Here is a 57671-nt window from a genome sequence, read left to right as displayed (position 1 = left end):
CGGTAAACTTGACGTTCACGGAAACAAGTATGTAGATGTTCATCTAACTCGTTGGCTGACTCAAGATCATAACCAAACGGCTTCTCAACGATTAATCGTTTCCAACCATCACTGTCTTTATTCAATTTATGTTTAGCTAAATTAGCGGCAATTGATGCGTATAAGCTCGGTGGCGTTGCCATGTAATAAATAGCATTACCAACCGTATTATGCTTCTCAGATAATATTTCTAAGCGTTCTTTAAAGGCAACATAACTATCTGCATCTGTCATATTCATCGATATATAATACAAATGTTGACAGAATTCTTCAGCTTGTTGCTGAGAGACGCCTTCACTTTTAATTAAATCATTAGTTACTTTCTCACGAAATGAATCATCCGTGAATGCTGTTTTACTCGCACCCAAAATAGAAAAATCTTCAGGTAACAGTTCATTGACATAAAGGTGATAAAGCGCGGGGAGTAACTTTCGTTTTGTTAAATCACCCGAAGCACCAAAAATGACGATACTGTTATTCTCAGGTTTTACCATGGTTTAATTTCCTAAAGATTTTATCGAAAAGATTAGAATATATGGCGATAGTCTGTTTGTGTGATGCATAGATAACGGACTAGGCGCGGCATTATCACTCAAAATGACCAAAAACTAAAATGGTTTCAGCGATATATCCATCAAATACCTATAAATAGGTGCTAAATGGAAGGATTATCTCTAATCAAATGAAAAACCACTTTCGAATGAAATTAAAAATCAAAAGTTTATAAAGTTTAAGGGGTTAAATTAATGTTAAAGGTGTGTGGTTTTTCAACGCAACATAAAGCATTTTATTGCTCTAGGCAATCGCCTACCAGATTAATATCAACCGCGGTAATGATGCTATTACTATAACTGGCAGCATAAGATAATGCGCAGTCTGTGGACTCAAGCTTATTCATCTTAATCCAACTAGTATTTAAGTTTTCGTATTTACAAGTATACATCCCGTCAATCGAGGTTACAGCTACACCTTTGGCAAGTTGTGCTATGGTAAGCCCTAAAATATGACATATTTCACTCGGATGAAGCAATTTACCAGCAACCTGGTAGTACTGTCCAGCATCGTATTGAACATAGCTCTGATCATCAATCGTCTGTTTCCGCGATTCAATATTGGATGCTGTTTTCAAGGTGTCAACGGCGTTAGTCAACTTACCGCGTAGATCATTAAGTACTGCTATTTTAGCTTCGCGATGTGTTTTTGTATATTCTGGAATAGCAAACATAGCTAAAATAGAAAGCACAACAATAACAAATGTTAGTTCCAGTAATGAAAAACCCATTTTTTCATTCATTAAAATCTAATACCTTACAATTTCCAATTAATTCGGCCAAATATTAACACAGCCAAAAGATATAAAAGACTAATAATACAATCATTTTAATGTATAAATAGTGTTGATTTGATACAGTGAAATAATGTTAGATAATTTCACTGTATCTCTATACCCAAGCTATTTCAAGATCCACAATCAGCAAGCCGAACGAAGGCATCCTGAAGTAACTTGGGTATAACACATTTTCTGTTGGAGTTTATAAATGCGACCTATACGCCCTGCTATTGTTTATTCGTTTCGACGCTGCCCCTATGCAATGAGAGCACGACTTGCTATTTGTTATAGCCAAGTTGAAGTTGAATTGAGAGAAGTGGTATTAAAAGATAAACCAACAAGCTTATTAGCTTATTCGCCTAAGGGCACAGTGCCCGTGTTGGTTACCCAGGATAAAAAGATCATTGATCAGAGCCGCGATATTATGCAGTGGGCGCTGTCACAAAATGATAGTAATGATTGGCTCCGTAAAAATCAGCCTCATTTACAAACACAAATCAGCTCACTGATCGATGAAAATGATAACGAATTTAAAACCATCTTAGATAAATATAAATACGCCGATCGCCACCCTGAATATACTGAAACAGAATACCGTGAACAAGGTAGCCATTTCCTGAGTCAATTAGAACTTTTGCTCACCTTACACAGCAACCTCATAGGCGAAGAAATTAGCTTGGCTGATATTGCAATCTTCCCATTTATCCGCCAATTTGTGAGGGTTGATAAGGCCTGGTTTGAGCAATCACCCTACCCTAAATTACGCTTGTGGTTAACACGACACACAAGCTCAGCATTATTTACTGATATTATGTATAAATACCCGCAATGGTTAGCCGGTGACAAAGCCGTTTATTTTGCATCAAAATAAACACAAAAAAGCCAGACCTATACTTTAATCTGGCTTTTTTTCATCAACTAGAGATTGTAATAAATGTCACTATTATGCAATTAGCATGCGGCGCGCACTATCAACAACGACCTTGATTGATGACATTTCTACCGCTTTCATTGCTGCTTGATCGGGGATCTCTTTTTGCGTACGGTTAATGATCACACCGGCTACACAACCTGCTTTAAGTCCTTGGCTTGCACACATAGTAAATAATGTAGCCGATTCCATTTCAAAGTTTAATACACCCATTTCTTGCCATTCTTGCATTGAACCTTGGAAGCGACGAGTAACACGACCCGAGAATGTATCGTAACGTTCTTGACCAGGATAGAAAGTATCACTTGATGCGGTTACACCCATGTGAACTTTAATGCCTGCAGCGTCAACAGCGGCTTTCATTTCTGTTGCTATAGTAAAATCAGCTACAGCTGGAAATTCCATTGGCGCAAAATGCAAACTGGCACCATCAAGACGCACTGATGCGGTAGTTACAATCATGTCACCAACATTAATGTTTTCTTGAATCGCACCAGTGGTGCCAACACGTAAGAAAGTATTCACGCCAAGCTGAGCAAGCTCTTCAACTGCAATCGACGTTGATGGACCACCAATACCCGTTGAGCATACCACAACTTTCTTGCCTTCTAGCTCGGCTAAATAAACTGTGTATTCACGATGACTTGCTAAAAATTGAGGGTTTTCCATCTGCTGTGCGATCTTTTCGACACGAGCAGGATCACCAGGAATAATAGCCAATTCGGCACCTTTTAAATCAGATTTATTAATACCAAGGTGAAAAACATTTGCAGTCGTCATAGTGTATTCCTTAAATTCGGAGAGTTCAGTTATAATAAGCATTATATAATAATATCAAAATAACTAGAAATATTAAGAAATAATCATAATGCAGCACGTACCTCTATAAAGTGATAGTAATCACATATCTCATACATGATACCTTATATATAACGACATCGCTTCATTTATGAACAATACACAAGTGTGTTTCAAGTGAAACAGATTTAAATGCGTCACTCAAGCAGTTTGACTCCTTCAAACCGCTTCAGGTATTTAACTTACTTGCCCCATCCTGCTAAGCTTGTTATAACCATAACTGTTGTTTTCTCTATATCTGGTATTTCTTACCTATGCTAAAAATCGCCACCTTTAATCTTTTCAATTACATTGAACCACCGTTTGCTTGTTATGACTTTGAGCGTATCTATGACGAGCAACAATGGCAGAAAAAGCAGAAGTGGATCCGTGATTATCTTGCCGAACATCAGCCTGATGTCATTGGTTTTCAAGAAGTGTTTAGCCCTGACTCTTTAAAAGCATTAGTCGCTGAATGTGATTATCCGTATTTTGAAGTCGTTGATAGCGCAGATGTTATCGACGACTACATTTTCCGCAGTCCAGTAGTGGCAATAGCATCACGTTACCCGATAACAGCTATCGCAGCAGTCATGCCCGATAGCGATCTTGCCGTGAGCATGGGTTTATCATCGGAATACCAATTCAGTCGCAAGCCCCTGCGCGCCAGTATAGAATTACCACATCTTGGTACCACCGATTGTTATGTGGTGCACTTTAAATCTAAGCGACCAATGTTAGAAAGTGAAGATGATGAATTAGCGACAACCAAAGCGGTACTTGATGCTTTTAGCAAACAAATGTGCGGTAGTTGGGGATCATCAATACAGCGGGGCTCAGAAGCGGCTTTATTATTTCAACAAATGATCCAACGTCGGCTAGCGACCAATAATCCGATGATGTTAATGGGTGACTTTAACGATGTATTAGATCATGACCGAGATGGGGTATTATCGCACCTGACAATGAATACTTTACGCTTCAATTCAGACCCGCAAGCACAAGACATTGTAAAACAATTCAGTCTGCAAGATAGCTGGCATTTATACCAACACGCAGCAAACGGTGTAGTGGCAAGTAGTACACCTGCCCCTCGCCCGGCGACGCATTACTTTTATAACAAAGGTTCGGTATTAGATTACATCTTATTATCGTGTGAGTTTAATGCAGAGTATCAGCGTAGCCTTTATGAGGTCAGTGATTACCATACTTATGATCGCCACTTGATTAATCCTATCTATGAGCGTGATAGCGAAAGCACCGATCATGCTGTTGTGCAAATCAATTTACAGTTGAGACGTTAGCGCTTAACGCTTATATCGACGTAACTGGGTATACATAAAGCGATTTAATTCATTGTGTAATTAAATTACACAATCTACTTGCGTTAGTGCGGTTCTGTCTTATAATGCGTAACTCTATTCGAGGGAGTAGTCGCTTCACGCATGTGAAGGAGTACATCAACATAACTGACCCGCAGGTCGTGGTGTATTCAATCTAGTTCGAGGTTAACAAGCCGAGACTAAGTTTGATGAGACTTGAACAAGTAACCACCTACTTTCGAGGGCAGGGTGTCGCTTGTTTATGTCAAAATGCCCTCGTACGAGAATCCTATGTCTTTATTATTACCCATCATTGCAGTGCTAGTTGGCTTTATCTTACTCACCGTCAGTGCCGACCGTCTTATCTTAGTATCATCAACATTAGCCAAAAAATTTGGTGTTTCAGTCATGTTTATTGGTATGACCGTCATTGCCTTTGGTACTTCATTCCCAGAATTAGTCGTCAGCGCAATTGCGTCATTTAATGGTGCAGAAGGTCTTGCCGTCGGTAATGCTATCGGCTCTAACATCATCAACTGTGGCTTAGTATTAGCGCTTTGTGCTCTGTTTATGCCGTTAGTAATTCAAGTACGTTTCATTACACGTGAATTGCCTATTTTAGTACTCGCGCTTATTGCAACTATCGCGTTAATGTCAAACGGCTCAATTACGATGTGGGACAGTCTTATCCTGCTCTTATTGCTTGCACTGTACTGTGTCTATCTTGCTAAATCATCGTCCCCAGATGATGTTAAAAACGAGCTAGAGTTTTTAGATGTTAGCCAAAATAGAGCATTAGTTGAAACTATCGCCATGCTGTTCATGCTATTAATCAGCTCACAAATCATGGTTTGGGGCAGTGTGCAACTTGCAAAAGCGATGGGCGTTAGCGACTTGTTGATTGGTCTAACGATTGTTGCATTTGGTACCAGTTTACCAGAATTAGCCGCTGCTATCGCTGGTGTTCGCCGTGGTATGCCTGAAATTGCATTCGCGACTGTGATTGGTTCTAACACCTTTAACCTATTAGGTGTACTAGTATTCCCAGGGTTAATTGGTGATGGTTTACAACTGCCAGCAGAAATATTAACGCGTGATTTACCCATGTTATCTATCATGACGGCATTCCTGGTTATTTCATTCACAATGACTTATTTTGCTGTGACTAAACGTCGTGCCGCTTTAACACCAGAACAACAAACAGATGAATTAATTGCGGCTGACAGTAAACTAAACTATCGTTTTGGTCGTCTTTCTGGCGCAATACTGTTAACTATGTTTATTGGCTATAGCTGGGTATTATTTACATCATAATTTTTACAGTTTAAAACTATTTAACTATCTAACGCATCAGGTATTCGCTTGATGCGTTACGTACTTTATTAGTTATGGTAATAGTAGCGCCTCATCAATCGCCTTAGCTCGGTCACGATAACGACCACTCACACTGATCATCAAAAACAATAAATATCCAAACTGTCCCATTATCGCTAACGATAATAACCAGTAATTCGCGGGATTATATAACGTGAGACTCAACGAAAATAAACTAAAAACATGGCTATATAATAAGTACTGCATCCGCGATTTACTTAATAGTTCGTGCATATTAGGTAACAGTGAAAACGCTTGCATATGAAATCCACATTGACGTTGCAAGTGCAGATATGCCAAAAAAGGAATGATCTTGATAATCATCGCCATGATCACACTGACTATCCAACCATAGATAAATACCGAAGCCAATGTCAGCGGTGACCAGCCTAAACTTAATAACAAGCTCTCTGCTCCCGTCATAGTATTCATCATTACGTTCATCACTAAACTAATCGCACAGCAAAGAAATAAGCAGCATAATGCCATAAACCAACAGGTTACACTCACATCGTTAATCTTTCGCTTACGTCTGCTTAAGCAATGAATTGCCGTTATTGCATATACCATCAAGCCTAACTTTAATAACATCGTACAAATGGATTGAGTCATTTGCCATGCGGGAATATTAATCAACGCAAGTTGAGTCATCCCCAACGTCACTAACGTATGGGTCAACAAGACGATAAATAAAAAACCAGGCAGAAAACGAGAGCACCACAGTGGAAATGCAGGTGCAACATGAAACATAGGTAACACTTGAAAACTAACACCCATAATCACTAAACTGATCCAGCCAATCAGTCCCCAACTAGCATGGTTATCAGTCAGCTTTTTAGTGATATTAAATTGGCTCGCGAATAAATAATCAGCCAAGAGTAAACTGGCAATAATGCCAACCACCAGCATCGCAATAAAGCCTAAGCGCATAGTATTAATGGATACACTAGCCTGACTTCGTTGCCTAATCAGCCATAATATTGCGCCGATAAAACCGCCTAAGCCAAGGGTAAACGACACGCCTGCAACCACGAAAAAAAGATCCTGATTGAACCCAAACATACTCGCTAAAAACGCCGTGATTAACGACAGAGTGCCTAATGACATCATCACTAATGTTAACGTTGAAATAAGTTTAACATGAGGCAGTGACTTGCCAGCCAGTACCGGTAATAACTGTAAAATTGCGCCACACATGATCATGGAAATAATGCCCAGCACCATCGCATGAGTCAGCGCGAGCGTGGCAGGATGCCAGCGTGTTAACCACAGAGACTCCCCTGCAAAAGCAATAATCAATGCGCTGATCAATGCAAATACCGGCGCAGCCAGAAAGAACCGCATCGGCACTGAAAATTCCGGTATATTGTCAAAATCCAATCCTGCAAGATTCATTGTAACTCCATCTCAGAAAATGATGCTAATGCCGATTCATCGGTTTTAAAAGCAACCTTGATGACAACTGCTAGATCTTCACAACGGCCTTTACTACGCGCATGTTTATTGCTTTGGCTATCACGTAATGCCGTCGAATCACTCAAGCTATGCTCAACATCGACTCTATAGACAAAGCCTAATTCGGTTAATTTAGGGTATAACGGCACGGGATTTTTACGGTGATAAATAACCAGACACTGGCCAAGGGATAGTGCCGCTAACGCCAGGAAAATTTGACGCATCGGCTCCGGAGCGGATAATTCGCTTACATCAAGATAGATTGCTTGCAAGTAATTCGTCCCCATCAACTAGTATGCTTTAACTTGCTCTAACACTGCAGCTGCATCCGGAAGATGAGTTTGCGTCATTGGGTATAACATCTGCTCTTCTTTCATATTGTGTTGCTGCATTAAGATCATTAACGTTTCAGATAACCCTAAGAATTGATCTTTATTCTGCGCAGACAATGCCTGCGTCATCTCTGCGATCAATTGACGCATTTGAGCGTGTTCAGTACGCATAACTTGCGTGGGTCCCATCGTCATACCCGTCGCCTGTTCAAATGCTGGAAACAAAATCGTTTCTTCTTGCTGTAAATGACTGTCAAGATCAGTGGTAAATATAGACCATTGGCTATCTGCTTGTATCCAATTGCTTGCCGATACAGCCGACTCAGTGGCAATAAAAGAATCATCACAATGGCGATGCTGTGCGGTCATAAAACTGGGAATAGTATCCATAAGTGCCTCAAAATAACAAACTGTAATAATATGGTCATGTGCCCAAGCTACTTGGGTATACCACCATATTACGGAACCACTACTTGCTTGTAATTGATATATGTCTATTCCAAGCATAAAGACTGGCTGTACTTTATTTTGCAACAAAGCCTCATCGCGAGACTTGGCAATATCATTTATATCCAGCACAATAATGGCTTAACGAAATACAGCAGGTAAAAGAGATGAACGACTGGTTTATCGTTAACAGTAATGCACTACGACTTAGTGCGTTTATTGGTTTGTTTATATTATTAGCCATATGGGAACACTATCAACCCAAACGACCGTTAACCGTTGCAAAAATCCAGCGGTGGAGCAATAACATCGCAATGGTGATGCTTAATAATCTCACGCTAAAATTGCTAATGCCGTTTGTTGCTATCGATGCTGCCCTGTATGTGCAGCAACAACAATGGGGGTTCGTAGCCCTAATGGCTGAAACGGAACTAATGCTAGAATCGGACCTAATAAGAAGTACGCTAATCGTGGTCTTGTCTATCATGTTGCTTGATGCGGCGATTTATTTTCAGCACCGAATATTCCATAAAATTCCTGTTCTATGGCGTTTACACCGGATGCACCACAGTGATCTTGATATTGATGTGACGACAGCAATCCGCTTCCACCCCATTGAGATTGTATTATCTATGCTGATCAAAATTGCGGTCATTATCGCACTTGGGGTGCCAGTGATTGCTGTGGTGTTATTTGAAATGTTATTAAATCTAACCGCGATGTTTAATCACAGTAATATCAGGCTGCCAAGTAAAGTTGACCGTTACATACGCTATATCTTAGTCACGCCAGATATGCACCGTATTCACCACTCTACGAATGGGCGTGAAACCAATCATAATTTTGGTTTCTGTTTACCTTGGTGGGATCACTTGTTTGGCAGCTATCAAGCACAACCAGCATTAGGTCATCAAAAGATGCAGATTGGTTTACCTTATTTTCGTGACGCCAAAGAATATCAGGTGCAGCGAATGCTTACCCAACCATTCAGAGATAAGTAACTCGCCATAAAAATAACGTTAAAACGTCACTACTCATGCATTTCTGAAGGCTGGATGTAGAGATAATGTTATTGCTTATTTTAAGCCTGTTCGAGCAATTGTTCCTCGGCGATTAATGCAACCACCCCTTGATATAAATCTTGTACACATTCGACTTCCGTAACCCCTAAACGACGGCGGTTACTGATGTCATAAATATGCCCTTCACTTTCAGAGTGTTCACCGTGGATGCCGCGGATCTGCACATGATGCGCTTCGGTAATGGCTTTAAATTTAGCCATATTGTTACCTAAGCAGGGCAGTTTAATATGCACACTGGCTCGCATTGCCGTGCCCAGATTTGTCGGACAACTGCTGATATAACCGAGATGTGGCGTGAACGCAAAGCTTAAGTATTGCTCAAGTTCTGCTAGTGCGGTGGTCAAACGTGCAAACACCTGCTGAATATTACCGCCAGCTTGCATCGAAATAATACGTAATTGATCTTCTTCATTCACCCAGACTAAAAAGGTTTTATCAATGTTATGATAGATGCCACGTCCAGCAGGCCAATCACGATTTAAACCCGCAGCTTCAAAAAAACGATCGCCAGCTTTAAACAAGAAGTGATCATTAACCAATTGGGTTTTAACCTCGTCACTCATGCCTGCTAATGCATAATAATGACCCGATAGCGAACCAGACATTTTAGCCAATGCCGCAACCGTTCGCGCTTCAACGTCATGCCGTTGTGATTTAGTTATCGCAGGCCCGAGTGGCATGTCAGCAAGGTTTCGCCCTACCCGAATACGTGTAGAGACTATGTACTTATTCGTCGGGTCAGGATCATTCGCATCGATGTCAGCAGGGTTTAAATTAGTTGTGTGTAAGGTATTTTCGTCAAAGCCATGATATTGACTAATAATCGGATTGAACAAGGGCGCGAAACATTGGTATGACTCAGTGTCACCAGCATAGACGCCAATATTGCTATCAGGATTTATTAACCCTGAATTAATCACATCGTGTAATGTAAAACCATTTTTAGTCACTACATCCTGCAATTGAGTGAACAAATCTGGAGTTAGATTTTTTTCCATAAGTGATTCATGTTTATCGGTAAAGTCTGGGTGTTTCATAGCGTCCTGCTCGTTAACGGTGTAATAAGTAAATATTGGCATAGTTTGGGGATGACTATAAAATACAACTAAATACGGCTGAATACCATGGTCAATAAAAGTGCATTCCGATAATGAGAGGTAGAAAATAAGAACCTAAAATCGATTATTTTCTAGGTTATGTTATTCTGGTTAATAATACATATTAAGCACTAACAAGGTATCATTTCAGTGACTCAAGCTAACATTATTTCTACAACACCAATCATGTCTAACGATGATGCCCGTAAACTCAGCCGTAAAGTCACTGCTGATATTGCCACCAAACAACTCGATGAAATATTTAGCGACAATAACGTGTCTCTAGATATACAGATCGCTGTAACAGAATACCAAGGCATGGAGCCTGGCGCGTACTTGGAAATATTAACAGCCCATCTACGCCCGAGTTATTTACGCGTGATTACTGAATCACTGCAAACACAAAATTTAACAGCGCTAGATGCTAATAGCCATTACTTGAAACTCAACAAAACCCACAAGAACATGCTTGAAGCACTTAAACGGCAAGACAAATATAAGCAACTTAATGATAGCCCACTGATTGAAATGGCATTACTCGCTTTACTAAAAAGTTAAGACGTTAACGTCTTAACACCAAACAGCCCTGCTCAGTTAAAAACACCTTAATAATAATTCGTATTAGCATTTTAATGAAGTACAACAAACATTCTGCATCACTTGATTAAGATTAATAACGAAAACCAAAAAAACTTATTTTTACAATCTGTTAATTAGGATAATGTATGCGTTTAAGCTATATTGGATAAATCTAGAACACTCAATTTGCGCTTTTGCAAATATATACGGATATTCATGTTCAGCGTAACCAAAGATCTATCATTCAAGCTAAATCGTGACCACACTCGCTATAATTATTGGGACCCGTATCCAGTATTATATGTAGATAAACTCGGTTTTTTTGATTTTTTCAAAATTCCTGTTCAAGTAATAAACATCTCAAAATCAGGGATGTTAGCGAAAGTTAAAACCGACAATAAATTTAGCGTTGGTGAACACATCATCATTAAGTTTGACAATTATTTTACCGATGTAATACCGACAACAGTCATGCGTTGGGACGCTGATACACAATTACTTGCAGTGAAATTTAGTCGTGACATAAAGTTAATCGAGCGCATAGCGCTTAATATAGCCTAGCAAGCTTACAGATAGGTCCCTATGCGCTAAATTAATTAGTCCCAGTCCTCAGCGACAAACTGGATCAACAATTCATCATTTTGATACATATTCAAAAATGGCCACTCTACTTGCAAGGCATTCACCATACCAAGTGTTTGATGTAGTTTTTGCTCTACCGCATTGGCCTTTGGATCTGCACAGGCCATTAGCGTGGAACCAATAGGACCTAATTTGAGTAATGAATTATTCAAGTCTGTTGCTTCAAACAAATATTGGATCTGGCCAAACATATTATTACAGCCCGCAAAGCCCGAGAAACCACCACCAGCAATGGTAATATTGGCAGGTTGTGGTAACGCTTGCGGATTAATACCTTTCAGATTAGCAAGTTGCTTTAAATTCCACTTGCGGCTCTCGGTTAACATGGTGTTATCTAAATAATGTCGCGGTGCTTTGTCTATTTCGTCAACCAACTTGTACGATATACTTGAGCCATCAGCCGCTGGGTTCTTAACTTCAGCAGTCTCTACCGATAATTTATAAAATGAACCCGGCACATATTCAAAACCGGCAATATGATTATAAAAAAACTGCCACTCACTGGTTTTGCCATCCACCACTTTATTCACCACTAAGCACTGCATCGGCGCGATACCCTGACAAGCAACACGTTCAGGCGCAACCCAATACATTTCCATTTTAACGGCCACAGTATTGGCACTTTCATCATGATGAGTAGCATCATTCGTTTCAGCTTCACTCTGGCTTGTGCTTGTACAACCGATGAGTAACCCGCTTAACAACCCTATTAGCAATAAAGATGCTGGCAATTTAAACTTCATATTAATAAACCTTTTTCCGTTTTCCACTAAACTTATACCAATTGCAAGATACACAGAGTCTTTGGCTCCGCGCTTTTGACCAAACATTAAGGATTGTTATGCCGCCACTGTTACGCTCACTCATAAAACTGTGTGTATTTTGTTATTTATACAGTATGGCATCGTATAGCTATAGTAGTTCCCTTGTTAATATAAGCAGTTCAGTTAATCATGTCAGCAGTACTGTCATTAACGTCGGCAGTTATCACTGCCCGCCTTTTGTGATGAGTATACAAGACAATGGCCGACCACAACCCACCAGCACAGGACTGAGTATTTTATTGTGGCAACGTATCGCCGACAGTATCGACCTACAATATAATATGCAAGATTACACGTTAAAGGGCTTATTAGACGCGGTTGAGAATGGCAGTATAGAAGTGGGTATATCCTGTATTACGATCACACCTGAACGTGAATTAATCATGGATTTTTCACACTCATTTTATGAGACACACCTGGCCATTGCAGTAAAACAAAAAGGCTACCTCGCTGCTTTTATCAATATCATCACCAATACTACATTATTACTTGTTGTTGGCATTATCCTTATCTGCGCAGGGCTTATCGGCTGGATCTTTTACCTGCTCGAACATAAGGTTAATCATAAACTGTATTCAATGCCATCCACGGGAGCCCAGTTATTAGAAGCCTTTATTCTGGGTCTGTTATTCATCACCAAAGGTCCCTTCAACTATTTTGAATTTAAAACCTTGAGTGGACGAGTATTGACGGTATTTTTAGCCATTGCATCCACCTTATTTATTGCCAGTATTACCGCGATGTTAGCCAGTACCTTTACCTTGGGATTGCTGAATACTAATATAAAAAGTCCTTATGATCTGCTCAAGCTTAATGTCGGTGCCAAAATTTCAACCACATCTTCTATTTATCTGGATAGTTTAGGTATAATACATCAGACGTTTACCAGCCTTGATGATATGCTCAGCGCGCTTAATAACGGCAAAATTGACGCAATTGTTGATGATGATGCGGTTTTAAAGTACAAGCTGAAACTTGCAAAACAGCAAGGACGTTATCAGCAAATATCCGTATTGCCTTATCAATTTGAAAAACAAAATTATGGTTTAGCGATTAAAGATAATAGCCCTTACACCGAGCAATTAAACCGTGCTCTGCTTAATATTCGTCAAAGTCCAGAATGGCAACAGGCGCTCAACCAGTACTTTGCCGACTATTAATGTAAACCTTATTCACCTCTCTATTTACCCTCCTAAATGTAAACTGGCAGGCGCTTACACACGCTTACACTTAATCACCCCATCAAACTAGACTTAGTGTATGTTTATAATGATAATGTCCCGCCTCTACGACTACTCCAGTCATTATTCGGTATATATAATGGACATATTATGAAAAAACTTATTGTTTCAGTACTTGCTGCATCCCTACTTTCAGGCTGTGGTAGCGTTGCACTCATGACCAAAACTAGCGAACTAAAAGCACAGCCCGAAATGTTAATCAAAACAGATGGCGATTTTTGGGGTTTAGGCCAAAAGGGTAGCTTTGATGTGGTCGGTAAATACACAGGCAAATACGACCGTAGCTCATCAGGCTCAACTTGGTTTAACACGATCACCACCACCGAAGGCGACATGGTTGCCGAAATTACCCGTACAGATAATGGCAAAACGTGGATATTGGTCTGTAGTGGTGGCGGTACAAGTATCAATTTTGGCGGTTTATCATTCGGCGGTAACAACCCATACCGTTGTGATATTAGCATCGATGGCAAAACCGTTGGCGAATATGAAATGAAACCATCCAGCGCAGCAATCTCACTGGATGTAGCAAAATATGAATCCGGTATTGTCCGTATCAACAACGAACACTTAAATGTAAAATCAGTGCATAAATCAGATGATCTATTCATGACAGTGGAAAAACCACTAGGTTACGTATTTGAGCAAGGTACACAAAGTATTGCCGCTGTTCAAACTAATGGTTTACTGAGCTTACAAACACTACCTGACCTAACAGATGACAAGCAAGACCTGATCGTAGTAGGCGCGATTGCAAGCGCACTAAGCTGGCGTCCAGAATAACCGAAATTATTGTCACGACATGATGTAGGATCAAAATAACAGGGCGGTGATCGACAGCCCTGTTATTACCACTGTTATTACCACTGTTACGGTAAAATCAATCCGTTAAATTATTCAATAATGCTTCACAACTGGCTTTCATCATCAATAATTCATCTTTGGGTAAACCCGCCTGACAAAACATCGTTATTGGTATATCTTTCGCCTGAATTTTCAATGCAATTCCCGCGTCCGTTAAACATAATATACGCGCTCGCTCGTCTTCTTTACTGCGTTCGCGGCGAATAAGCCCTTTCAATTCCAAGCGTTTTAACAAGGGTGTTAATGTACCTGAATCAAGGTGTAATTGTTGCCCTAATACTTTGACGCTAATTTCATCTTGCTGCCAAAACACCAGCATAGCTAAGTATTGCGGGTAAGTAAGATCAAGCGTTTTTAACATTGGACGGTATGCTCGAACCATTGCATTCGTTGCGCTGTATAAAGCAAAACAGACCTGATTATCTAAGTGTAATATCGTCTCTTCATTAAATTCTGACATCAGGGTAACCTCTCTTAATTGACTTGCGCACAATATACTTAACTTTTATAAATGTCGATAGCTTTGCACAAATATCCATGCATATCATTAAACAAATAGCGCTGGCCGCCGATAATATCTACCACAATACTTTTTCCACTCTTTACCAATATTATTTACCTATTCTGTGGTAATCAATGTACCCCTTGATTCGTCATTAAACGGTCACAGTAACAATAAAAAATAAAGTCCCACTTGGACAAGTTCTCATCTCAGAACGGTATTCAACAACTTCAAGAACTAACCGGCAACAATTAAGCCATTCACACACGATTCAAAGCGGTATGAAAGCCTTAATTAGTGATACCTGTGAAGCATTAACAGGTTCTGCAAATAACGTTCAGTTAGGTGATCAACTAGCCTTGGGTAAAGCTTGATAGCATTTTATAATCCAGGGCACTAATCTCTAACGCATCAACCTGCGCAGTATCAGGGCCTTCTCGTAACCAAATAATTAACTTATCCAATTCCGTTTTATCACCAAAAATCTGCACTTCTACATCACCATTTTTCAGATTAATTGCATGCCCTGTTAAGCCAAGTTGCAGTGCTTGCTGCGCTGTCGCATATCGAAAGCCAACCATTTGTACTCGACCATGCACAATAATCTGATTACCTTGTTGTGACATAAACCCATTTCCTTTATCAAATTTGGTCACTATCGATTAAGTATATGTCCGCTTTCGCTATTTCGGCCACATTAATTAATTCAACAAACTGATATAACTCACAAAAGCTTGTTAATACAAATTTCAGATATGAAAAAGCCCGTGAATCCTGTTTTCAAAACAGTACAACTCACGGGCTTTGTGTCGTAACTTATTCGCCGCTAAAACGTGATCCAAATTAACGTAAGTCGTCAACCACGGCTAGCATGGCCACTAATGATGCTTCACCAAGCTTAATAGAACGCTCTGGTGACCAACCCATCATCGGATCTGGTAAGTTATCATTGTCTTTAAATGGCATTTCCAGGGTGTTGGCTAGACAATCAAACTCTTCAGCAACCCAGTTTGTTGCCACTGTCATGTTGGCGGTACCCGGTGCATCGACGTCATAACCAAATTCAGATTGGAAATCTGCACTGGCTAGTTTGAACACCTCAGAGAAACGATCACGTAGTTTCGCTAATCTGTCGTTATAACTTGGCGTGCCTTGTGAACCCGCAAGGAATACAAAAGGCAGTGCTTCATCACCGTGTACGTCATAGAATAAATCTACGCCAGTTTCTTTCATCTTATTGACGGTGTGGAATACTTCTGGGCTTTTTTCTAAACTTGGGTTTAACCATTCACGGTTAAGGTTTACACCTAGTGCGTTGGTACGTAAATGACCACGTGCGCTGCCGTCTGGATTCATGTTGGGTACGATGTAGAAGTTAGCTTTGTCTAATAATGCTTTACCCGTTGGGTTATCACTATCAAGTAAGCTGTGCATTAGGCCGTCAACTAACCATTCAGCCATCGTTTCGCCCGGATGCTGACGCGCAGTGATCCAGATGTTACGTTTGCCTTCAGCGCCATCGCCGATCTTAACTAAGGTTAAGTCACGTTTATCAATCGTTTCACCTAGGTGCTCTAGGCTAACTAATGGATGCATTTGCACTGCCGCTAGCAGATCTTGATGACGTTCGTCACTGTACGGGGCAAAGTAAGCAATTTGCATTGACTCACAATCCATATCAGCAATGATCGTTAATTTGCCATCTTTATAGAAAGTCGGAATACGGAACCAGTGCTGGCGATCATATGATGCTACTGCTTGGTAGTTATCCCAACCTTCTAGGTAAGCCGCTTCACCAGCATTGAGGATATTCAGTGTGTATTGCTCACCGACTACACCTTCAATCCGGAAGTTAAACCATTGGAAAAACGCTTCACCCACATCCGGGCGAATTGCAAGTTGTACATCATTTTTGTCATCTAAATTAATAACTTCAATATTACCAGCATCAAAATTGGCGGTGATCCGCATACGACTTCCTTAATTCATATTTGAAATTGACTTAAGCATAAACGATCCCGTTGTAACTGGGTAGAGGAGATGTTTATTAAACTTTTAAATTCCTTATTTAATTTCTATAATTTAACAAAATCCAGCACAAAAGTAACATAAATCACGATTAATTAATCATTAACACCTGCCACCTACCTCATAGGTTATAATTTAAACTATACGAAGCAAGACACTGGCATTAAAAGAACGGTCGTGCTAAAACATCATTAGTACTCAGAATGAAATAAATTAATTCAAAATAATAATCGATTCACCGCACCAAATGATAAAAGTGATGCTTATGAGCAAAGGCAGTATAACCCGAGAACATATTTTAAATATCGCCTTCACCATTGCCAGTGAAACAGGATTAGAGAGTTTAACCATTGGTGTACTTGCCAAAGCGTGTGGCATGTCAAAAAGTGGCTTATTTTCGCATTTTAATTCCAAAGAAAACCTGCAAGTAGCGGTGATTGAATATGCCGGAGAATGCTTTATCGAACGTGTAATAGTGCCCGTTCGACGCAAGCAACATACCGACGTAAGTACGCGCTTACAATCATTGTTACAGCACTGGTTAGACTGGAACCATTCATTCCAAGGCAGCTGCATGTTTATGGATGCTTGGAAAGAAAGCAATAGTAACCAAGATATATTACAGCAAACATTACGTAAGCAACTACATACCTGGATCAGCTATTTAGAAATACAGATTAGCAAAGGCCAACAAAGTGGTTTATTTCGCCAAGATTTAGTGCCAAAACAAGCCGTATTTCAATTTTACGGCCTGTATTTAAGTAGTCACCTGTTCCATTCGCTTGAACTTGAAAATAATGAACGAGCGCTATTTTGGCAAGGCGTAACACAACTTTATAAGCAGTGGCAAAACACCGACACAATAAACTAACTTAGATTTAATAAATAAAGGGCGGCGACGCCTTTTAAACACAATAAAAATAGCACGACCGTTCGATTATAGGTGCTATTTTAAGGAATTTATCATGAGCAGTAATATTTATTTTAATACCCGCAACCAATTTACTATCCGCCGTAGCATGATCAATATTGGTACTCGATTACATCACAGCATTGCACCCGCTCATGCGTTAAAAACAGCGCAAAATTTACTGCTAACGCCAGTACGCAGCTCCTCTAAGGATGACGATCCTGAGGGGCTATTACGCTCGACACTCCTTACATCAGAAGGTCGCCTAAATACCTATCAAATGGGTAACGGTCCAGTTTGGATCTTAAGCCATGGTTGGTCTGGTAGTGCAAGTCAATTTTTCCCGTTAATGGAACACATCGCCAGCCAAGGTTTTACCGCTCTGGCTTATGATCACCCTGCACACGGGCAAAGCGAAGGTCGCCATGCGCACTTGCCTGCATTTGTGCAAGCCTTTGATGAACTTGTTGATAACGTAGATGATGTCGCGGGTATTATTGCTCACAGTATGGGGTCGGCATCGGTACTCGAAAGCCGTCATCCGAAAGTAGATGCGCTGCCACTGTTATTAATTGCACCGGTACTAAACTACGTTGATAACTTGTATGACATGGTAGGTAAATCAGGCTATTCAATGAAATTGTTTGGCGCTATGGTTAAGGATATTGAAGATAAATACCAATACAATTTAGAGACCATTAACCCTTATCAAAAATTAATTTCTCGCCAGCATAAAACGACTATTGTGCATGATAAGCGGGATAGATTTGCTGATTTCGCCACCTCAGAATCAGCAGCGAATGCTGCCAGCAATGTCAATCTAATAGCTACAAAAGGACAAGGTCATGGCCGTGTGATCAAGTGTGATTCGACGATGGCTGCGTTTGATAGTTTAGTTTAATCCTCAATAATTGCTTGCTAACCCCCTCGCCTAAAAAACAAAAAGCGCATCATGATTGATGCGCTAGCTCTGTTTAAACAAAGCGTTATTGGCGAACTTTAAGCGCCGATGGTCACCTTACGTGGTTGTAATGCTGCTGGCACCTGACGTTGTAGATTAATCGTCAGTAATCCTTGCGCCATCTCAGCACCCACTACCTGCACATGGTCGGCGAGTGCAAATTTTCGGCTAAAATCTGCTTGATTAATACCTTGATGCAACCATGTTGATGTGACTTCAACTGGCTGCTGTTTACCGGTAATGACAAGTTCATCGGCTGTCACAGTAATATCGATCTCTTCAAGTGAAAAGCCTGCTAGCGCCAGCGTGATCTGATAATCTAACTCTCCCACGTGGGTAATGTTATAACGTGGATAGTTAGTATCAACCTGTGTTTTCACCACCGGAGCTGTGGCTCTGCTGCTAGCACCTGCGTTTTTTGCCATCGACTTTTTAGTCTTGCACGCAACAGACATACGCTGCATAACTAATTGCTGTTCAACTAATTTTTGCGCCATGTTAGCAAAGCGATCAAAACCAACAGTGTGGCGATATAGGGGAGCGAAATCAAATGTAGTCGTTGTAGTCATCTCTATTTTCCTCAAACAATAGATCGGTATAAGCCTGCTGAGCAGCACTTATGGATGCCTTAGCTAAGATCATTCTCGCTAAGGCGAATACAGTTTATAAATTTATATTGGCTGTAGAATTACTCTGCAGATAGGGTTTTAGCGCCGTTAATCACAACTTTACGTGGTTGCATTGATTCTGGTAGTTGGCGTTCTAAATCGATATACAACAAGCCATTTTTCATGTCTGCCCCGTTGACAAAAACATGATCTGCTAGCTCGAATTTACGTTCAAAGTTACGCTCGGCAATACCACGGTGTAAGAAAGTACGTTGATCGTCTTCTTTGGCCACGGTTACTTTGGTGCCTTTTATTAATAATTCATTATTTTGGGTTGAGATATCAATTTCCGCTTCATCAAAGCCTGCAACAGCCATGGTAATACGGTAATTATTGTCATCGATCTGTTCGATGTTATACGGAGGAAAGTTATTGCCAGACTGGCGATTTGATGCAGCCGTTTCAGCAAGTGCTGCTAAACGTTCAAAACCAATTGCACTGCGGTATAGGGGAGTAAAGTCAAAAGTACGCATAAGTATATTCTCCATTGAGCAATATCATCATTGTCACTAAGCCAAATTAGTTTGCACCTAGTCATGATGTATTTCATTTTTGTGTATTTTCATTAAGCACAACTAACTCCGTTAGGCAGTTACTGTTACTTTAGTTTTTTCGGTTAGGCCTCGGAAGCGCCTAAATAATAGATGTGGATGCTGAGGTTTATTTTCAAGTACATAATCGTTATATTTTTAAATTAATACTTAACACGTTGAAATATAACATGATATATTTTACAGGATCACTTACTCTTTCACCAAGATAATCACCACACGTGCGCTTATGGGCATCATTAATTACAATTGTGACGTCTGATTACAAATAAATTTATCATTGTCATTAAACTGTCAACATCCACCGTTACTTTAGAGACCAACTAAGTCTGTAGTTAGACATTATAAAGAGTGAATATGATATTAATTTAACGAAAGGTAACGATATGAGAAGCATGGGTATATTTTTAGATGAAGTGCATTTTCCGCTTGGTTTTCAACAACAAAATGCATTTAATCTAGATGAATCACAGTTATTAGAAAATTACGGTTTAACAATGCTACGGCTACAAGAAGGCGAGATCTTACCCGCCACTGCTGACGAACATTTCTTTCTCGCAGAGCTTGATGGTGAATTCGAATTAACCTCTGATTTTGCCCGATGCTGGCGCAAATATAATCATAAAATCACCCACCCAAATACATTACGCAACTCCATCACTAAGCGCAGTGCAAAGCAGCCAAGTCGCGATTACTTTGTTGATGAACTATCGACACTAGAAGATAGTGATAACACTTATGATGAGTTAGATTTGAATTCATAATTTCCTTTATATTGACTAACAAAACGCACCTTATCCTTATTACTAAAATAAGCAATAGAGGTGCGTTTTCGTTTCTATTGAACACAGTCCATGATATGTATAAAATACAGTAATAAACCATAATTAATTATGCGTTACCGTTTCGTTAACTTGCCGCTATCTGTGTTCAATAAGGAATAACCATGGATTTTATACAAATACCTATCACCGTATTCTTAGTCTTCGTCGCACCACTGTGGCTAGTTTTATACTACCGCAGTAGACGCCAAAGCAATCAAGGTTTGACGCCGAAAGACAAGGATAAGCTCCAAACCTTAATTAGCCGTACCGAGCAATTGCAAGATCGCGTTATCTCACTAGAGCAGATTTTAGACCAAGAATCGCCAAAATGGAGAGACAGATGAGCACAAAACCACTATATCGAGACACTGAAAATGGCAAGTTAGGGGGTGTATGCGCAGGTATAGCGGTGACCCTTGGCGCTGAAGTCTGGCTGGTCCGACTGATCTTTGTTTCCTTGTTTTTCTTCACTGGCTTTTTCCTTGCCATATTAATCTATATCATTGCCTGTTTACTGCTCGACAAGATGCCAATTAAAAAGCAGCAACAACAAAGTATTTATGCCAACCACTCGATGAAAACCAAACCATGGCAACAAGGACATTCTGCCGAGAAGCTGCTCGAGAATATAACCGCCGAGCTTGATGATATTGATAACGGTCTACAGAAAATGGAAAATTATGTTATTTCTTTTTCCTATAAAATGGATCGGGAATTTAAACAGCAATAGCAATTAGACTTCCTGCAACGACGTTGGTTGTCAGCACCTTAGATATATGTCATTACAGTTGTAATGGTATTGTTATTGACACTCCTCTACGTGAACGAAGAGGATTCTTGGCGTCATCGGTTCGTGCATTGCAACATTAGATTGCGTTAGTCTTCTCGAACCTCTTACAAGCATTTAATGTGTAGTAGGTAGCATCTTGCTTCGCCAGAATGACTTACATCCCCGGCATAAATGACGGGGTTTTACGTCAAAGATGATAAAACTCAAATAAACATTTATAGTCAAAGGTAATCTCATGATTAAACAAATTATTCCATTTATTTTAATGTTAGTGTTAGCTGGCTGCACAACAACTGAATACGTAAAAATCACGCCATTAACCAAAATTGTCACTGGCGATCTGACCAATTTTGCCCAGCAACAAAATACCTTTGCTTGGTACCCTAACCGCAGCAAAACCTTCCTGCCTGACAGTATCAATAAAACCTTGTTTACCGAATATACCCAAGGTGTTATCACGCAAATAATGCAAAACAAAGGTTACACCTTAATGGACGACCCTCAACAAGCTGACTTTCTTATTGGTTATGGCTTAGCGATCGAATCCGAGCTATCTGATGAAGAAATCTTTGCCAAAGTGGGTAATAAGGTTGGCTTAGTCCTTAATCACCTTGACCCAAAAGAATTCCAAAAAAGCAGTGCATTTATTGCATTTTATCAACCGCACACACTGCAACCCCAATGGCAAGTATTAGCGCAAGGCATCACTAAAAATAAAGTATCAATCGAGGAACGTAAAAAGAATATTTATGCGGTAATGCACTCCATGCTTAAAAAAGTACCGACTCGTGTAGCGAAATAACCCATATCGAATCAGCTTTATATTTTATATATTGATAAAAACTAACCCGTAATCAATAAAAATAAGTGATAAAACAAGCTATTATTGACAATTAAGCGCCAAGTGCAGTGCATTTATGCTACCTTGGCGTTTTCTGTATCTACTTCTATTTAATTTGGAGAAAATCATGTCGTTATCTATCAAGCCAGTGGTCATCGCAGTACTCGGCGGGCTACTTACTATGGCTGGTCCTGCTTATGCCGAAACCATCAAATTACGAATTCTAGAAACGACGGATATTCATACCAACGTAATGGATTATGACTATTACAAAAACAAGCCAACCGAGAAAACCGGCCTGGTGCGCACTGCAACACTGATAAGAGAAGCCCGTGCAGAAGTCGCTAATAGTGTACTTGTTGATAACGGTGATTTATTACAAGGTAGTCCAATGGGCGACTACATGGCAGATAAAGGCCTGCAACCCGGTGATGTACACCCAGTTTACAAAGCCATGAATCAACTTGGTTATGACGTCGGTAATTTAGGTAATCACGAATTTAACTACGGGTTAGATTTCTTAGACGAAGCAACAAATGACGCGAACTTCCCGTATATCAATGCCAATGTTATCGATCTTAAGACCGGTAAAAACATGTTTACCCCTTACATCATCAAAACCAATACCTTTACCGATACAGACGGCGTAGAGCACCAAGTTAAAATTGGTTACATCGGTTTTGTACCTCCGCAGATCTTAATCTGGGATAAGAAAAACCTAGAAGGTAAGGTTGAAGTGTTAGACATTAAACAAACCGCCGAAAAATTGGTGCCTCAAATGAAAGCGGAAGGCGCCGATATTATTATAGCTATCCCACATTCGGGTATTTCTGCAGACCCGTATAAAGTAATGGCTGAAAACTCAGTGTACTATCTAACGCAAGTACCGGGTATTGATGCCATTGCATTTGGTCATGCACACGCCGTATTCCCAAGTAAAACATTTGCTAAAATACCGGGTGTCGATATCGAAAAAGGCACCATCAATGGTATTCCAGCCGTGATGCCGGGTCGCTGGGGTGATCACCTAGGTATCATGGATCTGGTATTAGACAAACAAGGTGATTCTTGGAAAGTCACCAGTGCACAAACAGAAGCGCGCCCTATTTTTGATAAGTTAACGAAAACGCCATTAGTCGCTGCTGATGAAAAAATGCTGGCAGTATTGCAAGATGATCACAAGGCAACGCGTAATTTTGTAAACCAACCAATCGGTAAAGCCAGTGACGTGATGTACAGCTTCCTAGCGCTAGTACAAGACGATCCAACCATTCAGATTGTTAACCTAGCACAACAAGATTATGTAGAACGCTTTATTCAAGGCGACCCAGATCTAGATGGTATTCCAGTGCTTTCTGCGGCTGCACCGTTTAAAGCCGGCGGCCGTGGTAACGATCCAACTAACTTTACTGAAGTAGAGTCAGGTCAGTTAACCTTCCGTAACGCTGCCGATCTTTACCTTTACCCGAATACCCTAGTGGCCATGAAAGTAACAGGTAAAGAAGTAAAAGAATGGCTGGAATGCTCTGCCGGACAATTTAATCAAATCGACCTAAACAGCACGGCACCACAAGGGTTAATTAACTGGGAAGGTTTCCGCACTTATAACTATGATGTGATTGACGGTGTTAATTACGGCATCGATGTATCGCAACCAGCACGTTATGACGGTAACTGTAAACTGATCAACCCAGACTCAAATCGTATTACCGACTTAACCTTTGAAGGTAAAGCAGTAGACCCTGCACAGCCGTTCATTGTGGCGACCAATAACTACCGTGCTTACAGTGCTAAATTTGCCGGCACCGGTGAAGCATTTGTCGCCTTTGCTGCACCAGATGAAAACCGCACTGTGCTTGCTAATTACATTAGCCGCGTAAGTAAAGAACAAGGTCAAGTGACACCAAGTGCCGATAACAACTGGTACTTCACGCCATTACAAAGCAATAAGAAATTGACCATTACCTTCGAAACAGCACCAGGTAACAAAGCCGCGCAGTTCATCAAGGACAAAGGCCAATACCCAATGCAGTTTATTAAAGAAGACAAACTTGGTTTTGCGGTATACAGCTTAGATTTACAAAGCAAAAAATAACGCTTAACTTAATTAAATTAAACGTAAACGTGTAATACCGCAGCCAGTCTGCGGTATTTTTTTACCCAACAGCAAACCGTATACGATACCGGGCGCTAGCCACTGCTCAACGATGCAATATGAGTTAATTGCAACCCCGCATGTGTCTAGCTATACTTATTAATTTTCTCTCTAAATATCTCTTTTTTGAAAGGCTTAGGCAAATAATCATCGATACCGTACCATATCGCTCAATTTTATAACTCGACAGCCTTGTGTTATTTCCTTTTTGGCATGATTCATAGATAATTATCATCAACCTATCATTCAAGGCTAATAACTATGTCAAATATCCTCTTACTTGCGAACCTCAACTGTGACCGGGTGTTACAGCTGGATCGACCGTTAACAACGGGTGGCCGCCATTATTATGCTGATAATGGTCGACGCTTAGGTGGCGGTGGAGCCAATACCGGGTTAGGTTTGATTTATGCGGGTCATAAAGTGGCCTTAGTGAGCCAAGTTGGTAATGATAAAACCGCCGATTGGTTATTGGCAGAAGCCAGTATTCAGGGGCTAGATTGTAGTTTGCTACAGCGCAATGATCTCGATACACCAGAATTATTATTAGTCATGACACCGGATGGTGAGCGCACGATTATTCGTCCACAGCGTCCTATTTTTACTTTAGGTCCAGCCCCCGACTTTAGCCAATGGCAGGTGTTATATATTAACTCTTCAGCAGTCGGCTGCGAACTCTGGGCACAAGCTGCACTTGCACATACCTTAGTGATTGCGCAGTTAGCCAAAGACTGTCGACCACGTCCTTGCCATGTCTTGATCTCGTCAAAATCAGATATTAAAAACCATGGCATAGATGTCAATAACAGTGACGAACTATGGCAGTATGGTCAGCAGATCGCCAGTCACAGCTTACGTTATTTTATCATTACCGATGGCGATCAAGGCGCTGTCGCTTACAGTGAAAAAGGATCGGTGAGTGTGTCTTCCATTGCAGCACAAGTTATCGATACCACAGGGGCTGGGGATGCATTTGCGTCGGGATTAATTGATGGTTTACTCGCTAAGCAAGAGATAGCACAGGCCATGAAAACAGGCGCCGAATGGGCCGCGATTGCTGTCGCAACCGCCAGTTCGATCCCGGGCGCCGAGTTACAGAAGCACCTGGCCAAATAATCCCCTCTCACCTGAATTATATAATTAATCCCCTGCAAATATAAATGACAATTATTATCATTTATATTTGCATTTTAGTTTATTGTTCTTTATCATCTCTCGCCTCACATAACAAATAAACTGAAAAAATGAAAAAAACAGCATTATCTATCGCTTTCATGGGAATATTCATCAGTGCATGTAACGATTCTAATTCAACTTCGCCACAAATAACTACACCACAAATTGCTACGATAACAGCACATATCAAAAGCAGTGATATAGCGCCAGTATCTACAACTATGGTGAGTTTTTCAGCCCCAGGTATTATCGCTAGCAATGCCAGTAAAGTAACAGGTATCACAGCAACTTTTGGTGATGTGAGCATTAACCAAACAACAGGTGACATTACCTTCAAACCTTATGCATCATCTGCAACAAACGTATTAAGCGCTGAAATCATTGCAGCAAAATTCGATTATAAATTTGAAATTAGCTACAAAGTTGATAACACCATTTATCAACTTGATGGTTCGGTGTTACCGCTATATAACGATAAAGCGAATCAACCCGCAGTACGTTTTAGCAAGGTGAGCCTAGATGGCTCAGTGTTATCCGCAGAAGATCAAGCACGCCCAGCCAATACAAGTGATTGGAGTTGCGTAACAGATAACAGCAGTGAACTCATGTGGCAAGCACCACAAGCAAACGGCACATACGCATTCAATGAAACTTACTATTGGGGCGATCGCTCGATCAATCATCGTGAGTCTAGCGAAGCAAGCTGCGTACTTGATGGTAACTGCAATACCGACAACTTGGTTGTAAAAGCAAACGAGCAACGACTTTGTGGTAAATCGGATTGGCGTTTAGCGACCCGTACTGAATGGCAAACACTATTAGATAAAAAGCTTTTTGATGAAGACTCAAGACGATCACCAATCAACAACTTCTATTTCCCTTATGTCGACTCTAATTTTGATGAAGCGTATTGGACTGATTCATTTACTATTTATGCCAATGGTCATGATAACAAACCAACGGCTGGTGATTGGCAAGGCTCAAATGCCCTTGTTGGTGATGCACACGTGATGTGGATGGGTGAGGATTTTGACTTTGCTAACATGCCCCCCCGTTCAACCAATGAACCGCATTTCACTATGCTGGTGAACGGCACCGTTATTCCTGATATAAAAGACAATGACGTGCCAGAATTATCAACACAATTAACACCGCAAAATATAGCCGAAGGTGTTGACGAAAATATTAATTGGCAATCACGTTTTGTTAAACATGGTAATTTAGGCCAAGCACTAGCAGATCAAGACACAGCAAACTGGACTTGTACATCTGACCTTGCATACAGATCAGTGTTAGCGAATACACAAATCCTATGGCAACGGATCAATAAAGACGCACCACTGAAAGATTACGCACAAGCCGTTGAATACGCAAAACAAGTCAATAAATCTGCTATATGTGGACAAACCAACTGGCGCTTACCCACAGAAAATGAATTAAAAAGCCTATTGCTGAGTCCCCAACCATTCTTATATCGTGCTGGCTATATTACCAGTATACTTGATGACACCGTCGTAGAGGATAATAGCTATTACTGGACTTCGACTGTCGGCTCATATGAACCTGAAACAGAACACAGTGCCGTCGCATTTCAAGAGAAATATGCGGAAAGTAGTGACGAATTAAACACCCGTGAATACCGAGTACGCCTGATCTCTACAACGAGATTGCAACCATAATGCTAAAAGATACATTAAAAAGTATACAACGCCTGTCAGTGATCATCACTGGCTGTGCGTTGTTGGCTGCGTGTGGTAGTGACTCAGGTTCTAGCACTAGCACTGATTCTGGCACTGGTAGTCCAGACTCAACAGACAATACTAATACAGCTAAACAGCTGGTATTGAACCCTCGTATACAGCTAGCCCAAGGGCGTACGACTACTCAGCAGTACGCCTTAACGCCAACGCAAGAGTTACGACTGATTCAGCCTGGCCTGTATGGTAATGCCAGTGTTCAAGGCCATACGTTTACCTATCAGGCAAATGCCGACGCACAGGGTTCCGACCATGTAAAATTGGCCATAATATCAAATGATAAAATTGAGACTATCAACTGGCTGATTAGAGTGAATAAGCCCACACCTCGTTTCACCACATTAACACTTGGTGACAACAGTCAAAATAAGGCGTGGCAATGCATCAATGATACCAAGACCCATCAAGGTGTTATTTGGGCAACCCCACAACAACCAACAAAACAAACTTACGCTTGGGGTGATTGGTCACCGACCTTACCGGCTTTTCAAGCCCAATGTCAGTTCACCAATAGTGACAGTAACAGTCAAGCATGCACGACAGACCGATTGGTTGAATACGCCAATCAACAGAACTGGTGTGGTCGTAATGATTGGCGCTTACCAGAAAGCTATGAAGTAAAAGGGTTGGTCAGTGAACAAGATTATGCTCTCGATAATAATCAAGCCGCCATTGACCCATACTTTTTTGCAGCCACCAGATTTGAAAGTTATTGGTTGGCGAATGATAACAGTCAACCACATGCTGACAATATTGCACCGACATTAGATTTTGCAACTGGTCGCCATACGACTGTGATGCAAAACAAGCGTAAGCCTAAATCAGTGATGCTTGTTAGTGGTATCAAACGTGATACAACACTGCCATCAGAACAAAAAAAACCACAAGCAGAAAAAGACAGCTTTATACGGTTAGATAATATCGGTCAACCATTACCTAAAGCACTGCAAGATGATGACTACGCTGCTACACCTTGGCGTTGTTTAGACGATATGCGTGGATTAGTACGTGATAATTTCTATTTACGCGATAAGCAGTTCTCTTATGTATATTGGTTAACGCCAAATCCACAAGATATCACTAACACCAGCCAGCGGTTAGCAATACAAGCAGGTGTACCTAAGGCTATTGATGACGTTAATCAAGCGCAATTTTGTGGTCGAAATGATTGGAGGCTACCCACTGCCGATGAACTAGCGATGTTACTGTATAAAGGCGAGCAAGACAGTGATTACAGCTTGTTATATGCAACATCACTAAATCAACCTGAAAGCGGTGATTATTGGGTTAAAACCGCCTCTGGTTATGGCTTATATAGCTTACCCATGACTGTAACTTTACAGCCCAAATCAACGACTGATGCAGATACTGGACGTGTATTATTTATTGCGACTGAATTTGAAAACAGAGCGACAGAAGATCCCCGATCCATTAACAACCACGCTCAACCTGACTTCAATCGCCTAAGACAAGATTACGCCAGTAATAGTGATTATTGGCCAAAACCGTTTGTCGATGATACGGATAATTATCAAGAGTTGGGCACTATGCCTAAACCAAGTTTCCCTAACGACAACCCTTATAGTGAGTTAAAGGTATCGCTAGGTGAGAAACTCTTCTTTGACCCTTTTTTATCGCGTGCGGGTGATGTGTCATGTTCTAGCTGTCACGATCCAAAGCTCGGTTGGGGAGATGGGCAAGAAGTTTCCATTGGCCATGACCGTCAACGTGGCAAGCGTAACGCCCCGACGATTGTAAACAGTGCATTCTTACCTGTGTTGTTTTGGGATAGTCGCGCAGCAACATTAGAGCAACAAGCATTAATGCCAATTCAAGATCCAGTGGAAATGGCTGAAACTCTGCCACGTTTACTTTCTAAACTCAATGCGCATCCACAATATCCTGATCTGTTTAAACAAGCATTTCCCGAAAATACGATGAACACGGATATCACAGAACTACAATTAGGCATGGCTCTCGCCACCTTCCAGCGTACGATTATTAGTAACACCAGTCGTTTTGACACCTTCATTACTCAGGCTGATAGCACAGGTGATACGAGTGCATTGTCTGATAAAGAACTGTGGGGTTTAGATATCTTCCGCCGTAATGGACGCTGTGTTAATTGTCATATGAGTGCCGAGTTTACTGATCACAAAATGCAGAATGTCGGACTAACTTATTACCAGGGTTTTTATGAAGATCTGGGATTGTATAATGTGGATGGCAAACCAAGCAGTGTCGGTAAATTTAAAACTCCGTCATTACGCGATGTGATGAACAACCATCCATGGTTCCATAATGGTTTACTCGATACGATGGAAGGCGTTATCTCAATGTATTCAGCCGGCATGGCAGATAATGCCCCGTTTGGTTGGAATAAATACGATCCAACTTATCCAGTATTATCAAAACAGATTAGACCATTAAATCTGACGGTCGCGGAAGCAGAGGCATTACAAACCTTCTTAACCACGATCACGGCACCAACTCGCCAAACGCCAGCGACTAAATCTGAATTAGGTATTAATTAACAATATTAACGACTTAAATTATAAGTAGGTGTTATCCACTAGCACCTACTTATTTATTCTACTGAGCAGCAAGCGATTAGCGTTCGCCAACCAAATACAAATAAGTATGCTTAGCACTGTATTTGGGGGACATGTGGACGCCGTAATAACAAGGCACCTTGTGCTCACAGACTTGATTGATTACATCAAAACCCGCATTGATTTTGCGTATTGAAATAGGCTCTTTAGTGACGATAATCATCGCAGCGGAATCCGTAATCGTTGGGTCTGGAATGACGTTTTTCACCATATTCTGACTCATCGTACTATCATTTTCTGCTAGTACATCGGCAATTTCTTCACCGTCAGCTTCCAAAAATCGTAACGACTTAGAATTTGATACTAATGAAGAAATATCACTGATATTAAATTTAAGCAGTTTATTTTGATTTAACATCGACGCCATATGATTAATAAAACGCAGTGCAGCTAGCGTATGGTATGTATTTAGTTCATCAAAATTTAGCCAGATCGTGGCGATGTAATTATCATCAATGATCTTACGCCGAGAGGTAAAACCAGCGGAACGCATATGCGTGTGCTGGTAAATCACCACCACTAAATCTGATTGTAATAAATGGCTATCACGCGTGACATCATGTTCCGCAGTAATAGTGTGCAGGTCGATATCGTCATTATTTTCGATATCAACCAACAGAGGATGTTGTTCCATAAATGATAATACTGTAATGCGAACCAAATCGTCATTACGGTTTATAGTCTGACTCATGCGCTCTCCCTTTCATATCCTCAACTATGTTTACTATTATGGAGTAAAATAAGGAAAATCGTAGAAATTAATGATCATTTACACCTCAAACTGAATATTCACCTCTTTATAGGCATCTGCCCAGCGGTTTATATATTAAATCAGGGCGTTACTTTGTGTTACCACATTATAACCAATGGAATTTTATGGCCATTTTTCATGTAGAGCAAAGGCGCTAATACCAACCATCGAGATTCAGAGTATAAAACCCCCGACTTGCTCTATTTAATCAAAATCTTGATGCCCAGACTATCGAGTTCATGATTGCACACGGCGCTAAGGATATTCATGACTCAGAAACAGAGTTTGAAGCCTTGTTTTTGAAAAAGTTAAAAGACTAAACGTTGGGAGCTTGGATTTATCTAACGTTCGCGTTACAGAATGCGCTTGGTTATCACAATAAGTGAAACACTTAACTATCATTGTCTGTTGTGCAAGTTGATATGAAATAGTACAGGGGCTATATTGCCCCTGCACATTAACAAAAAGCAGAAGTTTAAGCTGGACCTGGCTATTTCCTTAATCGCTCAACAGCCGCCTTCAATTTTTCACGTTCGCGTCTGCGATTAGTTTTCAGATGATAATAATATTCAACAAACTGTTCATATGAACTACTTCTCAGAACGATCATACACAGCAACGGAAAGGCGATACTTATTGTATGCAGGGGCCAGTCAGCTAATCCTTCATAAATAAACCAAATTACATTGACTCCTAACTGAAAAGCACAGTTATAAACATTCCATTTGGAAAAAAATGCTAAGCCATGAATAACTATCATTCCATTAGGGATACAAACCAATAATGTTCCAATGACTGCACCACTAAACCAAATAATACCAAAGCTATCACCAGTATTAAACATCATCTCCAAAGCGAACATGGATAAACCACCACCCATAGTTAACAACATGATAACGGAGAGGCCAGCGAATATTATCTTAAAGCTCAATGATACGTAATCATCTTCGTTAGTGTTCAATGGTAAGCTCCTCATATAAACCGACTGCAAGTGTATTAACATTACCCGCCATTGCACTACCAGTAAAACTTAAGCTGGCACCAAGAGCATCTTTCAATTGAATAATAATTGCGTCAGAAATTTGTGTTTGTGAATAGCGCCTTTTGACATCACCAGTTCTTACTAACTGTTTATAAATTTTATTCGAAATACCTGGAATATTTTGTCGATAAATTTCTTTTGTTAATCTGGCCTTTTGTTGCCTCGTTAACCCTTTTAAAATATTAGGCATTGACTTACCTGTGATAGTTAACCTTTGCACCATTTTAATCGTAATGGCACCAGAAATAATAGCACCACCAAGTGAAACCACATCTAGTGCCGCCGATGTTTCTTGATACCACTCCTGACTATCTAACCAATCTAACTTATCTGGAACTTTAATTTCAGCCACAGTGCGGCCGAGTCCTACAAAGCATTGTAAAGTCGACGCTGCTGCAGCGGAATATCCTATATAAGTAACAACAGCACTAGCACCACCTGTCAGGGGTATTATACTTCCACTGCCAAAAACAACTACCCACGCAAGAACGGCCGAACTACAACTGAGAGCAGTTCCAACGGCCTCACCAACTAATTTTGATTCCCTTACATTACTTGTCAGCCTTGAAGTATAAGCCATAGGTGTAACATGTTTAGGAGGTTCTCGTAGTACAACATTAATTGGATTAATTCTACAATTTGAATTGAATTTTCTTAACGTTATAGTGACATTTTCAGCATCAATAAATATAACCCCAGCGCCCTCTGTTTCCGCAGTTGAATCTAATGCTTTGAATATCTTTTTAATATCTAAGCTCATATCAAGGCGTGAACGTAGGGTCGATGCTTTTAAAATTTCATAGGTATTTTGGCTAGTGTTTAATCCATCAATCATTATTTCATCCTTCCAGTAGGAGCCTTATTTTCTAAATAAGCTTACCTACCAACATTAAAACGTTAAAACCAATCGTTATTTTAGTGTTTTAATTTTACATTATTTACTGACGTTGAAAGAATGAAATAAGTACCATATTAATATGCGACTGCAACACAGGTCGCGTGCAAAACGGTATATGAAGTGATACTGGACCATATTATCCCTGCACATTAACAAAAAAGGCGATATGAATACCATATCGCCTTTATATTTTGCTAGATGTTAATTTAATTATTAACTAACGCTGCCTGTTTCCTTTCACCACGCTTGGCCAACGCATAATAAAATAACGGCGTCAGTAATAAGCCGAAGACGGTTACCCCGATCATCCCAGAGAATACCGCAACACCCATGGCCTGACGCATTTCAGAACCAGCCCCCGTCGACAACACCATCGGCACAACTCCCATGATAAATGCGAACGACGTCATCAAGATAGGCCGTAAACGTAATCTTGCCGATTCTAAAATTGCATCCAGCGTATTCATGCCCGAATCCTGTTTCTCTTTGGCGAATTCGACAATCAAAATAGCATTTTTAGTGGCCAGTCCGACTAATACAATCAAGCCAATTTGAGTGAAGATATTGTTATCACCGCCATACAGAAGTACCCCGCTGATGGCTGACAATATCGTCATCGGAATAATCAAGATGATCGCCAATGGCAAACTCAAGCTTTCATATTGCGCAGCTAACACCAAAAATACTAACAAGATAATCAATGGGAACACGATCATACCAGTATCACCGGCAATGATCTGCTGGTAGGTAATTTCAGTCCATTCGTAGCTCATCCCAACAGGCAAGGTCTCATCAAGGATCTTTTCAATCGCCGCCTGCGCCTGACCACTGCTGACACCCGGTGCTGGTCCCCCATTAATTTCGGCGGTAGTATACCCGTTATAGCGCATCACACGATCAGGGCCTGATGACTGCGTAATAGTAATAAATGAACCCAATGGCACCATCTCACCCTGTAGATTGGGTACTTTTAGCTGACTCACCTGCTCTGGTGTTTGTCGGAAGGATTCATCGGCTTGCATCTTCACCTGGTAGGTGCGGCCAAACAAGTTAAAATCATTCACGTAACTCGAGCCCATGTAGGTTTGCAAGGTTTGAAATATCTGGTCCAACGATACTCCTTGTTGCTTGGCTTTGGTACGGTCAATATCTAAATCAAGTTGTGGTACATTGACCTGATAACTCGAAAATATCCCAGTCAATTCCGGTGCTGCCCAAGCTTTATATAGCACTGCTTGGGTGGCTTTATACAAGGCTTCATAGCCTAAATTAGCTTTGTCCAGAATTTGTAAACGGAAACCGCCAATCGTCCCCAGCCCTTGCACTGGTGGTGGTGGGAAAATGGCAATAAAGGCATCTTCAATTCCGGCAAATTTTGCGTTCAGTTGCTGGGCAATGGCATTAGCACTCAAATCAGCCGTGGTTCTATTTTCAAACTCATCCAAGGTAACAAAAACAATACCTGAATTGGGACTGTTGGTGAAACCGTTAATACTTAATCCAGGAAATGCCACCGAATGTAATACCCCAGGATGCTCAAGGACAATATCAGACATTCTACGGATCACCGCCTCGGTGCGATCTAACGATGACGCATCGGGTAATTGCGCAAATGCCACCAAGTATTGTTTATCTTGTCCGGGTACGTAACCCGTCGGCGTTTGCGAAAATTGCACTCCCGTTAACACCACTAAACCAACATACAAGATGCCTATAATGCCGCCAAAACGAATGACTTTGCGCACCAACCAAGTATAGCGTTTCGATGCACGATTAAATAAACGGTTAAAAGGGTTAAATAACCAACCGCCTAACAGCTTGTCCATCGCACGGGTTAATCTATCTTTCGGCTCATCTCTGCCTTTTAACAATAACGCCGACAGTGCGGGGCTTAATGTCAGTGAGTTAATCGCCGAAATAAAGGTCGAGATAGTGATCGTTAACGCAAATTGCTTATAAAACTGCCCAGTCAAGCCACTCATAAAGGCAGTGGGAATAAATACCGCCGCGAGTACTAACGTCGTTGCCACAATCGGTCCGGTTACTTCTTTCATCGCTTTTTGCGTGGCCGCAACAGGATCTAAACCTTCCTCAATATTACGTTCGACATTTTCCACCACCACAATGGCGTCATCCACGACAATACCAATGGCTAACACCAGCCCAAATAAGGATAAAGCGTTTAATGAAAAGCCCATGAGATACATGAATGCAAACGTACCGACTAAGGACACAGGCACGGCAACCAATGGAATGATAGACGCGCGCCATGTTTGTAAAAACAGCACCACCACTAACACTACCAGTAATACCGCTTCGAACAGGGTTTTCACTACCGCTTCAATCGAACCACGTACAAAAACCGTCGGGTCATAAACAATGGCATAGTCTAAACCATCCGGGAAGTTCAGTGATAAGCGCTCCATAGTGGCACGTACATCATCCGAGATCTGGATCGCATTAGAGCCCGATGCTTGGAACACGCCCATCGCAATTGCTTCTTTATTATCAAGTAATGAACGCAGTGCATACGTTTGCGCACCAATCTCAACCCGTGCTACATCTTTTAAGCGGATGATCTCGCCCTGCCCGCCCACACGAATGATAATGTCTTCGAATTCTTCTGGGGTCGATAAACGCCCTTTCACATTAATCAGTAACTGAAAATCAGCGCCACTTGGCTGCGCACCTAAACTACCGGCAGCCGCTTGTTTATTCTGTTCACGCACTGCTTTTAAAATATCTGCTGGCGCGAGTCCCAGCGACGCTACTTTATTGGGATCGAGCCAAATACGTAAACTGTATTCACTCGCCCCAAACAAGTTTACTGCGCCAACGCCTTCGATACGTGCTAGTTCATCTTTTACGTTTAACGCTGCGTAGTTGGATAAATACAACATGTCATAACGGTTATCAGGCGCTATTAAATGCACCAACATAGTTAAATTGGGTGATGATTTTTTTGTTACCACCCCTAAACGCTGGACCTCTTCAGGTAATCGCGGTACCGCACGATCAACGCGACTTTGTACTTGGCTTTGGGCTTTATCAACATCGCTACCGATCTCAAACGTGACTGTTAATGTTAACAGACCATCCGAGGTGGCTTGTGAAGACATGTACAACATGTTTTCCACCCCATTAATGGCTTGCTCTAAGGGGGACGCGACGGTTTCGGCAATCACTTTCGGATTTGCTCCCGGATAACTTGCCGATACCACCACCGTTGGCGGCACCACTTCGGGATATTCAGTGATCGGCATTAAACCGACGGATATCGCACCCGAGATAAAAAACAGCAATGAGATCACGGCTGCAAAGATCGGTCTTTTAATAAAAAATTGAGAAAACATATTTATCTCACCACTCGTGTTAATACTAATTCGCGCGCTTGTTCTAATACCGCTTGGTCATGACGCAATGCCGATAAATTATCGGCTGTGGCCATTTCCACCATATTCGGTTCGATGACCATATTTGGCCGTACCTTTTGCAACCCATTCACCACAATCTGGTCGTCAGCAGATAAACCTTGGGTCACGATCCGCAGGCCTTGCACTTTTTCACCCAGTGAAATACCTCGGTATTGCAGTTTATTGTCAGCACCGACAACTAACACAAATTTGTTATTTAAGTCCGTACCAATGGCTTTATCGTCAATCAAAATTCCATTATAAGTGGCACTGCCGGCAATACGTAAACGGGTAAATAACCCCGGTAATAAATCACTGTCGAGATTAGCAAATCGCGCTCTGACCCGGATAGTACCCGTGTTGCGGTTAATCGCATTATCAACAAAATCAATCACACCGATATGGGTAAAATCACTTTCATTCGCCAACGCCATAAATACCGGGTTGCCATCAGAACGTTGATCGTTACGTTTATGCTGCGCCGTTAACTGCACATATTTAAGGTAGGTCTGTTCATCAACATCAAAATAAGCATACATATGCGCGGTTGATACCAGACTGGTTAACTGTGTTTTCCCCGCAGTCACATAGTTACCCATAGTGACGCTGGCATAAGAAACACGTCCAGAAATAGGCGCTTTAACCCGCGTATAAGCAAGATCGAGTTCGGCACTCATTAACGTGGCTTTAACCGAAGCGACTTCCGCCGTGGTTTGATGCATATTCGCTTGGCGGGTCTCGATTAACTCTTCTGAAACAGCATTTTTGTTATATAATTTAAAAGCACGCTGATAATCATTTTTCGCCAATTTCTCAGCCACTGTCGCACTGCTTAATTTCGCTTTTAAGCGCAGTACTTCCGCCGTAAAAACATTGGGATCGATTTGGAATAAAATAGCGCCTTTTTTCACTAAGGCCCCGGCATCAAAATTCACTGAATTGATATAACCAGACACCCGAGGGATCAGGGTGACCTGTTCGGGTGCTTCTAAACGGCCAGTAAATTCGTCCCATTCCGTGACGGGTTCGTTTATCACCTTGGCAACACTCACTTTGGGTGCTGGTAGACTCTGAGTTTGCGATTGTGGCGATTGTTCACTACCACACGCGGTTAATACCAGCGCTGTTAAGCTGGTGATCATAAATGTGCGAAATATATTACTTGTTGTCATGTGATGGTGTCCCTTCGTTACACTGTTTTGCAATCCGCAAATCAAGATAATGAGTGTCTGTTGATACGGCGCTTATTGCACAGCATTGGTCTATCATTTCATACCAATTGGTATGCTTTTTATGTGCAAGTTAATAAAACCTTTACATACCGATAGGTACAAATTATTATGTACCGATCGGTATGTTATACAATTTTCAAATAGAGTCAATCGTTTTCGTCTGTAAAGACACTGGACAGAAGACAACACTCTGTCTATCCTATGCGCATAAATGAAGGTAATAAAAGGTCTAAAAAATATGTCTAAAACAAGTTGCGTTGGTCGCCCTAAAGGCTTCGATGTTGATGACGTCTTAGAGAAGGCATTAGTGGTATTTTGGGCTAAAGGTTATGAAGGCGCGTCACTGAGTGATCTCACCAAAGCCATGGGGATCAACAAGCCCAGCCTGTATTCAACCTTTGGTAATAAAGAAGGATTATTCCTTAAAGCAGTGGATTTATATGAACAAAGACCCTGTGGTTATTTCCGTCCAGCATTAGAAGAAGCAACGGCCAAAGCGGTTATTACAGCCATGCTCAATGGTGCAGCGAAAAGTTTAGCCGATCACAATAACCCCCAAGGTTGCATGCTTATTCAAAGTGCGTTAACGGGCAGTGATGACTGTGAATCAGTAAAGCAGGCATTGATAAGTCGCCGCCGGAATCATCAAAACGAACTAAAAATACGCTTGGAACTTGCCCAACAACAAGGGGATTTGACCACGGAGTACAGTGCTGAATCGCTTGCGCAATACTTAGCGACTATAATTCAGGGCATGACGATCCAAGCAACGGACTGCAGCAGCGCAGCAGAGTTACAGAACATCGCCGATCTTGCCCTCAGTCATTTTCCCGGATTAGAGCAAAATTAAGCAATCAAGTCACGGTGTGATTAGTAACTGTAGTCGGCCACTAATTGCATCACGGTATAATGATGTACAAACTTGTATAACAAGGTGCTTATTGAGTAGTAACTAGATTTGACACTCCTCTACGTGAACGAAGAGGATTCTTGGCGTCATCGGTTCGTGCATTGCAACATTAGATTACGTTAGTCTTCTCGAACCTCTTACAAGCATTTAATGTGTAGTAGGTAGCATCGCTTCGCCAGAATGACTTACATCCCCGGCATAAATGACGGGGTTTTACGTCAAAGATGATAAAAAGTTCGTTTTATTCATATGAAAACGAGCATGAGCATAGCGTCCTACGAATCCCCCCAGCCCCAATCACCTGACAGGTAGTCAGGTATCAGTAATATCTTATCAATAAATACAAAGGCTTACCTTAATTATTTATGGCCGACACCGTGTAAATAAAGTACAATCCTCCGCATTAAACAATACACGCACTTTTAAATATCGAAAATATACATGATGATGGAGAAAAATAGATGCATTTAGGTTTTAAAGAGAGAATTAACATTAGTGTTGCCATATTGGTAACGATCTCTATGGTAACACTGGGTATTCTTAATATTAATACCTTAAAACAGGAAATGGTCGGCAATCTTACGAACATCACAACAAATAAAGTTGAACGCCACGCCTCTCAGATTACAAACTGGATAACCGCCCAAATTACCGTTATAAATAACAGTAGCCCTCACTTTTCTCAGCAGTTAAGCACTAATGAAAACTTAAGCTTAGTACGCATTATCGCCGAATCCAGCAGCATGTCAAATGTTGCAGTTGCTTACGAAAATGGCACTACATTTGTAGCTAAGGGTGGTGATGACGGTGTTTTACCTGTTTCGGACACATTCAAACAGCGAGCCTGGTATAAGCTAGCCCAAAGTACGAGGAAAACCTCTGTCACCGATATTTATATTGATTCCATCACAAAAAAACAGGTCATCAGTATAGCAACCCCAATATATGACAATGGCAGGTTCTCTGGCGTCTTACTGGGCGATTTACAATTAGATCGCGTTATCAGACAAATACAGAAGATCCGCTTCGCCGGCGGTGCAGCTACATTAGTCGATAATAACAATGTGTTTATTGCCAGTGATGATCCCAACGATTTAGGCAAAACCCCTTCACAGGTCGACCCTGTATTTACCCCGCTAGAACGAGCATTTGATGCACAAGATCAAGGGATGATTAGCTTCTTCTATCTCGATACCAATTTTGACGGATATTTTAAACGTATTAACTTAACCGACAATGTGCATTGGACCCTGATGGTCTTTATCGATAACGCTACTGTTATGTCAAAAATTAATACCGTAATAACAGAATCAATTTTCACCGGCATAGCACTCATTTTATTAAGTATTTTTGCCATTGTAATTATTGTAAAACGTATCTACACACCTATTCTGCATCTGAAAACAGCAGTACTTGATCTGGCCAGTGGTAATGGCGATCTGACACGCAGATTGGAAGTCCACGGCCAAGATGATCTGGCCGATATTAGTCAGGGGTTTAATGATTTTGTTAGCAATCTGCAAAACATGATGTTGCAGGTTGTAGCATCCACAGAGGATATCTCGGCCAATGTGGACCAGCTAAGTGCTTCAGCACAACAAAATGAGACAGTGTTATTGTCTCACGCTAGTGAAACAGAGCAGATTGTGACCGCTATCCATGAGATGAGTGCAACAGCAACCTCAGTGGCAGAAAGTATTCAACAATCTGCCGAAATCGCCGAATTGACCAAACAAGAAGCAACGCGCTCTCAAATTGTGGTGAACAATGCAGTGAACAGTGTGGCATCTTTGGTCGACGAGGTTGATGACATGGCACAGCGCATTCAAGCGACAAACGACGACGCACATCAGATTGGAACTGTACTTTCAGTCATTGGTGGTATTGCCGATCAAACCAACCTACTTGCTTTAAATGCAGCTATTGAAGCCGCCCGTGCCGGTGAGCAAGGGCGTGGATTTGCCGTAGTTGCGGATGAAGTCCGGGCGCTTGCCGCTAGAACACAAGAAAGTACCGCAGAAATTAACGACATGTTGACTAAATTGTTGAGTGGTACCACAACTGTCGTTGAAGCGATGGAGACCACAAAATTAAGTTGTCAGGCTACGGCAAAAACCACTGCTGAAGTGTCTGGCAGTTTAGATAACATGAGTGCTTCTGTCATTCAGATCGATGATCTCGGTTCTCAAATCGCTACGGCAGCGGAAGAGCAAAGCTCTGTTGCTGAAGAGGTCAACCGTAACATGTTGGCTATTCAAGCAATTGTCGCCGAGTTGGTTCAAAGTGGCCGTAATAACGTCGAAGCAACAGAATCCCTTGCCCAATCCAATCAGAAATTATTCCAACTGGTTAGTCAGTTCAAATTACAGTCCGCTCATCGTTAATACGCTGAACGTTATATAGACAAGCAACTTGCCTTGTAAAGGATTTATTATGAGAAAAACGTGTTTAAATTTGCTAAATGAAGATGTGGTTAATCAAATATCACCTCACTTCCAGCAGCTTTATCAGGAAGTATTTGCCGATTATTTTTCCCGCGATCCAGCCCGCTGGCCGGTTTTTGCAGAGCCCGGGTTTGCGTCAATGATCGAATTCCGAACGCTGCAGTTATCACAGGATCAACGTTTATCCGCCTATCCAAACGGACCAGAACTGCAGCAAGAATTACTTGAAAACTCAACCATGCCAACAGGTCGTAAAAAACCAAATGGCAAGAGTGACGACATGCTAGCATTTGCTGCAGCACTCTCTAAAAACTGGGAAAACCCGTCATCGGTAGAAAACGTGGTCACTATGCCCTGTGATCCGGCTATCTACGGGTCGATGATGGGCACGCTAGCTAACCCTAACCTGGTTTACAGCGAGTATTCTGGAATGGCTGATCAACTGGAAAAAAATGTGGTACGTCAAATTGCCAGCCTAGTAGATTACGATGTAACTCAGGCAACGGGCCTATTCACCCAGGGCGGTACTTTTTGTAATCTATACGGTTACCTGCTTGGCTTGCGAAAATCACTGCCAAATGCCAAGTTTACCGGTATGGGCATGATTGAGGATTACCGCATTTTAAATTCTCAAGGCGGACATTATTCCAATATGACCAATCTGTCTCTACTTGGTGTTGATATTCGCAATAAAACACTCCGAATCAAGGTGACAGATAGCCACGATATCGATTTAGATGATATGGAACAGCAGCTTCGCGCCTGTTTTACGGTTAACTGCCGAGTGCCTACAATTATGCTAACGATGGGCACAACCGATACTTTTGCGGTAGATCAGGTCAAGCTAGTGTACGATCTTCGCAACCGATTATGTGAAGAATATGAAGTAAGCGTTAAACCGCATATTCATGTGGATGCGGCTGTCGGCTGGTCAATGATCTTTTTTAATAGCTACGATTTTGCCAATAACCCACTAGAGATTAATCAGGCAACATTAATCGGTATTGAACGGACAATGGAACGCGTGAAAGAACTGAAATATGCCGATTCCTTTACGGTCGATTTCCAAAAGTGGGGCTACGTTCCTTACACTTCTAGCCTGATCATGATAAAAAACAAAGACGACATGAAAGCGCTGGAAAATGATCCAGAAAATTTCTCTTATTTTGAGCATGACCTGCAAGGGCAAACTCATCTTCAGTCGACGATTGAATGTTCTCGAGGCGCGGCGGGTCTGTTTGGTGCCTATTCAGCATTGAAGTATATGGGTTTAGAGGGTTATCAGATAATACTGTCGCACTGTTTACAAAACGCCAATTACTTCCGTAGTGAATTGTTAAAACTTGGCTGCGTACGCTTGATCACCCCAGAAAACCAGGGACCAAGCGTAGGATTCAGACTGTATAATCCAGCATTGGTTACTGACGTAGATGCCGAATTTGAAATAGAGCAACAGTGCATGACTAATCCTGATTATGCAGAGCGTTTACTCAGAAATAATAGCTGGCATCGCGAGATATTTAATCAGTGTGGCAAGGTTGGCTTGTACACCAACTGGGTTGAGTTCATTTCCCGTTCCGCCTATAACGAGTATGATAAGTACACGTATATTCCAGGAGAGAAAGCGGTATTCATGAATCCGGCAACGGGTCGAAAACAGATCGATACGTTCATCGCTAACATCCGTCGCGTAATCGGCTGTTAGCATGTTATTCTGTTAACTTAATGCCCTTGGCTGCTTCAGCCAAGGGCATTTTTTCTGATGATGGAGAAGCGTTCTGTTCATGTCATGTTCCCAGTCAGGATAGCACCGCAGTATATGCTCACAGCCCTCAAATAAAACAAAACTGTCTTACCGACTATGCTTAAAACAACCACTCACAACACTATGCACAATAATTTGAAAGCAGCGGATCCAACAACGTTCAACGACATCTTCACTCAACTGCAGCAGCATTATGGGCACCTGCCCTGGTGGCCCGCCGACACTGAATATGAAATGATGGTGGGCGCGATATTGACCCAGAATACCAACTGGAAAAACGTGGAAAAAGCACTGGCGAATTTAGCTGGGCACTTAACTGGAAAAATAGCACCACAGCAGATACTGGCGATGCCCCTCGATACGCTAGCCCAACTTATCCGTTCCAGTGGTTACTACAACCAAAAAGCCATCAAACTCAAAGCGCTGACGCTCTGGTATCAAAAGTATGATTTTGACATCAGCCAAGCTCGCTGTATCGAAGGGGCAACCTTACGTATTGAGTTATTGGCCGTTAACGGGATTGGCCCGGAAACGGCTGACAGTATTTTAGTTTATGCGCTGGATAAACCTTTTTTCATTATCGACAATTATACCCGCCGCATCCTGCACCGCATCGGCTTCGAACTGCCAACTGGTTATGACAAACTCCGATTGCTGCTAGAGCAGAACATCCCACGAAACATCACCACCTATCAGCAATATCATGCTTTGCTGGTTGAACACGCCAAACGCTACTGCACTAAAATACCTCAATGTCAGCATTGCCCGCTTTATTGCTGTTGCCAGAAAAATATTGAATGACTCTGACAATTCACAGTATCAGGTCATCAGGTTTAACATAAGACGCAACCAAAATAATCACAGTACCAACAAAACCAGCGATAAGATACCACACTGCAAGTTTCCTATCTAACGGTCTAGACAGCCTCTTTGCTGCTTCTGCATCAACTAATATATAATTTTTTAATACACCGGCCGGTAAAGCGATGACCATTGCATAACTAACAGCCCGAGCCCCCATCCCATCCCATTGTGGCGGTTCTTTGCCCTCTTTTTTCATCTCACGCTCTATATAACTCATGGATATACGTGCAAAGCATATCCATGAAATGCCAAATATTAAAAAAGAAATACCACCTAAGATAAGTAGCTTATGGTATAAGTCCATCATAATTCCTTAATTAAACCATCTGAAACTGGAGCTTGTATCGTACACATATTCGGCAAAATCCTGACCAAACTCATCACCTGCTTTTGCTACCTCGTAGCCTACCGCAAGGCCAATACCAATAGCAATAACCCAACCAAACGGTGTTGCAGCCAAAAACACAGTCGCAACACCCGTTGCAACTTGCCCAGCATAGATTCCAAAGCCACCAGCGAAACCAAACCCCGCAGTTTGTGTCACTAAACTACGTTGCCAATCCTTTCCTTCATTATAATCTGAGTAAACATCAATCCCTCTAAGCCCAGCATCAAGAAAAAGCAGACTATTCCCAGCAAACTTAACATGTTGACTAAAGCGACCCAACTTGGCTATTTCATTGGCATTATTGAGTTTTAGCGGTGCATCCGTTCTTGCCCCTTTAGCTAGTCCCATACCACGCTGCGCATTAGACCAAATAGAACCTTTACTACCTTTACCCATTGGCATATATCGTCTTAATTCAGACTGAAATTGCTGATTAAGAGTTTGGTGTGCCTCATTGGCAATCGCCTCTAATCTCATTAACTGAAATTTGGGTAATTTGTTTTTGTATGCTGCGCGTAGTGCTTCTAAAGTTTGTTGGTATTCAGTAATTAATTTGGCGAAAATAGTTGAACGAGTACTAACAGCGGTTAGCCCTGCACCAGTAAAACCAATCGCTTCTTTTTCGATGACTGGCAGCGCTTTATTACGCGCAAACGCAGCGCCTTGCGCCGGCAGTGGTAATATCTCGTTATTGTAAAACGACGACAAAGAAAGCAATAAATCACTGCCATAAGCGGCATTTAAATCGCTAATCGTTTTCCGGCTTTGAGGCGGTAATAATTGCAGTTGCTTTAGCATCTGCTGCAAATGTGGTGACACCGGTGTGCGAGCCGCATAGCTTGAATCAGAACGCGAAATATACGCAGTGCCTTTATATAAAATGTCAGAATTAATATGCGCATTATCTTTAAGAAAAAGATCTCTTTTATTTTCGTCGTTCGCAATACAAGGCAGTATCATTCCCGTTCTAGCGCTAATACAAATTTCCATGGCCATAAATTATTCCTTTAAAATATGAAAAACCATCAATATGCGGGGGTGAAAACGACGACATCAACCGTACGCTATTGATTTGTACTGCATTTTATCACTTAAACATTACATCAACACCTGATCCAAGCATGGTTAAAGTACTAATTTTAATAAGCTCTTTATATAACCGGTTGTTCAATGCAATGATAGTTATTTAGTTACCCATGAATAATTATGTTTAATGCCCATCAATAGCGGTTATGACTCAGGTGGGTCCGGCTCAATGGAAATGGGGGCGATATAGAATCGCAGTTGATATGATCGACTTTACAAATAACTTGAGGTGGATATCGAACGCTAGAGGTTAATCATCCGTTAACACATAACCACAACCCAAGCAATTCGCCATTAAATTAGGTGGCATGCAGATAATCAGGCCACATTTAGGACATCAATCATATTAAGCAATAACGACATTAAACGCAGACGGGCTTGCACTGTCTTTTTGAACTCTCACTTCAGATACATTTACAGCATTAAATATAACCGTAATACCCTCCCTGATATCACGCACGCTACTTTGTAATTCTTGGGCATTGAAATAATAGTCTCCATCCTTCGATTTAATGAAGCCAAATCTTTTCTTAGGATCCCATTTACGTACTTTACCGCTGAATGTAGGCAAGTCCCCAGCCGTACTTTTAGATTTTAATGCAATAAAACAGCGGTCACTGGTTTCTTGCACAATATCAAAGAGCGAATTTTTACTTTTAATCAGTTTCTTTAAGCTCTGAAAGCCCTCAGTTCGCGGATCAAAAGAAGAATCAATTTGCTTAATCATACTGCCCATATCACCAAGATAAACAGGATCATCTCGTTCTACACAGCGATCATAGGCATTCAATAATATCGTCTCTAAATCATCATGATTATTTTGAGTGACTTCAAATAAGTTATTGATGAATACAAAGTTGTGACATGCTTTTCTAAAGCGCTCAGGGGTGTTTTTCTTACCGATGGCCATGACGTGTATGCCATATTCTCTAATACGCTGTGCGACACTATAAAAGCCGCCATCGCTCGACACGATACAAACAGCATTAACACGTGAGTTATTATTGGTGACTTCAATGGCATCCATCATCAACGCATGATCCGCAGCATCTTTACCATAGTGAAACTGCTGCTTAGGGCTTGATGCCGTTTCGTGTAAAATATCTTTCCATGCTTTTTGATGTGGGTCGGTCCAATCTGCGTACACCCATTTAATCGCGACAGTACCGTGTTTTTCAACTTCCTCTAACATCGCTAAGTAATCGTTGTGTGAAGCGTTTTCAGCATCAACCAGTACCGCAAACGTTAATTCTGTTTTCATTTTGACTATCCTTGTTCAAATTCTTGCAGTTCATTGCATATTGTTTTGACTATGTCAGCAATCGTCGCGTTAGCATCAACACGAAGCCAACGTCCAGTAATACTTGCATACAGGCATAATTGTGCACATTGCTCTGCAGTCATCAGCTTGCTTTCCTGCATAGGCGTTGCGCCTAAAGGCTTACCATCTGTGCCAATGGCGCGTTTATGTGTTTCTGTTACCACAAAATCAGGACAGATCACCGTTATATCAATGCCATCATCTTTTAATTCAATGCGTAATGAATCAAAGAAACCAATAACAGCATGTTTCGATGCCGCATAACCGGTAGATAAGGAACGCCTGTCAATCCGGCTAGCGAGGCAACGGTTGCAATACTGCCTTTACTCGCTTTTAGTGCCGGCAGGGCAGCATGGGTCAGATAAACAGCGCCAAGGTAGTTCACTTGCATCATACGTTCGTAAATGGCTAAGTCCTGCATTTCATCGAACCGCCCCCACATGGTGATCCCAGCATTATTCACCAAAATATCGAGACCACCAACCTGTTCCAAGGTTGCCGCGACCAATCCCTTCAGATGCGCCAGTGACTATAATGACTTTTCCGTGAATGCCGTCCATGGGTTCTCGCTCTCCTTGATGTTTGATATCACTACTCTACGGTATATGCCGAGCGAATAAAATCAAATCAGCTCCACTGTCGAGTTTAAAAAGAGATATAATTTAATCAAATTGCGGGTTTACTTCCAATCACGTAAACTAAGAACAATGCATAAGCTTGCAACCAAATCGAGAAAAAAATGAGTTACGCAAATTCAAAATATGTTGTTTTATATCAGAAGAATTGGTCCGAAGCCTTAAGAACCGCGAAGCGATTACATTCATCACTACAGCGTTTATCTAACGACTTCCCTATTTCATCGGAAAAATTAGCGAGTGCCGATGAAGATCTACAAGATAAAATCGATGCTTTTAGAGTTCGATTTGCTGATTTACAGGATTGTATCGGACACAAATTATTTCGTAATCTATTGAAGTTAGAAGATGAAACACCGATTAGTATGGTTGATGTCTTAAATATGATGGAGAAGCGTTCTGTTCTATCTTCCCCTCAACAGTGGAAGTTATTAAGAGAAGTCAGAAATGCATTCTCACATGACTATCCTGAATCAGAACATGAACGCTCTGAAGTACTTAATTTAGCTTGGCAGCACGCAGACCAGTTACTGCTTATTCTGTCTAACCTTAAACGATACTTACAAACAATTGATATTGAATTAGAGGGAGATATTGATGCGCTTATCTAGTCAAGAACGAGATATTATCGTTACAAATGTTCATCAATACATTGCCTCCGACGCTAAAGTTTGGCTGTTTGGTTCACGTTGTGACGACTCTAAATCTGGTGGTGATATCGATCTTTATATTGAAAGTGATCCTATCAATAAGCCGTTAGAATCTCGTATTTACCTCAAAATAGCGTTACAAGATGCACTCGGTTATCAAAAAATAGATCTGGTTTACCATGATCGTGAAAGGGAAATGCAGCCAATTCATGAAATAGCAAAAGCTGAAGGTATCCTTCTTTAAGCATACAAGGTAACCAGCAGCCTCATACGTGAGGCTGCTGGTTACAATAATTTAAACACTTAACAATCACTATCTATTCATGTCATGTTCCCAGTCAGGGTAGCACCGCAGTATAATGCTCACCGCCCTCAAATAAAACAAAACTGTCTTACCGACTATGCTTAAAACAACCACTCACAACACGATACACAATAATTTGAAAGCAGCCGTTACAACAACGTTCAACGATATCTTCACTCCGCTGCAACAGCACTATGGGCACCTGGCCTGGTGGCCCGCAGACACTGAATATGAAATGATGGTGGGCGCGATATTGACCCAGAATACCAACTGGAAAAACGTAGAAAAGGCACTGGCGATTTTAACCGGGAAGTTAACACCGCAACAAATACTGGCGATGCCTGTCGATACGCTAGCCCGTCGCATCGAGGGGGCAACCTTACGTAATGAACTGCTCGCCGTTAATGGGATCGGCCCGGAAACGGCAGACAGTATTTTAGTTTATGCGCTGGATAAACCTTTTTTCATTATCGACAATTATACCCGTCGCATCCTGCACCGCATCGGCTTCGAACTGCCAACGGGTTATGACCAACTCCGATTGCTGCTAGAGCAGAACATCCCACGCAACATCACCACCTATCAACAATATCATGCTTTGCTAGTTGAACACGCCAAACGCTACTGCACTAAAATACCTCAGTGTCAGCATTGCCCGCTGAGTAAGTGTTGCCAGAAAAGGATTAAATGACTCTGACTATTCACACGTAGTTTCTGTATCGTAACCAAGATAGTAATATCCGCGCCATAACGCTTGTGGTTGTCCTGCATTTGTCAGCTTAAAAACTAGGCCTTCTGTTGTACTGCAATAATCAAAACCATACAGCTTTACATCCATATCGATTACCCCTATAGCAAGATCGATATCAGTATCTGTATTAATGGCATAAAATGAATAACCGTTAGTTAAATTAACAGTTGCGCGATCCTCTAGTAATGCTAAACAATCCTTACCCGCTTCGGCTGGTCTAGCGATACGAGCGGTAATCACGTTCTCTGAATTGTCCAGCGGCACCAACGTTAACTTCGTGTTATTAACAATATAATCATTTTTAATCGCCAAACAACTGCCATGTAACCAACCGACATTATGTTCAAAATCAGCCATGACTTCCGTAGGCTGAATGTGAGTGGGTTCAGCACACGCTGTTAATAACATAGCGCTAGCGAGCAATCCGAAATATGACTGTTTTTTCATGTTACCTTCCATTAAAAGACCAGTGAGGTGCATCAGTTTTTAATTTTTTGACACCAAAAGATTCACCGACTTTATGCAATGCAATATTGGTATTCGCATTTGTAGAAAAAGTTAATGCTTCTTCATTGCCATCTTTATTTTTGACATTAATTGTTCCCGTCCATGTGATTGTCATATCAATTGCTTTGCCAGCAATATGATTACTGGTTAATGACGGTGGATTGATACTTCGAGGCGGTACAGCGAGTCCGAACCCTCTAACCATCTCCAGCGCTCCAGCTTTGCTCTTGATTAGCTCACCATGATCCCAAGTAATATCGACACCACTCATTTTCGCTGCATCTGAAGGCTTGCACTTACCTTGAGATATTTTCCAAGACCAATGAAATAAGTAAGCTCTTTTATTACTTCTTTTCGTGGTTGATACAACAACTTGCGCACCCGCATCAGTTAACGCTTTTATAAATACTTTAACATTTGCTTTAAATAGCACATCTAAATCATCCACTTTAAGACTATTTTTCGCATGTGTATTAGCCCATGACACCCAATATTTACCGCTATTAGTTGGCATTATATATCCTTATATACAACGTGATTATTTTGATTTTCAAGCAAAAAACTAAATTAGTTACGACTTGTAATTAATCCATTATATAAAAAAAACAAATAAACTAAGCACGGTAAAAGTATGGTTTAAAATGCAGGGGGGAATACAGTTCCTAATTTCGCATCAGTATTACAAAGATCCTAATGTGTGCCTATTTCGTTTATAAAATAAAACTTATAAAATATATATTTATTGTAAATAGGACATCAATAATATTAAGCAATAACGACATTAAACGCAGACGGGCTTGCACTGTCTTTTTGAACTCTCACTTCAGATACATTTACAGCATTAAATATAACCGTAATACCCTCCCTGATATCACGCACGCTACTTTGTAATTCTTGGGCATTGAAATAATAGTCTCCATCCTTCGATTTAATGAAACCAAATTTTTTCTTACGTTCCCATTTACGAACTTTACCAGTCAGCGTATGTGAGCCATCTGTCGCGCTTTTAAATTTCAATGCAATAAAACAACGATCATTGCTTTCTTGCACAATATCAAATAGTGAACTTCGACTTTTAATCAATTTTTTTAAACTCTGAAAGCCCTCAGTTCGCGGGTCAAACGAAGAATTAATTTGCTTGATCATTCTCCCCATATCACCGAGATAAACAGGAGTATTTTGCTCTACACATCGATGATAAGCATTTAATAATAAAGTATCCAAATCATCATTATTATTTTGAGTGACTTCGAATAAGTTATCGGTAAATACAAAGTTGTGACATGCTTTTCTAAAGCGCTCAGGAGTATTTTTCTTACCTATAGCCATGACATGTATGCCGTATTCTCTAATACGCTGTGCGACACTATAAAAGCCGCCATCACTCGACACGATACAAACAGCATTAACACGCGAATTATTATTAGTGACTTCAATGGCATCCATCATCAACGCATGATCCGCAGCATCCTTACCATAGTGGAACTGCTGTTTAGGACTTGATGCCGTTTCGTGTAAAATATCTTTCCATGCTTTTTGATGTGGGTCGGTCCAATCTGCGTACACCCATTTAATCGCGACAGTACCGTGTTTTTCAACTTCCTCTAACATCGCTAAGTAATCGTTGTGTGAAGCGTTTTCAGCATCAACCAGTACCGCAAACGTTAATTCTGTTTTCATTTTGACTATCCTTGTTCAAATTCTTGCAGTTCATTGCATATTGTTTTGACTATGTCAGCAATCGTCGCGTTAGCATCAACACGAAGCCAACGTCCAGTAATACTTGCATTGCTATACTGTACATATAGATTGTTTAGTTCAGTATCTACGGTTTCAGTCAGAGTAAGATTATCTTCCACAGTATTTACTGTACGGCCAGCTAAACGTTTCTGCCGTTGATCTAGGGGTAATTCAAGGTATAACGTAATATCAGGTGCCAATAAAGTTTTTTCCACATCCAATAGTTCGAAATGACTGTTATCACTTTTCCAGTGATGGTAAACCTGCGTTGAGAGCCAATAACGGTCAACAATAACATTCTTTCCTTTACTAATGAGTTCACGTACTTGCTCGGATATGCTAACGACAGTCGACATATAAAATAGCTGTCTTGCCTGATGGTTGTCCTGGTAAATAACCTCTAACTGATCACGTATGCCTTTAAACTTATCGCCAGGTGTTGTTAACACCACGGCATTAATCGCTGTAGCTAATGCTTTGGTGATGGTTGATTTACCCACGCCATCTAGGCCTTCTATTACGATAAACATTATGCAGCGTCCTCTGATATAGCTAAATTTTGGGCATATTGATGCATCACTTGCCATTCACCACGGCTGAAACTGTCGCAAGCTACTACATGTGGAATACCACTGTCATCAATAAAATCTTCGGTTATATTAAACTTGTTCTTATCTTCAAATAACTGAGTACCTTCGAGTAACATCAACGGAAAGGCTTTAATAATAGCGACATTTCTTTGCTGTAAATATTCAATGCTGTATTGAAAGCTGTCGACCGTCTGCCCCGGTAATCCGTAGATCAGGCTGACTTCAAAAGGCTGCTGCCATTGCTGTATTAAGGCAATGCTCTTATCTACTTTATTCATGTTATTTGCTCTTTCAATAATTCTGGATTCACTTATCACCGCAGTCTGTAGACCAAACTCCAGGTGTACATTCAGTTGTGCACAAAGCTGAAGAAATTCTTCATTGATCCGCTCGAAACGCACCTGCAATGACAACAATGCGGTTAGACCGATTTTAATCGCGTATTTAAGGATCTCTTCATGGTTTGGCTCATTATTAAAAATCGGATCAAGTACATTGATTTTCTTGACGTCTTTTCGTTTAAACAGATCTAACTCTTGCTTTATTTTATCCATACCAAGTAGATGTACCTTTTTATTTTTAAGGTCTCGATGGGCACAAAAATTACACTTAAAAACACATCCACGACGGGTTTCCCAGTGGATCATATCTTGTCCTTGCTCTAGCATTAAGCTGCCATCTAAATAAGGGGATGCCAATTTTTCAAAGTTAACGGGGACATCAACAATTCGACTCAAAATCGAATGTTCATCTAGAATAGCTTCCGGTAATGATGCTTCAGCATAGCCGGAAATATAGAAGTCACCGCTGGGATAAAGCTCACGACAACTTTTACTGTTAATTTGGTAACCACCAAGTATCACCTTGCCTTTAAACCCATACTCTTTACATAATTTAATAATGGGCTCAATAAGTGATGAACTCCAAACATAACAAGCCAATGCCAGGCGGTCTAAGTGAGCAAGAGGTATAGTTTGACGGATCTCATCGACAATCTTTGCTACTGATAATCGTTCTTTAGCAACCGTCGACATGGGTATGGCTAAATGCTCAATAGTAAACTGTTGCCCATACAGTTCGTGACTACGGCAGGCTGATAATAAGCTGCCGGCCGCAAATCCGGTTCCGCTTTTCCCGCGTTGGGTGAAGTCGAAGGTGACTAATAAAGCCTGTTTAATTTTTTTCATATTCTGAATTCCATCGTAATAAAGTAAGTGCTCATATTTGCTATGAGCACTTTTCCTATTTATTGTTAATTAACACTACTTTTTGTTTTTCTGCTGTATTTGCTTACCACGGTTACCTTGGGCTTGGTCGTATTGGCGGTTGGTACCAGAAGAGCCCTTGTTTGCATTTGGTTGATTCGCAGCATTGTCTTGAGGTTTGATTTTTTTAGTCATTTTGTATTTCCTTATTGTTTGTTAAATTAAAAGTGCGCAGTCCTTATGACTAGCGCCTTCGACGATTTAATAAGGTGGTAAAGCTTTGACGGGAATAAAGACCCAATGACGTCCAGTGGTTATCTTCCAAACCAATAAGCACGCGGTAGCTATGGCTAATGCGGATACGATACAGTTTAGGCAAGCAGCGGATCTTTTTTGCTCCTAACGCTAGGGGATGAATACCTTCAGCTAACTTTGTTGCAATTCCCGCACTTTTGATCTGCAGAAAATCAGGCAATAACTTTATTTTGTTAGCTTTTCGAACAACTGATTTGCTCTCTGTTTGATAACGCTGTGCAAAACGCTGCCAATTCGTGTCAGTTTGTGTGAGTGCAGTTTTAACGCTGCTTTCAAGAAGGCAATCGCTGTATTGATAATCACCATCTACCATTTCATTTTTGTAGAAACGCCCTTTGGGGTCGAGCATTAAATATGAGTTGACCATAGTCTGGTTGTCTTCTACTGACATTAGCTGTTGCTGTTTGTTGTGGCGGGTAACGAAAGCATCAAACTCGGTTTTACTGATAGTTAAATTATCATTAAGCACAGGAAGTACTCTCAATACTTTCCATTTATATGGTGCTATCTGGGTAATAAGTTGGTTAAAATCTTCATTTTGATTTACCGAATTAACGACTGTATTAATTTTAATTTTAATCGCAGGGTTAACGGCACGTAGCCGCGCAACTTTGCTGAGCAGCTCTCCATTGGTCAGCGAATATCCTTTACGATCAACACGGCCTATTTGAATACGGCCCAAGCTGAACAGACTGTCGAAACTGATCCCAATCATCGAAAACAAGTTGGCATAGTTATCGATAAATTCATTGGTGAGGTAGTGCCCGTTGGTGATCAAGGACAAATTAAAACCCAACTCAGCCGCTTTATTCGCTATTTCAGCAAAGCGCTGTTTTAAGATAAGCGGTTCGCCACCTGCAAAATTAAGCCTAACGTTACGGTAAGGCATTTGTTGCTGGACTAGGTTATCCCTATTTTTGATAAAGTAATCTGCTAGCTGCTGTAATAATTGCTCAGCCTGATCGTTTTGACTGTGCAACTCATTAGGCTTATTCCATTTGGCATAACAGAACTTGCAAGCATAATTGCAGGCTTCAGTGATATGGTAGTTGATGACGAGTTCATTTAACGGGGTAAATGATGTCGTAAATGTGTTCATAAATAACTCCTGTTTAGTTAACAGGAGTTATGATGATTTTGTTCCGGGAACAAAAAAGTGTTATTTCATTATTTTATTTATAATTTAGTAATGACTGTAAATAATCCGATGCTTCTTCTGCCTCAATTTGCTGTGCAACAATCCTTTCTTTCAATGAGGTGACCATAGGTAAAGGTAACAGTGCTTTTTTTTCTAATAACTCAAGCTGTTGTTTAGCACTGTCTAGATCTTTAGCTACATAACTTTTTTCTGCAGCCTGATAATCATTAACATAATCCTGCCAGGGAATCTTTACCTTAAAAAAAGTAAGCATTGGCGCTAAGTTATGTTTATCATTTTTAGAATAACCAAAAGGCGACGGTAACTTGTCAGTAAACAGATCAAAATATTCCGAACCCAATTTTAGTTCTATCTCAGCAACATTTTCGTTATGTATACCGAGACAAAAGAAGAGTAGTTTTTGTTCTTCCTTCTGCTCTAACAAACTAGATAGACTCTTCTTTTTTTTAATTTGAACTGCATGTTTAAATATATTTTTAGTGGCCCCAACCCCAACGATAACAATCAAACATAAAGCATTATAAATCGCATTACTTTTACCTAATAAAACCGGATAGTGACTGTTATGGTCTGTTTTTATTTCAGTAATAACTTTGCCTCTGAATGCTTTAACATCATCATCAGCATTATCTCTTTCTTTAGTAAATACGGTATTTAACGCACTGTTTAATGTAGCAGGTAACGCATTATCACCCAGCCCCAAAAATATACTTGCATAACCATTTATTGAGTTTAGTTCTGTTTTGTTATCCATTAATATCGAGTCTTTATGCATAATACATCTCGGATATTATTACGCGAAGTTAGCGAAGAGCCTGTAGTGATTAATCTACTCACCGCCGTGATACCTTTCTCACATTGATAAATGTGATTATAACGCTTCGAACTATAGCTATTATAGCGTTCTGCTCGATACGTTTCATCATGATATCGGTCATAAACATAATTAATAACCCCCAGACACAACCCTATTTGCAACGCTTCTTTTTTACTTAAACTTAGCGAACCAAAAACATTATTATTATGTTCAACAACTTCACTACAAGCTTGTGGTAGTTCTCGCATATTACTGTGTTTGACCAACTCAATACCAACGCACTCCCCAAGTTTAATCACTTTAGTAGTATTAAAAAACATCAGATCCATTTCACTGACCTGAGTCGCGTTATTTTCACATCGTGCTGATACGCGTTCTCGCGCCATGCTGTTAAACGATAGGATAAGGGTTAATATTAATAACAGTGCTCTCACTCTGCCAACTCCTTACCGCAAAAACGAAATGATCTTAAGCAAATAATAACAATGAAAAAAGAAAGTATTGCATCGAATAAATCCGCTGCAGCGCCCTCAACTAAAAATTCCAAATCGAAAGATTCATAACTTTGCTCTTGCATCCCTATCATCGCGAAAAATAATAAAGCAAGAGCTAGTAACAAACGGAAGTTATTTAACCACATTAGATTAAATGAATTTGCAAGTATGGCTAAACGATAGCTTTTTTGAGGGTGTACTTTGAGTTGCTTACCAAGATTTTTAATCGCCATGAAGATGATTGCAATTATAGAGATGACTTGAATGGCATCAATCCAAGTAAGAGTAGATACTTCTCCAATACCAACTAAGCTTTCTTTACTTTCTTGGTAACCCACATAATATAGTCCAACCATACTACTCAATGACATTAACATGGTTATTAACTGTAGGAACGATTGATACCACCGCGGTTCGATATGCCTGAACTCATACACACCTTTAGGATCGCATAGTCGAGTTTTCTTGCGATGTCGATTAAGAAACTCACTCTCCCGAGGGAGTTGTTCCAGTTTTTTAGTAACGGGGGGATTTTTCTGCTCTGATGTAATTTCTGGTTCTACTTGGTTTTTACTTGCAGAGGTTGTCGTTTGTGTTTCTGAACTATATTCATCTTCACTGACAAATTGTGAGGTTTCCATTACCGTTCCGATGTAAATAATAAGTATTTGAATAATATCATATTAAAACAACGCTTTATATTTAACTGTTATTTTTATACCCATTAAGATATATCGCACACTTTAATCAAGTAATTGTTACTAACCCCACTCCCTTAACTGCTGCATTTCTCTTAATCGCCCACGCTGTAACTCCAGTGCTTCAAAAAGATCATCAATAGACGTGTTGTTGGTAGTCAGTCCCGGTAAAGCAATATTAGCTTCGGCAAAGAAGCGAGTCGACTGCGTATTATCATCTGTCCAGGCTTGTTGCCACCAGTCTGTAATACGTAATTTGGCGTCTTTCAGCTTTTTGGCTGTGGGGAGACTATCACTTTTCTGACCATTTACTTTGCTATCACTCGGCAGTAAATTCCACAGATCGTTATTCGGCCAGCGTGCAAATGGCATGCAGTGATCAATCGCATAATCTTGTTTCAAAACCTTACCTGACCAGACGCATTGTTGCTCTTGTTGTTGTCGTAACAAATCAAAACGGGCTCGGCTTTCAACGGTTGAACGCTTGGCTTCTAACCAATCCAATGAACTTGCTATTGCCCGTTGCTGTTCAGGACTTTGATTACCCTGATAGCTTTTCATCGTTTTCATCCATTCACTGACTAGCACAGGTTCAATCCAACAAGCAAAACGATTGAATGCTTGCCATACTGTTTCTGGCAACGAAAATTCACCCCATTGCGATAATGACTCCATATCTAGAAACAAACTGTCTTTAGCGCGCACAGTTTTACTTTCGACTTCAAATACGCTGACGTCAGTATTAGGCAAGGTTATATATTTACACGGCATGTTTTTGATATTGCTCACTGCCGCTGTTAATGTGCGGTGTAATGCTTTTGCATCATCGCCGACAAAGAGATGGCCAATACGGTAGTCGGTTGCAGAACGATGCGTTAATTGATGCCAACCATCATCTTTCATAAAACCCATATTCGGCTTTTTATTTGGGGTCTGGTATAAACCGTGATCGTCGATAAGCACTTTATATTGATGACACCAGTATAAAGCCACCAGCCCAACCGGTAATATGACTCGGTTTCCCTGCGGAGTATGTTCTCGGCGAATAACCGCACCAGGATGACCATCTGCTATACGTAACAATACGCGCATTAATGCCAGTTTGTGCGTTGCCGCTTTACCGTCGTTCAATGCAACATGACGAATGAAAGGAAATGCCCCCGAGCCATCATCAGGAAGCTGTAATACCACGGTTTGCCAATGAACAGTATCACGGCCAAGTTTGTCGCTATCACGCTCTGTTTTAAGTACGACTGACAAACCGACAGACTTAGCTAATAATTCTAGCTCTTCGGTACTGACATCATGCATTTTACGTTCGTCACCACTGGGGCCATGACGAAGCGAGATCACTAATTTAGCACCGGGCTTGAGTAGATTGGCTAGTTTTCGAATTGCACGCGGTCGCTCGCTTTTTGGGATATGCATCCACACTGCACTAAGCAGGATAAGGTCAAAACTGATTTCTTGACGACTAACCACATCCAGTGCAGGTAATGAATCTTCAACCCATTTAACATT

General features: G+C 40.9%; 57 protein-coding genes, 1 pseudogene and 1 riboswitch (2 of these 59 only partly in view). Of the genes and pseudogenes, 25 read left to right on the top strand and 33 right to left on the bottom strand.

What is annotated here, in order from left to right; translation table 11 throughout:
- Positions 1–533: the start of a glucose-6-phosphate dehydrogenase gene (zwf, locus tag MORIYA_RS01345; RefSeq protein ID WP_112712037.1), read on the bottom strand. 949 nt of this gene lie to the left of the window's left edge; the window shows 533 of its 1482 coding nt (coding positions 1–533); its start codon is at positions 531–533; its stop codon lies off the left edge, out of view.
- Positions 534–826: 293 nt separating this feature from the next.
- Complete coding sequence (locus MORIYA_RS01340) at positions 827–1333, bottom strand: pilus assembly FimT family protein (RefSeq protein WP_112712035.1); 507 nt, start codon at positions 1331–1333, stop codon at positions 827–829.
- 244 nt (positions 1334–1577) lie between these two features.
- On the opposite strand from MORIYA_RS01340, the gene MORIYA_RS01335 reads away from it, so the two are divergent.
- Entirely contained in the window at positions 1578–2240 is a 663-nt protein-coding gene (locus MORIYA_RS01335) for a glutathione S-transferase (protein WP_112712033.1), read from the top strand.
- Positions 2241–2312: 72 nt separating this feature from the next.
- Here MORIYA_RS01335 and udp read toward each other — a convergent pair whose 3' ends face one another.
- Complete coding sequence (gene udp / locus MORIYA_RS01330; RefSeq protein ID WP_112712031.1) at positions 2313–3080, bottom strand: uridine phosphorylase; 768 nt, start codon at positions 3078–3080, stop codon at positions 2313–2315.
- Between the two features lie 332 nt (positions 3081–3412).
- Here udp and MORIYA_RS01325 point away from each other — a divergent pair, with 332 nt between their 5' ends.
- Positions 3413–4441 (top strand): endonuclease/exonuclease/phosphatase family protein, encoded by a 1029-nt coding sequence (locus MORIYA_RS01325; protein WP_112712029.1) that lies wholly within the window; start codon positions 3413–3415, stop codon positions 4439–4441.
- A 122-nt stretch (positions 4442–4563) separates the two neighbouring features.
- Positions 4564–4667, top strand: a riboswitch (yybP-ykoY riboswitch).
- An 83-nt stretch (positions 4668–4750) separates the two neighbouring features.
- Positions 4751–5773 carry a calcium/sodium antiporter gene (locus MORIYA_RS01320; RefSeq protein WP_112712027.1) on the top strand — a complete coding sequence of 341 codons (1023 nt, stop codon included), beginning with the start codon at positions 4751–4753 and terminating at the stop codon, positions 5771–5773.
- A 72-nt stretch (positions 5774–5845) separates the two neighbouring features.
- On the opposite strand, the gene MORIYA_RS01315 is transcribed toward MORIYA_RS01320, so the two are convergent.
- From MORIYA_RS01315 to MORIYA_RS01305, 3 genes are read right to left on the bottom strand one after another with little or no spacing between them, the layout of a single operon-like run.
- Positions 5846–7228, bottom strand: a complete 1383-nt coding sequence (locus MORIYA_RS01315) for a hypothetical protein (RefSeq protein WP_112712025.1) — start codon at positions 7226–7228, stop codon at positions 5846–5848.
- On the bottom strand, positions 7225–7560 hold the full coding sequence (locus tag MORIYA_RS01310; RefSeq protein ID WP_232011459.1) for a DUF2249 domain-containing protein: 336 nt from the start codon (positions 7558–7560) through the stop codon (positions 7225–7227). The genes MORIYA_RS01315 and MORIYA_RS01310 overlap by 4 nt, the downstream gene beginning before the upstream one ends.
- Positions 7561–7578: 18 nt before the next feature.
- Entirely contained in the window at positions 7579–8199 is a 621-nt protein-coding gene (locus MORIYA_RS01305) for a hemerythrin domain-containing protein (RefSeq protein WP_232011458.1), read from the bottom strand.
- Positions 8200–8234: 35 nt separating this feature from the next.
- Between MORIYA_RS01305 and MORIYA_RS01300 the strand changes: the two genes are divergently transcribed.
- Positions 8235–9068, top strand: a complete 834-nt coding sequence (locus MORIYA_RS01300) for a sterol desaturase family protein (protein ID WP_112712021.1) — start codon at positions 8235–8237, stop codon at positions 9066–9068.
- 80 nt (positions 9069–9148) lie between these two features.
- Here MORIYA_RS01300 and MORIYA_RS01295 read toward each other — a convergent pair whose 3' ends face one another.
- Entirely contained in the window at positions 9149–10186 is a 1038-nt protein-coding gene (locus MORIYA_RS01295; RefSeq protein ID WP_232011457.1) for a phosphagen kinase, read from the bottom strand.
- Between the two features lie 210 nt (positions 10187–10396).
- On the opposite strand from MORIYA_RS01295, the gene MORIYA_RS01290 reads away from it, so the two are divergent.
- Both MORIYA_RS01290 and MORIYA_RS01285 read left to right on the top strand, forming a co-directional pair.
- Positions 10397–10804, top strand: a complete 408-nt coding sequence (locus tag MORIYA_RS01290) for a hypothetical protein (protein WP_232011456.1) — start codon at positions 10397–10399, stop codon at positions 10802–10804.
- 237 nt (positions 10805–11041) lie between these two features.
- Entirely contained in the window at positions 11042–11386 is a 345-nt protein-coding gene (locus MORIYA_RS01285) for a PilZ domain-containing protein (RefSeq protein WP_112712017.1), read from the top strand.
- A gap of 35 nt (positions 11387–11421) precedes the next feature.
- Here MORIYA_RS01285 and MORIYA_RS01280 read toward each other — a convergent pair whose 3' ends face one another.
- Positions 11422–12210, bottom strand: coding sequence for a DUF4377 domain-containing protein (locus tag MORIYA_RS01280; protein ID WP_112712015.1), 789 nt, complete (start codon positions 12208–12210; stop codon positions 11422–11424).
- Positions 12211–12308: 98 nt separating this feature from the next.
- Here MORIYA_RS01280 and MORIYA_RS01275 point away from each other — a divergent pair, with 98 nt between their 5' ends.
- Together MORIYA_RS01275 and MORIYA_RS01270 are read left to right on the top strand one after the other, a co-directional pair.
- Entirely contained in the window at positions 12309–13451 is a 1143-nt protein-coding gene (locus tag MORIYA_RS01275) for a substrate-binding periplasmic protein (RefSeq protein ID WP_112712013.1), read from the top strand.
- Positions 13452–13622: 171 nt separating this feature from the next.
- Positions 13623–14315: a VV20781 family protein gene (locus MORIYA_RS01270; protein ID WP_112712011.1), complete on the top strand. Its 693-nt coding sequence runs from the start codon at positions 13623–13625 to the stop codon at positions 14313–14315.
- 97 nt (positions 14316–14412) lie between these two features.
- Here MORIYA_RS01270 and MORIYA_RS01265 read toward each other — a convergent pair whose 3' ends face one another.
- The 3 genes from MORIYA_RS01265 to MORIYA_RS01255 form a co-directional block, all read right to left on the bottom strand.
- On the bottom strand, positions 14413–14856 hold the full coding sequence (locus MORIYA_RS01265; RefSeq protein WP_112712009.1) for a MarR family winged helix-turn-helix transcriptional regulator: 444 nt from the start codon (positions 14854–14856) through the stop codon (positions 14413–14415).
- Between the two features lie 395 nt (positions 14857–15251).
- Entirely contained in the window at positions 15252–15524 is a 273-nt protein-coding gene (gene yccX, locus MORIYA_RS01260; protein ID WP_112712007.1) for an acylphosphatase, read from the bottom strand.
- A gap of 217 nt (positions 15525–15741) precedes the next feature.
- On the bottom strand, positions 15742–16869 hold the full coding sequence (locus tag MORIYA_RS01255) for a M14 family metallopeptidase (protein ID WP_112712005.1): 1128 nt from the start codon (positions 16867–16869) through the stop codon (positions 15742–15744).
- 322 nt (positions 16870–17191) lie between these two features.
- Between MORIYA_RS01255 and MORIYA_RS01250 the strand changes: the two genes are divergently transcribed.
- Together MORIYA_RS01250 and MORIYA_RS01245 are read left to right on the top strand one after the other, a co-directional pair.
- Positions 17192–17797 carry a TetR/AcrR family transcriptional regulator gene (locus MORIYA_RS01250; RefSeq protein ID WP_112712003.1) on the top strand — a complete coding sequence of 202 codons (606 nt, stop codon included), beginning with the start codon at positions 17192–17194 and terminating at the stop codon, positions 17795–17797.
- Between the two features lie 94 nt (positions 17798–17891).
- Entirely contained in the window at positions 17892–18737 is an 846-nt protein-coding gene (locus tag MORIYA_RS01245; protein WP_112712001.1) for an alpha/beta hydrolase, read from the top strand.
- Between the two features lie 98 nt (positions 18738–18835).
- On the opposite strand, the gene MORIYA_RS01240 is transcribed toward MORIYA_RS01245, so the two are convergent.
- Together MORIYA_RS01240 and MORIYA_RS01235 are read right to left on the bottom strand one after the other, a co-directional pair.
- Complete coding sequence (locus MORIYA_RS01240; protein ID WP_112711999.1) at positions 18836–19366, bottom strand: Hsp20 family protein; 531 nt, start codon at positions 19364–19366, stop codon at positions 18836–18838.
- Positions 19367–19485: 119 nt separating this feature from the next.
- Entirely contained in the window at positions 19486–19938 is a 453-nt protein-coding gene (locus tag MORIYA_RS01235; protein WP_112711997.1) for an Hsp20 family protein, read from the bottom strand.
- A 473-nt stretch (positions 19939–20411) separates the two neighbouring features.
- Between MORIYA_RS01235 and maoP the strand changes: the two genes are divergently transcribed.
- The 8 genes from maoP (at position 20412) to MORIYA_RS01195 (ending at position 30093) form a co-directional block, all read left to right on the top strand.
- Positions 20412–20780, top strand: coding sequence for a DUF413 domain-containing protein (gene maoP / locus MORIYA_RS01230; RefSeq protein WP_232011455.1), 369 nt, complete (start codon positions 20412–20414; stop codon positions 20778–20780).
- 182 nt (positions 20781–20962) lie between these two features.
- Entirely contained in the window at positions 20963–21184 is a 222-nt protein-coding gene (gene pspB, locus MORIYA_RS01225; protein ID WP_112711993.1) for an envelope stress response membrane protein PspB, read from the top strand.
- Entirely contained in the window at positions 21181–21570 is a 390-nt protein-coding gene (gene pspC / locus MORIYA_RS01220; protein WP_112711991.1) for an envelope stress response membrane protein PspC, read from the top strand. Before pspB ends, pspC begins: the two co-directional genes overlap by 4 nt.
- A 295-nt stretch (positions 21571–21865) precedes the next feature.
- Positions 21866–22432 (top strand): DUF4136 domain-containing protein, encoded by a 567-nt coding sequence (locus MORIYA_RS01215; RefSeq protein WP_112711989.1) that lies wholly within the window; start codon positions 21866–21868, stop codon positions 22430–22432.
- A gap of 166 nt (positions 22433–22598) precedes the next feature.
- Positions 22599–24566 carry a bifunctional 2',3'-cyclic-nucleotide 2'-phosphodiesterase/3'-nucleotidase gene (locus MORIYA_RS01210; RefSeq protein ID WP_112711987.1) on the top strand — a complete coding sequence of 656 codons (1968 nt, stop codon included), beginning with the start codon at positions 22599–22601 and terminating at the stop codon, positions 24564–24566.
- 321 nt (positions 24567–24887) lie between these two features.
- Positions 24888–25742: a PfkB family carbohydrate kinase gene (locus MORIYA_RS01205; protein WP_112711985.1), complete on the top strand. Its 855-nt coding sequence runs from the start codon at positions 24888–24890 to the stop codon at positions 25740–25742.
- Positions 25743–25870: 128 nt separating this feature from the next.
- Positions 25871–27481 (top strand): Lcl domain-containing protein, encoded by a 1611-nt coding sequence (locus MORIYA_RS01200; RefSeq protein ID WP_112711983.1) that lies wholly within the window; start codon positions 25871–25873, stop codon positions 27479–27481.
- Positions 27481–30093: a cytochrome c peroxidase gene (locus MORIYA_RS01195; protein ID WP_112711981.1), complete on the top strand. Its 2613-nt coding sequence runs from the start codon at positions 27481–27483 to the stop codon at positions 30091–30093. Before MORIYA_RS01200 ends, MORIYA_RS01195 begins: the two co-directional genes overlap by 1 nt.
- A gap of 76 nt (positions 30094–30169) precedes the next feature.
- On the opposite strand, the gene MORIYA_RS01190 is transcribed toward MORIYA_RS01195, so the two are convergent.
- The 5 genes from MORIYA_RS01190 to MORIYA_RS01170 form a co-directional block, all read right to left on the bottom strand.
- Complete coding sequence (locus MORIYA_RS01190; protein WP_112711979.1) at positions 30170–30862, bottom strand: hypothetical protein; 693 nt, start codon at positions 30860–30862, stop codon at positions 30170–30172.
- A gap of 550 nt (positions 30863–31412) precedes the next feature.
- Positions 31413–31883: a hypothetical protein gene (locus tag MORIYA_RS01185; protein ID WP_112711977.1), complete on the bottom strand. Its 471-nt coding sequence runs from the start codon at positions 31881–31883 to the stop codon at positions 31413–31415.
- Complete coding sequence (locus tag MORIYA_RS01180) at positions 31873–32799, bottom strand: hypothetical protein (protein WP_112711975.1); 927 nt, start codon at positions 32797–32799, stop codon at positions 31873–31875. The genes MORIYA_RS01185 and MORIYA_RS01180 overlap by 11 nt, the downstream gene beginning before the upstream one ends.
- 269 nt (positions 32800–33068) lie before the next feature.
- Positions 33069–36215: an efflux RND transporter permease subunit gene (locus MORIYA_RS01175; RefSeq protein WP_112711973.1), complete on the bottom strand. Its 3147-nt coding sequence runs from the start codon at positions 36213–36215 to the stop codon at positions 33069–33071.
- A 2-nt stretch (positions 36216–36217) separates the two neighbouring features.
- Positions 36218–37447, bottom strand: coding sequence for an efflux RND transporter periplasmic adaptor subunit (locus MORIYA_RS01170; RefSeq protein WP_112711971.1), 1230 nt, complete (start codon positions 37445–37447; stop codon positions 36218–36220).
- 298 nt (positions 37448–37745) lie between these two features.
- On the opposite strand from MORIYA_RS01170, the gene MORIYA_RS01165 reads away from it, so the two are divergent.
- The 4 genes from MORIYA_RS01165 (at position 37746) to MORIYA_RS01150 (ending at position 43427) form a co-directional block, all read left to right on the top strand.
- The gene (locus MORIYA_RS01165) at positions 37746–38357 is read left to right on the top strand and encodes a TetR/AcrR family transcriptional regulator (RefSeq protein ID WP_112711969.1); all 612 of its coding nucleotides are present in this window, start codon (positions 37746–37748) and stop codon (positions 38355–38357) included.
- 521 nt (positions 38358–38878) lie between these two features.
- Complete coding sequence (locus tag MORIYA_RS01160) at positions 38879–40801, top strand: methyl-accepting chemotaxis protein (protein ID WP_112711967.1); 1923 nt, start codon at positions 38879–38881, stop codon at positions 40799–40801.
- 49 nt (positions 40802–40850) lie between these two features.
- Positions 40851–42566 carry a pyridoxal phosphate-dependent decarboxylase family protein gene (locus tag MORIYA_RS01155; protein WP_112711965.1) on the top strand — a complete coding sequence of 572 codons (1716 nt, stop codon included), beginning with the start codon at positions 40851–40853 and terminating at the stop codon, positions 42564–42566.
- Positions 42567–42722: 156 nt separating this feature from the next.
- A complete protein-coding gene (locus tag MORIYA_RS01150; RefSeq protein WP_112711963.1) occupies positions 42723–43427 on the top strand; it encodes an endonuclease III domain-containing protein in 705 nt (234 codons plus the stop codon).
- A 10-nt stretch (positions 43428–43437) separates the two neighbouring features.
- On the opposite strand, the gene MORIYA_RS01145 is transcribed toward MORIYA_RS01150, so the two are convergent.
- The 4 genes and pseudogenes from MORIYA_RS01145 to MORIYA_RS01130 form a co-directional block, all read right to left on the bottom strand.
- The gene (locus tag MORIYA_RS01145) at positions 43438–43797 is read right to left on the bottom strand and encodes a hypothetical protein (RefSeq protein ID WP_162629212.1); all 360 of its coding nucleotides are present in this window, start codon (positions 43795–43797) and stop codon (positions 43438–43440) included.
- Between the two features lie 6 nt (positions 43798–43803).
- On the bottom strand, positions 43804–44874 hold the full coding sequence (locus tag MORIYA_RS01140) for a hypothetical protein (RefSeq protein ID WP_112711959.1): 1071 nt from the start codon (positions 44872–44874) through the stop codon (positions 43804–43806).
- Between the two features lie 436 nt (positions 44875–45310).
- A complete protein-coding gene (locus MORIYA_RS01135; protein ID WP_112711958.1) occupies positions 45311–46225 on the bottom strand; it encodes an NYN domain-containing protein in 915 nt (304 codons plus the stop codon).
- Positions 46226–46230: 5 nt separating this feature from the next.
- A pseudogene (locus MORIYA_RS01130) lies at positions 46231–46799 on the bottom strand (SDR family oxidoreductase); the annotation flags it as partial.
- Between the two features lie 225 nt (positions 46800–47024).
- Here MORIYA_RS01130 and MORIYA_RS01125 point away from each other — a divergent pair.
- From MORIYA_RS01125 to MORIYA_RS01115, 3 genes are all read left to right on the top strand, one after another.
- Complete coding sequence (locus tag MORIYA_RS01125; protein ID WP_112711956.1) at positions 47025–47531, top strand: hypothetical protein; 507 nt, start codon at positions 47025–47027, stop codon at positions 47529–47531.
- Positions 47518–47814, top strand: a complete 297-nt coding sequence (locus MORIYA_RS01120) for a nucleotidyltransferase domain-containing protein (protein ID WP_006030562.1) — start codon at positions 47518–47520, stop codon at positions 47812–47814. Before MORIYA_RS01125 ends, MORIYA_RS01120 begins: the two co-directional genes overlap by 14 nt.
- A gap of 313 nt (positions 47815–48127) precedes the next feature.
- Complete coding sequence (locus MORIYA_RS01115; protein ID WP_232011454.1) at positions 48128–48565, top strand: endonuclease III domain-containing protein; 438 nt, start codon at positions 48128–48130, stop codon at positions 48563–48565.
- 6 nt (positions 48566–48571) lie between these two features.
- Here the strand turns inward: MORIYA_RS01115 and MORIYA_RS01110 are convergent, their stop codons facing one another.
- From MORIYA_RS01110 to MORIYA_RS01065, 11 genes are all read right to left on the bottom strand, one after another.
- Positions 48572–49072: a hypothetical protein gene (locus MORIYA_RS01110; RefSeq protein ID WP_112711952.1), complete on the bottom strand. Its 501-nt coding sequence runs from the start codon at positions 49070–49072 to the stop codon at positions 48572–48574.
- Position 49073: 1 nt separating this feature from the next.
- Complete coding sequence (locus tag MORIYA_RS01105) at positions 49074–49646, bottom strand: hypothetical protein (protein ID WP_112711950.1); 573 nt, start codon at positions 49644–49646, stop codon at positions 49074–49076.
- A 251-nt stretch (positions 49647–49897) separates the two neighbouring features.
- Positions 49898–50812: an NYN domain-containing protein gene (locus MORIYA_RS01100; RefSeq protein ID WP_112711948.1), complete on the bottom strand. Its 915-nt coding sequence runs from the start codon at positions 50810–50812 to the stop codon at positions 49898–49900.
- A gap of 5 nt (positions 50813–50817) precedes the next feature.
- A complete protein-coding gene (locus MORIYA_RS01095) occupies positions 50818–51402 on the bottom strand; it encodes a dTMP kinase (RefSeq protein ID WP_112711946.1) in 585 nt (194 codons plus the stop codon).
- Positions 51402–52649: a B12-binding domain-containing radical SAM protein gene (locus MORIYA_RS01090; protein ID WP_112711944.1), complete on the bottom strand. Its 1248-nt coding sequence runs from the start codon at positions 52647–52649 to the stop codon at positions 51402–51404. Before MORIYA_RS01090 ends, MORIYA_RS01095 begins: the two co-directional genes overlap by 1 nt.
- Before the next feature lie 75 nt (positions 52650–52724).
- Positions 52725–52862 carry a hypothetical protein gene (locus MORIYA_RS20880; protein WP_170860723.1) on the bottom strand — a complete coding sequence of 46 codons (138 nt, stop codon included), beginning with the start codon at positions 52860–52862 and terminating at the stop codon, positions 52725–52727.
- 49 nt (positions 52863–52911) lie between these two features.
- Positions 52912–54081 carry a viperin family antiviral radical SAM protein gene (locus MORIYA_RS01085; protein WP_112711942.1) on the bottom strand — a complete coding sequence of 390 codons (1170 nt, stop codon included), beginning with the start codon at positions 54079–54081 and terminating at the stop codon, positions 52912–52914.
- A gap of 73 nt (positions 54082–54154) precedes the next feature.
- Positions 54155–54895 (bottom strand): hypothetical protein, encoded by a 741-nt coding sequence (locus tag MORIYA_RS01080; RefSeq protein ID WP_112711940.1) that lies wholly within the window; start codon positions 54893–54895, stop codon positions 54155–54157.
- Positions 54895–55392, bottom strand: coding sequence for a hypothetical protein (locus MORIYA_RS01075; RefSeq protein ID WP_112711938.1), 498 nt, complete (start codon positions 55390–55392; stop codon positions 54895–54897). Before MORIYA_RS01075 ends, MORIYA_RS01080 begins: the two co-directional genes overlap by 1 nt.
- Positions 55389–56093: a hypothetical protein gene (locus tag MORIYA_RS01070; protein ID WP_112711936.1), complete on the bottom strand. Its 705-nt coding sequence runs from the start codon at positions 56091–56093 to the stop codon at positions 55389–55391. Before MORIYA_RS01070 ends, MORIYA_RS01075 begins: the two co-directional genes overlap by 4 nt.
- Positions 56094–56213: 120 nt before the next feature.
- A protein-coding gene (locus MORIYA_RS01065; protein ID WP_112711934.1) for a methyltransferase domain-containing protein crosses the window boundary here: on the bottom strand, positions 56214–57671 show its 3' portion. It continues 267 nt past the right edge of the window; the window shows 1458 of its 1725 coding nt (coding positions 268–1725); the start codon falls outside the window, past its right edge; the stop codon is at positions 56214–56216.

The sequence above is a fragment of the Moritella yayanosii genome (assembly GCF_900465055.1).
In the GTDB taxonomy this organism is placed as follows: domain Bacteria; phylum Pseudomonadota; class Gammaproteobacteria; order Enterobacterales; family Moritellaceae; genus Moritella; species Moritella yayanosii.
Note: the sequence above shows the minus strand (reverse complement) of the source record. Positions and strands in the feature narration are given on the sequence as shown.

Bases quoted from the DNA above. Each gene is read 5' to 3' on its own strand.
- MORIYA_RS01340 (WP_112712035.1), bottom strand. From the start codon at position 1,333: ATGAATGAAAAAATGGGTTTTTCATTACTGGAACTAACATTTGTTATT.
- MORIYA_RS01335 (WP_112712033.1), top strand. From the start codon at position 1,578: ATGCGACCTATACGCCCTGCTATTGTTTATTCGTTTCGACGCTGCCCC.
- udp (WP_112712031.1), bottom strand. From the start codon at position 3,080: ATGACGACTGCAAATGTTTTTCACCTTGGTATTAATAAATCTGATTTA.
- MORIYA_RS01325 (WP_112712029.1), top strand. From the start codon at position 3,413: ATGCTAAAAATCGCCACCTTTAATCTTTTCAATTACATTGAACCACCG.
- MORIYA_RS01320 (WP_112712027.1), top strand. From the start codon at position 4,751: ATGTCTTTATTATTACCCATCATTGCAGTGCTAGTTGGCTTTATCTTA.
- MORIYA_RS01315 (WP_112712025.1), bottom strand. From the start codon at position 7,228: ATGAATCTTGCAGGATTGGATTTTGACAATATACCGGAATTTTCAGTG.
- MORIYA_RS01300 (WP_112712021.1), top strand. From the start codon at position 8,235: ATGAACGACTGGTTTATCGTTAACAGTAATGCACTACGACTTAGTGCG.
- MORIYA_RS01295 (WP_232011457.1), bottom strand. From the start codon at position 10,186: ATGAAACACCCAGACTTTACCGATAAACATGAATCACTTATGGAAAAA.
- MORIYA_RS01285 (WP_112712017.1), top strand. From the start codon at position 11,042: ATGTTCAGCGTAACCAAAGATCTATCATTCAAGCTAAATCGTGACCAC.
- MORIYA_RS01280 (WP_112712015.1), bottom strand. From the start codon at position 12,210: ATGAAGTTTAAATTGCCAGCATCTTTATTGCTAATAGGGTTGTTAAGC.
- MORIYA_RS01275 (WP_112712013.1), top strand. From the start codon at position 12,309: ATGCCGCCACTGTTACGCTCACTCATAAAACTGTGTGTATTTTGTTAT.
- MORIYA_RS01270 (WP_112712011.1), top strand. From the start codon at position 13,623: ATGAAAAAACTTATTGTTTCAGTACTTGCTGCATCCCTACTTTCAGGC.
- MORIYA_RS01265 (WP_112712009.1), bottom strand. From the start codon at position 14,856: ATGTCAGAATTTAATGAAGAGACGATATTACACTTAGATAATCAGGTC.
- yccX (WP_112712007.1), bottom strand. From the start codon at position 15,524: ATGTCACAACAAGGTAATCAGATTATTGTGCATGGTCGAGTACAAATG.
- MORIYA_RS01255 (WP_112712005.1), bottom strand. From the start codon at position 16,869: ATGCGGATCACCGCCAATTTTGATGCTGGTAATATTGAAGTTATTAAT.
- MORIYA_RS01250 (WP_112712003.1), top strand. From the start codon at position 17,192: ATGAGCAAAGGCAGTATAACCCGAGAACATATTTTAAATATCGCCTTC.
- MORIYA_RS01245 (WP_112712001.1), top strand. From the start codon at position 17,892: ATGAGCAGTAATATTTATTTTAATACCCGCAACCAATTTACTATCCGC.
- MORIYA_RS01240 (WP_112711999.1), bottom strand. From the start codon at position 19,366: ATGACTACAACGACTACATTTGATTTCGCTCCCCTATATCGCCACACT.
- MORIYA_RS01235 (WP_112711997.1), bottom strand. From the start codon at position 19,938: ATGCGTACTTTTGACTTTACTCCCCTATACCGCAGTGCAATTGGTTTT.
- maoP (WP_232011455.1), top strand. From the start codon at position 20,412: ATGGGTATATTTTTAGATGAAGTGCATTTTCCGCTTGGTTTTCAACAA.
- pspB (WP_112711993.1), top strand. From the start codon at position 20,963: ATGGATTTTATACAAATACCTATCACCGTATTCTTAGTCTTCGTCGCA.
- pspC (WP_112711991.1), top strand. From the start codon at position 21,181: ATGAGCACAAAACCACTATATCGAGACACTGAAAATGGCAAGTTAGGG.
- MORIYA_RS01215 (WP_112711989.1), top strand. From the start codon at position 21,866: ATGATTAAACAAATTATTCCATTTATTTTAATGTTAGTGTTAGCTGGC.
- MORIYA_RS01210 (WP_112711987.1), top strand. From the start codon at position 22,599: ATGTCGTTATCTATCAAGCCAGTGGTCATCGCAGTACTCGGCGGGCTA.
- MORIYA_RS01205 (WP_112711985.1), top strand. From the start codon at position 24,888: ATGTCAAATATCCTCTTACTTGCGAACCTCAACTGTGACCGGGTGTTA.
- MORIYA_RS01200 (WP_112711983.1), top strand. From the start codon at position 25,871: ATGAAAAAAACAGCATTATCTATCGCTTTCATGGGAATATTCATCAGT.
- MORIYA_RS01195 (WP_112711981.1), top strand. From the start codon at position 27,481: ATGCTAAAAGATACATTAAAAAGTATACAACGCCTGTCAGTGATCATC.
- MORIYA_RS01190 (WP_112711979.1), bottom strand. From the start codon at position 30,862: ATGAGTCAGACTATAAACCGTAATGACGATTTGGTTCGCATTACAGTA.
- MORIYA_RS01180 (WP_112711975.1), bottom strand. From the start codon at position 32,799: ATGATTGATGGATTAAACACTAGCCAAAATACCTATGAAATTTTAAAA.
- MORIYA_RS01175 (WP_112711973.1), bottom strand. From the start codon at position 36,215: ATGTTTTCTCAATTTTTTATTAAAAGACCGATCTTTGCAGCCGTGATC.
- MORIYA_RS01170 (WP_112711971.1), bottom strand. From the start codon at position 37,447: ATGACAACAAGTAATATATTTCGCACATTTATGATCACCAGCTTAACA.
- MORIYA_RS01165 (WP_112711969.1), top strand. From the start codon at position 37,746: ATGTCTAAAACAAGTTGCGTTGGTCGCCCTAAAGGCTTCGATGTTGAT.
- MORIYA_RS01160 (WP_112711967.1), top strand. From the start codon at position 38,879: ATGCATTTAGGTTTTAAAGAGAGAATTAACATTAGTGTTGCCATATTG.
- MORIYA_RS01155 (WP_112711965.1), top strand. From the start codon at position 40,851: ATGAGAAAAACGTGTTTAAATTTGCTAAATGAAGATGTGGTTAATCAA.
- MORIYA_RS01150 (WP_112711963.1), top strand. From the start codon at position 42,723: ATGCTTAAAACAACCACTCACAACACTATGCACAATAATTTGAAAGCA.
- MORIYA_RS01145 (WP_162629212.1), bottom strand. From the start codon at position 43,797: ATGATGGACTTATACCATAAGCTACTTATCTTAGGTGGTATTTCTTTT.
- MORIYA_RS01140 (WP_112711959.1), bottom strand. From the start codon at position 44,874: ATGGCCATGGAAATTTGTATTAGCGCTAGAACGGGAATGATACTGCCT.
- MORIYA_RS01135 (WP_112711958.1), bottom strand. From the start codon at position 46,225: ATGAAAACAGAATTAACGTTTGCGGTACTGGTTGATGCTGAAAACGCT.
- MORIYA_RS01125 (WP_112711956.1), top strand. From the start codon at position 47,025: ATGAGTTACGCAAATTCAAAATATGTTGTTTTATATCAGAAGAATTGG.
- MORIYA_RS01120 (WP_006030562.1), top strand. From the start codon at position 47,518: ATGCGCTTATCTAGTCAAGAACGAGATATTATCGTTACAAATGTTCAT.
- MORIYA_RS01110 (WP_112711952.1), bottom strand. From the start codon at position 49,072: ATGAAAAAACAGTCATATTTCGGATTGCTCGCTAGCGCTATGTTATTA.
- MORIYA_RS01105 (WP_112711950.1), bottom strand. From the start codon at position 49,646: ATGCCAACTAATAGCGGTAAATATTGGGTGTCATGGGCTAATACACAT.
- MORIYA_RS01100 (WP_112711948.1), bottom strand. From the start codon at position 50,812: ATGAAAACAGAATTAACGTTTGCGGTACTGGTTGATGCTGAAAACGCT.
- MORIYA_RS01095 (WP_112711946.1), bottom strand. From the start codon at position 51,402: ATGTTTATCGTAATAGAAGGCCTAGATGGCGTGGGTAAATCAACCATC.
- MORIYA_RS01090 (WP_112711944.1), bottom strand. From the start codon at position 52,649: ATGAAAAAAATTAAACAGGCTTTATTAGTCACCTTCGACTTCACCCAA.
- MORIYA_RS20880 (WP_170860723.1), bottom strand. From the start codon at position 52,862: ATGACTAAAAAAATCAAACCTCAAGACAATGCTGCGAATCAACCAAAT.
- MORIYA_RS01085 (WP_112711942.1), bottom strand. From the start codon at position 54,081: ATGAACACATTTACGACATCATTTACCCCGTTAAATGAACTCGTCATC.
- MORIYA_RS01080 (WP_112711940.1), bottom strand. From the start codon at position 54,895: ATGGATAACAAAACAGAACTAAACTCAATAAATGGTTATGCAAGTATA.
- MORIYA_RS01070 (WP_112711936.1), bottom strand. From the start codon at position 56,093: ATGGAAACCTCACAATTTGTCAGTGAAGATGAATATAGTTCAGAAACA.